This is a genomic window from Streptomyces sp. NPDC001508, assembly GCF_040298665.1.
Lineage (GTDB): Bacteria > Actinomycetota > Actinomycetes > Streptomycetales > Streptomycetaceae > Streptomyces.
The window spans coordinates 1-56,745 of sequence record NZ_JBEPAP010000008.1 but is presented as its reverse complement, the minus strand read 5'-3'; the positions used below and the strand labels follow the sequence as shown (position 1 = coordinate 56,745).

Sequence of the window (56,745 nt, the reverse complement as noted above, 5' to 3'; positions counted from 1 at the left end):
CCCCAGCGCCGTCCGCGCCACGAACACCCGCCGCACCCGCCGGATCCACGCCCCCACTGCCCCACGCACCCACCACACCTGCGGCACCCGGCGCACCCCCCGGACCCACACCCCCAACGCCTCCAGCGCCCCACGCACCCACCGCACCCGCAGGACCCACACCCCCAGCGCCGTCCGCGCCCCGAACACCCACCGCACCCACACTCCCAGCGCCCCCAGCGCCCCCGGCGCCCCCAGCGCCCGCGGGACCCGCTCCCCCGGTGGCTTTGGCGCGGGCCGTGCTCGTTGCGTCTGGCGGGGTGTTCTGGGCGGGCGTGCTCTCGGGGTTCTCCGTGTCCAGCAACCGCACCGCGTGGCGGCCGAGTTGGGCCACCAGGGTGGCGGGGAGCCAGGGCTCGCGTGAGCGGCCGTCGGACACCGTGTCCTCCGCGCCGGTGCGTTCCAGGATCCGGTCCAGCGTCGGCCGTGCGGCCGGGTCCTTGCGCAGACAGTCGCGGACGAGGTCGGCGATGCCCTCGGGGACGCCCGCGAGATCGGGTTCCTCCTGGGCGATGCGGAACATCAGGGCGTGCACCCCGCTGCCGGCACCGCCGAAGGGAAGCGCGCCGGACGCCGCGTAGGCGAGCACGGAACCGAGGCAGAAGACGTCGCAGGCGGGCGTGATCCGGTCGCCGCGCACCTGCTCGGGCGCCATGAAGCCGGGCGAGCCGACCAGCGAGCCGGTGCGGGTGAGCCCGTCCCCGGCCAGGGTTTCCAGCGCCCGCGCGATCCCGAAGTCGATGACCCGCGGCCCGTCGATGGTCACCAGCACATTGGACGGTTTGAGGTCGCGGTGGACGATCCCGGCGGCGTGGATGTCCTGGAGCGCGCGCGCGAGCCCGGCGGCGAGGATGCGCACCGTGCGCTCGGGCAGCGCGCCGTGCTCACGCCCCACGACCTGCTCCAGGCTGGGCCCGGCGACGTACCCGGTGGCCACCCACGGCACGGCCGCCTCGGTGTCGGCGTCCAGGACCGGCGCCGTCCAGTGGCCGCCGACCCGCCGGGCGGCCCGCACCTCCCGCCGGAACCGCGCCCGGAACTCCTCCTGCTCGGCCAGTTCCTCGCGCACCAGCTTCACCGCGACGGTGCGGCCCCGGTCCGACCGGGCCAGGTACACGTGCCCCATCCCGCCCGCGCCGAGCCGCGCCAGCAGCCGGTACGCCCCGATCCCGCGCGGATCCCCAGGTCCCAGCTTCTCCACGGAACCGCCCGCCTCCCCCTGTACGTCAGCCTCGGACCGAGAATAGTGCGGCCCTGGAAGGAGTCGCCCGGGGCGGTCCGCGCGGTTCCGGCAGGCCCCCGTCCGGGCGACGGGCGGCCCGCCGCCGGGCCGGCGGCGTACCCGGTCCCGGGCGCGACGAGGCCGCCGCGTCGACAACCTGTCGCAAAAACCCCCCGGCCACGAAACAGGACGCCGATGTCCGATCCGCGTGCCGGGCCTCTACGCTCGCGGGCATGACCCCTCAGCCCCGCCCCGACGCCGGCGCCGCCGTGAAGGCCGCGGACCGCGCGCATGTGTTCCACTCCTGGTCCGCTCAGGACCTCATCGACCCGCTCGCCGTGGCCGGCGCGGAAGGGTCGTACTTCTGGGACTACGACGGCACGCGGTACCTGGACTTCACCAGCGGGCTCGTCTTCACCAACATCGGCTACCAGCACCCGAAGGTGGTCGCCGCGATACAGGAGCAGGCCGCGTCCCTCGCCACGTTCGCGCCCGCGTTCGCGGTGGAGGCCCGCTCCGAGGCGGCCCGGCTGATCGCCGAGCGGACGCCCGGCGACCTCGACAAGATCTTCTTCACCAACGGCGGCGCCGACGCGATCGAGCACGCCATCCGCATGGCCCGGCTGCACACGGGCCGCCCGAAGGTGCTGTCGGCGTACCGCTCCTACCACGGCGGCACCCAGCAGGCGATCAACGTCACCGGCGACCCGCGCCGCTGGCCCTCCGACAGCGGGACCGCCGGGGTCGTCCACTTCTGGGCGCCGTTCCTCTACCGCTCCCGCTTCTACGCCGAGACCGAGGAGCAGGAGTGCGCCCGGGCGCTGGAGCACCTGGAGACCACGATCACCTTCGAGGGCCCGGGCACCGTCGCCGCGATCGTCCTGGAGACGATCCCGGGCACGGCGGGCATCATGGTGCCGCCGCCGGGCTATCTCGCGGGCGTGCGGGACCTGTGCGACAAGTACGGGATCGTCTTCGTCCTGGACGAGGTCATGGCCGGGTTCGGGCGGACCGGTGAGTGGTTCGCGGCCGATCTGTTCGGCGTCGTACCGGACCTGATGACCTTCGCGAAGGGCGTGAACTCCGGATATGTGCCGCTCGGCGGTGTGGCGATCTCCGGGGAGATCGCCGAGACCTTCGGCAATCGCGCCTATCCGGGCGGTCTGACGTATTCCGGCCATCCGCTGGCCTGCGCCGCCGCCGTCGCCACCCTCGACGTGATGGAGGAGGAGGGCGTCGTCGCCAACGCGAGGCGGCTGGGCGCGTCCGTGGTGGAGCCGGGGCTGCGCGCGCTGGCCGAGCGGCACCCCAGCGTGGGCGAGGTGCGCGGCGTCGGCATGTTCTGGGCGCTCGACCTGGTGAAGAACCGGGAGACCCGGGAGCCGCTGGTGCCGTACAACGCGGCGGGCGAGGCGAACGCCCCGATGGCCGCGTTCGGCGCCGCCGCCAAGCGGCACGGCCTGTGGCCCTTCATCAACATGAACCGCACCCATGTCGTGCCGCCCTGCAATGTCTCCGAGGCCGAGCTGAAGGAGGGTTTCGCGGCCCTGGACGCGGCCCTGAGCGTGGCCGACACCTACACGGAGTGAGCGTCCCCCAGCACCGATTCCCACCGGGCGCAACCCGAACGCGTAAGGTGGCGTGCTCGTAGACATAAGCGAGTACGTCACCCGCACGTGTGAGGAGAGGTCGCCGACCATGCCCGGCAACGGCGCCGTGACGCGCAGCACCCTGCGCCAGCAGATAGCGGACGCGCTGCGTGACGAAGTCCTCGCCGGCCGGCTCCAGCCGGGGCGGGAGTTCACGGTGAAGGAGATCGCCGAACAGTACGGCGTGTCGGCGACCCCGGTCAGGGAGGCGCTGGTCGACCTGTCCGCGCAGGGCATCCTGGAGGCCGACCAGCACCGCGGCTTCCACGTCCCGGAGTACTCACTGACCGACTACCAGGGCATGATCGAGGCCCGCAGTCTGGTCACCGACGGCATTTTCCAGGCCCTCGCCGAGGGCCACGGCGCCTTCCAGGGCTCGGCCGACCAGCGGACCGCGGCGGCCCTGGCCACGGTCCGGCGGCGCGGCGAGGAGGCCAGGCGGGCGGCGGGCGCCGGCGAGCTGAGCGTGCTCATCGGGTACGACCTGCGTTTCTGGCGCGAGCTGAGCGCCCTGTTCGGCAACCCCTACCTCGCCGACTTCCTGCACCGGCTGCGCCTGCTGTCCTGGGTGTGCGCGGTGCAGCACCTGCGCCGTCTGCCGGACCTGCGCGGCCTGCTGTGGTCCGGCCACACCGAACTCGTCGACGCGCTGACGCGTCGGGACGCCGCCGCGGCCCGCGCGGTCGTCACCGCCTACAACACGCACTCCCTCGACCTCATCGAGCGGCTGGCGGCCCGGTGAGCGGTCCTGCCGGGATGGTCGACCTCACCGTGGTCGTCCCCGCCTACAACGAGGAGGCGCGCCTCGGCCCCACCCTCACCGCCATCACCGGCTACCTGGGCGAGACCGAGGGCCGCTGGGGCGAGTGGGAGGTCGTCGTCGCAGACGACGGCTCGACCGACGGCACCCGGGACGTCGTCACCCGGCTCGGGCATCCGCGCATCCGGCTGGTCGGCTCCCCGCGCAACCGCGGCAAGGGTCACGCCCTGCGGCTCGGGGTCGCCGACTCGCGCGGCCGGCGGGTGCTGGTCACCGACGCCGACCTGGCCGCCCCCATCGAGGAGCTGGAGCGGCTGGACAAGGCGCTCAGCGAGGGGAACGCGGTGGCGCTCGGTTCGCGTTCCGTGCCGGGCGCGGACATCGCCCACCGGCAGCACCGGGTCCGCGAATGGCTCGGCCGGGCCGGCAACCTGCTGATACGCGCGACCGCGGTGCCCGGCATACGGGACACCCAGTGCGGTTTCAAACTGTTCGACGGCGACCGGGCGCGCACGGCGTTCGCGGACTCCCGGCTCGACGGCTGGGGCATCGACGTGGAGGTGCTCCAGCGGTTCCGCCGCTCGGGCTGGCCGATGGCCGAGGTCCCGGTGCGCTGGAGCCACCAGCCCGGTTCGAAGATAGGCCCGCTCGACTACGCGCGCGTGCTGGCCGACCTGGCCCGGCTGCGGGCCCGCGCGCTGCGCCCCGCCGATCTGCTGGCGGCCGTCCTGTTCCTGCTGATGGCGGTCCTCCTGTACTCGGGCCGCCTCTTCGACCCGGCGCACCACTACCTGCCGGACTCGCTGCAGGACCAGAACCAGTGGGAGTGGTTCTTCGCGGTGACGGCCGACAACGTCGCCCATCTGCGCAACCCGCTCTTCACCGACCTTCAGGGCTTCCCCGACGGCGTCAACCTGATGGCCAACACGGTCATGCTGGGCCTGTCCGTGCCGTTCGCGCCGCTCACCCTGCTGGCCGGACCGGCGGTCTCGCTGAGCGTGTGCATGGCGCTGGGGCTGGCCGCGACCGCGGCCGCCTGGTACTGGCTGATCGTGAAACGGGTGGTGCGGCAGCGGGCCGCCGCGTTCCTCGGCGCGCTGCTGGCGGCCTTCGCCCCGCCGATGGTCAGCCACGCCAACGCGCACCCCAACTTCGTCGTCCTGTTCATGATCCCGTTGATCGTCGACCGGGCCCTGCGGCTGTGCGCGGGCACCCGGGTGGTGCGGGACGGGATCGTGCTGGGCCTGATGGCGACGTACCAGGTCTTCCTCGGCGAGGAGCCGCTGCTGCTCGCCTCGGTCGGCATGCTGCTGTTCGCCGCCGGCTACGCGGTCGTCCGCCGGGATGTGGCGCGGCGGGCCTGGCGGCCGCTGGCCAAGGGCCTGCTGATCGGCGCGGCGGTCTGTCTGCCGCTGGTCGCCTTCCCGCTGTACTGGCAGTTCGCCGGCCCGCAGAGCTACCACAGCGTCCTGCACGGCGAGAACGCGGGCAACAGCCCCCTCGCGCTGCTCGCCTTCGCCGAGCGTTCCCTGGTCGCCGGCGACGCGCAGGTCGCGGGGTCCCTCTCGCTCAACCCCACGGAGCAGAACGCCTTCTACGGCTGGCCGCTGGTCGCCCTCGCCTTCGCGATCGTCGTACGGCTGTGGGAGCGGGCCCTGGTCAAGGCGCTGGCGTTCACGGCGGTGGCGGCCGCGCTGCTGTCGCTCGGCCCGAAGATCCGCATGCCGCTCACCGACACCGTCTTCACCGGCCCGTGGGCGGCGCTCGCCCATCTGCCGCTGTTCGAGTCGGTCATCGAGGGCCGCGTCGCGATGATCTGCGCGCCCGCGCTGGGCATCCTGCTGGCGATCGCCGTGGACCGGCTGGCCGCGATGCGCGCCACGGCGACCCAGTACGTCGGGCTGCTCGGCGTCGCCCTGGCGCTGCTGCCGCTGGTCCCGGCGCCGCTGAAGTCCGTGCCGCGGGCGCCGGTGCCGGCGTTCATAGCGGACGGGATGTGGAGGCCGTACATCCACCCGGGTGAGTCGCTCGTCCCGGTGCCGCTGCCCGATCCCGGCGCGGCGGAGGCGCTGCACTGGCAGACCGCGGCCGGTCTCGGCTTCAAGCTGCCCGGCGGCTACTTCAACGGCCCCTACGGCGAGGACCGCATCGGCATCTACGGCGCCTCCCCGCGCTACACCTCCAACATGCTGCGCGAGGTGCGCTACAGCGGTGTCGTACCGGAGATCGGCGAGAACTGGCGGGCGCAGGCCCGGCGGGACTTCGCGTACTGGAATGCGGGCGCCCTGGTGCTCGCCCCGCAGACCAACGACGGTCCGCTGCGCGAGGCCGTGACGAAGCTGACCGGCAGACCGGGGAAGTGGACCGGCGGCGTGTGGGTATGGGACCTGCACGAGGGGAGTTGACCCCGCGCCGCACCGACTACCCTGCCCTGACCACCTGCTGTGCGCGCCAGCGCGCCGCGTGCCGATGCGAGGAGCCCTCTTTGGCCTGTGACCTGTGGCTGGTGCCGCTCGTCGACGTCTTGTGCCACACCCCCGACAACCCGTTCGCCGAGGAACTCGCGCAGTACAACAAGGTGCTCGCCGAGTCCGGACTGCCGCCGGTGCCGGTGTACCAGTACATGCCGGGCCTGTCCGGGGACGTCGCCCCGGTGGCCGGCTTCGACTACGACGCGCTGCACTTCCTGCGCCGGGCCCATCTCCTCCAGGTGTGCGGGCTGCCGGTGACCCCGGTGGACGAACTGGGCGGGGACTACGAACAGTTGCTGGAGATGTTCGAGTCGACGGCCCAGCAGTCGCACCTGGTCTGGCACTACGACCACGCCGGCGCCTATGTCCCGGTCGACTTCCCGCAGCCGCTGTCCAACGACGAACTGCTCGCGGGCGGCGGCCCGTTGGGCTCCTCGCAGGCGCTGCTGCGGGAGCTGGAGCAGGTGGCACCGGCGATCGGCATCGACCCGGCCAACCCGCCGGCCGCTCCCCAGCCGCCGAGCGCGCCCACGGAACTGGAGGAGCCGGCCGGGCCCGCGCCGTACGACCCGAGCCCGTTCGCCCGCGAACGGCACGTCTGGCTCGGCCTGCACGCCGCGGCCACCCGAAGCCTGGCCCAGGGCTCGATGATCGTCTTCAGCTGACGGACCGTTGTCCCCGAGGAGCGGTCGCGCCCTCTGCCATCATCGGCAAGGTGATCACAACGTCCCGACGCTCCGTCCTGACCGTCCTCGCCGCCGCCGGACTCGGCACCGCGCTGCCCACCGCGCTCGGTGCCGTACCCGCGTCCGCCGCGAGCGACCTGTACGCCTCCAACACGGACCTCTACCGGACGCTCGCCGGGCGCGAGGGCATCGACTTCGCCCGCCGCTGCCGGCGCCACGCGTACACCGACGACGACCAGGCGGGGGCGCCGGGCACGTACGGCCGGACCGCGATCCTCGCCCTGCACGGCGGCGGCATCGAGGGCGGCACCTCCGAACTGTGCCTGGGCATCGCGGGGTACGACCCGAAGGACCTCACCCCCCGCTACGGGGCGGGAGCGCCGCTGCACGACTACTGGATGTTCGAGGGCATCAGATCCAGCGGCAACTCCGAACTGCACGTCACGTCCACGCACTGCGACGACCGCGTGGCCCTCGCGCTCGCGGCCGGTGCCCTCAACGTGGTGAGCGTGCACGGCTGTACGGCCGCCCAGGCGGGCGCCCCCGCGTCCCGTCCCGAGGCGGTGGTGATCGGTGGCCGCAACGCCGCCTTGCGCCGATACCTCGGCGAGGCGCTGGATGCGGCGGGCGTCCAGACGATCGACGCGTCCACCGACGACGACATCGCCGGGGTCTCGCCGGACAACATCTGCAACCGGACGCTGCTCGGCATGGGCGCCCAGCTGGAACTGACGACCGAGCTGCGGGCGGCCATGTTCGGCACCAACACCATCAAGGGCAGGGCGGGTTCGGTCACCGCGGCGTTCTGGACGTTCGCGGACGCGGTACGAGCGGCGGTGGCCCGCATGGAGGCGGACCCGTCCCAGATCATCCTCTGACGAAACACACGGAGCACAGGGAGGGAGCACACGGAGCGGTGGGGCACCCGGAGGCATTCCGGGCGCCCCGTCGGCGCTCGTGGCCGTCTCCCCGTTTCGCCGGGGAGTGAACGGCCCTGCTACAGGAACGAGTTGATCTGGATCGTCTCGTCGCGGCCCGGGCCCACGCCGATCGCGGAGATCGGGGCGCCGGACATCTCCTCCAGCGCCTTGACGTAGTTCTGCGCGTTCTTCGGCAGGTCGGAGAACGACTTGGCCTTGGTGATGTCCTCGGACCAGCCGGGCAGCGTCTCGTAGACGGGCTTGGCGTGGTGGAAGTCCGTCTGGGAGTACGGGAGTTCATCGACCCGGCGGCCGTCGATCTCATAGCCGACACAGACCGGGATCCGCTCCCAGCCGGTGAGCACGTCCAGCTTGGTGAGGAAGAAGTCGGTCAGTCCGTTGACCCGGGTCGCGTACCGCGCGATCACCGCGTCGAACCAGCCGCAGCGCCGGTCCCGGCCGGTGGTGACGCCCCGCTCGCCGCCGATCCGGCGCAGCGCCTCGCCGTCCTCGTCGAACAGCTCGGTCGGGAAGGGCCCGGCCCCCACGCGGGTGGTGTACGCCTTGAGGATGCCGATGACCCGGCTGATCTTCGTCGGGCCGACGCCGGCGCCGGTGCAGGCCCCGCCCGCGGTGGGGTTGCTGGAGGTGACGAACGGATACGTACCGTGGTCGATGTCCAGCAGCGTGCCCTGCCCGCCCTCGAAGAGGACGACCTTGTCCTGCTCCAGCGCCTGGTTGAGGACCAGCACCGTGTCCGCGACATACGGCTTGAGCTGCTCCGCGTAACCCAGCAGTTCCTCGACCACCTGGTCGGCGGTGATGGCACGCCGGTTGTAGAGCTTGGTCAGCATCTGGTTCTTGACGTCGAGCGCCGCCTCGACCTTCTGCTGCAGGATCGACTCGTCGTACAGGTCCTGGACCCGGATGCCGACGCGGTTGATCTTGTCGGCATACGTCGGACCGATGCCGCGCCCCGTCGTGCCGATCTTCCGCTTCCCGAGGAAGCGTTCCGTCACCTTGTCGACGGTGACGTTGTACGGCGTGATGATGTGAGCGTTGCCGCTGATCAGCAGCTTGGAGGTGTCCACTCCCCGCTCGTTCAGACCGCTCAGCTCGGAGAGCAGGACCGACGGGTCGACGACGACGCCGTTGCCGATGACCGGCGTACAACCGGGCGAGAGGATTCCGGAAGGGAGCAGGTGGAGTGCATACTTCTGGTCGCCGACGACCACGGTGTGGCCGGCGTTGTTGCCGCCCTGGTACCGGACGACATAATCCACCGAGCCACCGAGCAGGTCGGTGGCCTTCCCCTTGCCCTCGTCACCCCACTGAGCACCGAGCAGCACAAGTGCGGGCACGCGCGTACACCCCTTCCGGGCGGGGCATGTCCAAGGTCAGGGGCGCACGCGTAGGGTTCACCGCCACGTACCACCGCGACCGTCGTTGGCCGCACAACCGTCGGACCGGATGCCCCGGAATAGACGAAGCCCCTGGCGCAATAGCGCAAGGGGCTCTTGCACAAAGATGCTACCCGAGGAAGCGAGGCAGGACCGAGGTGGCGACTTTCGCGACGCCCGATCAGCTGCTGGTGATCATCGATCCGGTTGCCCGGCAGACCGACGGAGAGTCCGTCCGCATCGCGAAAGACGTGCTCAGCGCGGGTGCGACCACGAAGGTGTGCCTGCCGGACGATCCGGAGGAGTTCGCCCGGGCGTTGGCGCGCCGCGGGTCGCGGCGGCCGGTGGTGATCGGCGACGACCGCGCGCTGGTGCGGGCGGTGTCCCTGCTGCACCGGCAGCGGGAGCTGGCCGGATGCGTGCTGTCCATGGTGCCGGTGGGGGGTGCGCTGGCGCTGGCGGAGACGCTAGGGGTGCCGACCGGTGCGGTGGCCGCCGCCCGGGCGGTGCTCGACGGGACGCAGCGCCGCCTGGACCTGCTGGTGGACGACAGCGACGGGGTGGTGCTGGGCGCCCTGCGGATTCCGCCGCTCGCGCCGCGCGAGGACCGGCCGGCGGAGCCGGTGGGCGCCACCGCCGTCTCGGGGCGTCCATGGCTGCGCTCGACGTACCGGTCGCTGGTACGGACCCTGGCGCCCCGGCCGTCCCGGCTCGCCCCGGCCCCGCCCGGCCCCGCCCGGCTGCGGGTGGAGGTCGACGGGGCGACGCTCGTCGACCTGGACCAGCCGGTGGAGGCGGTGTCGGTGACGCCGGGCACCGCCGGGCAGGCCGAGGTCGAGGTGCGGCCGGTGTCGGTCGGCGCGGAGGCGTCCGCGCTGCGGGTGTCGGGGCGCACGGTGACCGTGACCGGGACGGACTTCCGCTACCGGACGGACGCGGGCGTCACGGGCCCGGTCCGCCGCCGCACCTGGACCCTCAGGGAACGAGCCTGGACCCTGACCCTGCCGCCCCCGCTGCCGTAGCCCCCGCCCCCGCACCCGCACCCGCACCCGCACCGGCACCGGCACCGGCACCGGCACCGGCACCGGCACCGGCACCGGCACCGGCGAACCGTCCACTTGCCTACTAGGAAAGTCAAGAGTAACTTTCCCAGTAGGAAAGTTGAGCTGGGAAATGCCGAGCGGGAACGGGAGGGCGCGGGCCGTGAGCACACCGGTGGACGCCGAACAGGCGTGGAGAGACCTCCAACGCATCCGAGTGCCGCAGGAGCGGGTGTACGACGAGTTCGAGCGGTCCACGGCGGACGGATCGGGCACCACCTGGGCCACGGCCGCGCTCATGTGGCTCTTCCTGGCCGGTCTGGGCCTGGACCTGCCCGGGTGGGGCGTGGGGCTGGTCGTCGCCGCCTACGTCGCGCTGCTGAGCGTGCTCGCCGTGCTGCACAACCGCCGCAGCCGGTTGCGCCTGCACCACACCCGGTGCACCCGGCGGATGTCCGGCACCTTCGTCGCGGGGGCGGTGGTGACCGGCGGGACGACCCTGCTGTCCGGCCGCCTGGTCGATTCGCTGGAGCCGATGTCCGCCAGTCTGATCCAGGCCACGGTCTCGGCGACGGTGTTCGCACTGTTCGTGGGCCCGACGAGCCGCTGGGCGGCCCGGTCGGCGCGGGACCGCGGCACACCGGCGGCACGTGCGGGAGCGGCAGGCACGGGAGCGGCGAACGCAGGGACGGACCGATGAGCATCCCCGCCGGCTTCGACGAACTGATCCACCCCGCCACCCGGCTGTCGGTGGTCGCGCTGCTCGCCGCCACCCAATGGGCGGACTTCGCGTTCGTCCGGGACAGCCTCTCGCTCAGCGACTCCGCGCTCTCCAAACAGCTGCACACCCTGGAAGAGGCCGGATATCTGGAGCTCCACAAGGAGGGCGGCGGCCGCAAGCGGCGCACCAGGGTACGGCTGACGGACCGCGGCCGCACCGCCTTCGAGGGGCACGTCGCGGCGCTCCGGGCGATCGTCGAGGGTGCCGGTCCCCCGGCGGCGGCCGGCACCCCGCCACGACCGCGAGACCACTCGGGGGCAGGCAGATGACACCGGAGCACACACCCGCCCAGCCCGTCGTCCGGGCCCGCGGCGTGACGATGACGTACGGCGACTTCGACGTCCTGCACGGCGTCGACCTGGACATCCACCGCGGCGAGGTCTTCGCGCTGCTCGGACCCAACGGCGCCGGGAAGACCACCACCGTGGAAATCCTGGAGGGCTTCCGGCAGCGTTCCGCCGGTGAGGTGAGCGTCCTCGGTACGGACCCGGAACGGGGCGACGACGCGTGGCGCGGCCGGATCGGACTGGTCCTGCAGTCCTGGCGCGACCACCGCCGCTGGCGGGTCGCCGAGTTGCTGACGCACTTCGCCACGTACTACCCCGACCCGCGCGACCCGGCCGACCTGCTGGCCCTGGTCGGCCTCACCGACCAGGCCGGTCGGCAGGTGGACCGGCTGTCCGGCGGCCAGCGGCGGCGGCTGGACGTCGCGCTCGGCATCGTCGGCCGCCCCCAGCTCCTCTTCCTGGACGAGCCGACCACCGGCTTCGACCCGCAGGCGCGGCACCGGTTCCACGTCCTGGTCGAACGGCTGGCCCGCGACGAGGGCGTCACCGTCCTGCTCACCACCCACGACCTGGCGGAGGCCGAGCGGCTCGCCGACCGGCTCGCCATCCTGGTCGGCGGCCGCATCCGGGCCTGCGGCACGCCCGCGGAACTGGCCCGGCGGGCCGCCGCACAGGCCGAGGTCCGCTGGACGGCCGACGACGGGACGGCCCGCCGTGAACGCACCGAGGACCCCTCCCGGCTGGTCTGGGAACTCCACCGGCAGGCGGACGGCCCGATCGCCGGCCTGGAGGTCCGCCGCCCGACGCTGGAGGACACCTACCTGCACATGCTGCACCGGCAGACCGACGGCACGGACGGGGACACGGACAGGGACAGGGACAGGGACAGGGACAGGGACGAGGAGACCCGGGCCGCATGAGGAGGACACCCATGACGAACGGTTGGCGCGCCGGGCTCCAGCGCGGCGGCATCGAGCTGCGGCACCTCCTGCGCAACGGCAAGGAGATGTCCGGCCATCTGACCAACGTGGTCGTCGCGCTGCTCGTCGCCGCCTACGTCAGCGACGACGTGCCGGGCACCCGGACCCCGATGGCCCATCTGGTGCTGGCGGGCTTCACCGCCTACCTGCTGTTCCAGATCGGACTGATCAGCCTTCCGCAGATCCTCGTGACCGAGCGGGAGGAAGGTGCCCTGCTGCGGCTGCGCGCCACGCCCGGCGGGATACCGGCCTACCTCGTCGCCAAGTGCCTGCTGGTGGTCGTCGTGGCGGTCGGCACCATGGCCCTGCTCCTGGCAGCCGCGGCGCTGCTGGTGGACGGGCCGCTGCCGCACGGGCCGGCCGACTGGCTGACGCTGCTGTGGGTCACCACGCTCGGGCTGCTCGCCGTCGTACCGCTGGGCGCGGCCATAGGCGCGGTGCTGCCCAACCCCCGCGAGGCGCTGGCGCTGATCATGCTGCCGACGATGGGGCTCCTGTTCACCTCCGGGACGGTGATCCCGATCACCTCGCTGCCCGTGCCGGTCCAGCAGGTGGCCTCGGTCTTCCCGCTCAAGTGGATGGCGCAGGGCCTGCGTTCGGCGCTGCTCCCCGACACGGCACGGACCGCCGAGGCGGCCGGCTCCTGGGAACTGCCCATGGTCGCCCTGGTGCTGACCGCCTGGGCGGTCCTCGGGTTCGTGCTCGCGGTGCCCCTGCTGCGCCGCACCGCCCGCCGCGAGTCCGGCTCCCGCCTGTCCACCCGCCACCGCAAGGCGGCACAGAACGGCACGCTCCCCGCGTAGCGGGCCTCGTGGCCGCCGGGCGAGGCCGCGGCCTGGCCGGCCGGACGGGCGCAACCTAGTCGGCGGGGCGGGCCGGGATGCTGCTGTCGGGGGTGTTTCTCGGGTACAGCCGGTCGCGGTGCAGGCGCCAGCGTTCCATCATGTTCGCCACGTCCTGCTCGATGAACTCGAAGAAGGCGAGGGTCTCCGCCAGCCGTCGGCCCGCCGGGGTCGTGGCGCCCAGGCTCGCCACGCCCTCCCGCAGGGCGTCCTCCCAGCGCTTGATGATCGCCTCACGGCTGGTGAGCGCCTGGTACCACTGGTCGTTGTGCACCCGGTACCGCTCCCGCCGCGAGCCGGGCTGCCGCTCGCGGGAGACCAGGTGCACCTGGGCCAGATAGCGCACGGCGCCGGAGACGGCGGCGGGGCTGATCCTGAGCCGCTCCCCCAGCTCGGCGGAGGTCAGCGTGCCGGTGTCGGAGGCGAGCAGCGCGGCGAACACCCGGGACGGCATCCGCGGCACGCCCGCCTCGACGAGTTGCGCCGCGAAGGACTCCACGAACCGCGAGACCGCCTCCGGATCCCGCCCCACCGCCGCTGACTCCGCCATACCGTCACCCTACCCGCGGTTTATACGCTTCCTTAACTTCACAAACTTCTGAAAGAAGCGTACGTTCCGGACCATGACGAAGGCAATCACGGTCTCGGGGCTCCACAAGTCCTTCGGCCGCACCCACGCGCTGGACGGCCTCGATCTGGAGGTCGAGACCGGCGAGGTGCACGGTTTCCTCGGCCCCAACGGCGCCGGCAAGTCCACCACCATCAGGGTCCTGCTCGGCCTGCTGCGGGCCGACTCGGGCGCCGCACAGGTACTCGGCCGCGACCCGTGGGCGGACGCCGTCGAGGTGCACCGGCGCATCGCCTATGTGCCCGGAGACGTCACCCTGTGGCGCAATCTCTCCGGCGGCGAGGTCATCGACCTCTACGGCCGCCTGCGCGGAGGGCTCGACCCGCGGCGCCGCACGGAACTGGTCGAGCGCTTCGAACTGGACCCCACCAAGAAGGGCCGCACCTACTCCAAGGGCAACCGGCAGAAGGTCGCCCTGGTCGCCGCCTTCGCCTCGGACGTCGACCTGCTGATCCTGGACGAACCGACGTCCGGCCTCGACCCGCTGATGGAGGCGGTCTTCCAGCGCTGCGTCGAGGAGGAACGCGACCGGGGCCGCACGATCCTGCTGTCCTCGCACATCCTCAGCGAGGTGGAGGAGCTGTGCGACCGGGTGAGCATCATCCGCAAGGGCCGCACGGTGGAGACCGGCTCCCTGGCCGATCTGCGCCATCTGACCCGGACCAGCGTCAGTGCCGAACTCGCGGGACCGCCGAACGGGCTCGCGCACCTGCCCGGCGTCCATGACCTCGACGTCCAGGGCCGCCGCGTCCGCCTTCAGGTCGACACGGACAAGCTGAACGAGGTCCTGCGCTCGCTGAGCGAGTCCGGCGTGCGCTCGCTGACCTCGACGCCGCCGACGCTTGAGGAGCTGTTCCTGCGGCACTACGAGACCGAACCCGCCGAGCCCGCCGGGACCGACGAGACGGCCGAGACGGCCGAGACGGCCGAGACGGCCGAAACCGACGAGACCGACGAGACCGGCAAGACCGGCAAGACCGACGAGACCGACGAGACCGGCAAGACCGCCGGGACCGACGAGACCGGCGAGGTGGCACGGTGACCGCCGCCGCCCTCTCCCCGCACGCCCGCAACGCCCGGACCGGCGGCTCCCGCCACCTGGCCGGCACCGGCGTCCTGCTGCGCTTCGCGCTGCGCCGCGACCGCGTGATGATCCCGGTGTGGGTCGCGGTCAACGCGCTGATGGTCCTGTCCATGCCCAAGTCGCTGACGACCCTGTACGGCACCGCCGCCGCGCGCGCCGACCTGCTCCGCCAGATGGACACCAACCCCTCCCTGCGCGCGCTCATCGGCCCGGTCTTCGACGACTCGCTGGGCGCCCTGACGGCCTGGCGCGTCGGCATCTACGCGGGCGCCCTCGCCGCGGTGACGAGCCTGCTCGTGGTGGTCCGGCACACCCGGGACGAGGAGGAGAGCGGGCGGCAGGAACTCGTCTCGTCCGGCATGGTCGGCCGCCGCGCCCCGCTGACCGCCGGCCTGCTGGCCGCGGTCGTCGCCAACGCGGTCCTGGCGCTGCTGCTCGTCGCCGGCCTGGCCGGGCACGGCGGCTCGGGTGCGCTCGCCCTCGGCCTGGGCATCGCCGGCGTCGGCCTGGTCTTCGCGACGGCCGCGGCGATCGTGGTCCAGCTCACGGAGAGCGCACGGCTGGCCCGCGGTCTGACCGCGGCCGTGCTCGGCGCCGCCTTCGTGCTGCGCGCGGCCGGCGACTCGGCGTCCGACGACGGCTCCTCCGTCCTGACCTGGCTGTCCCCGCTCGGCTGGCTGGAGAACCTGCGGGCCTTCGCCGACGAACGCTGGTGGGTCCTGCTGCTGTTCGCCGCGGCCGTGGCCGCGCAGGCGGCCGTCGCCTATGTGCTCGCCGGCCGCCGCGACACCGGCATGAGCTTCCTGCCGACCCTGCCGGGACCGGCCCGAGGGCGGCTCGGCACGGCCGGCGCACTGGCCTGGCGGCTCCAGCGGGGCAGCGTCCTCGGCTGGTCGATCGGCTTCTTCCTGGCCGGAGTGGTCTACGGCGGGATGACCGACGGCGCGGCCGACCTGGTCCGCGACAACAACCAGGCCCGGGACCTGTTCGCGCGCATGGGCGGCCAGTCCGGGATCACCGACGCGTTCCTCGCCTCGATGGTCGGGATCATGGGTCTGGTCGCCGCCCTGTACGTCGTCTCGTCCGTCCTTCGGCTGTACGGCGAGGAGACCGCCGGCCGGGCGGAGCCCGTGCTGGCCGGGGCGGTGGGCCGGCTGCGCTGGGCCGCGGGCCATCTGGCGATCGCCTTCGGCGGGGTGGCGCTGCTCATGCTCCTGACCGGACTGGGCTTCGCCGCCGGATACGGCAGGCAGGTCGGCCCGATCCTCGGGGCGTGCCTGGTGCAGGTGCCCGCCGTCTGGGTCGTGGGCGGCCTGGCGGTCCTCCTGTACGGCGTGCTGCCGCGCGGCGCGATGGCGGCCTGGGGGGTCGCCGGCGCGGTGCTGCTGATCGGCTGGGTCGGTCCCGCGCTGGACGTTCCGCAGGCGGTGCTCGATCTGTCCCCGTTCGGCCATCTGCCCAAGCTGCCGGGCGGCCCGATGCGGTGGGGCCCGGTGCTCGTCCTCCTGCTACTGGCCGTGGCCCTCGTCGGAGCCGGACTTGCGGCCCTGCGCCGACGCGACGTGACGACCTGACGAGGCGTGACGACCTGACGAGGCGTGGGCGCGTGCGAGTGCGCGTGCGCTGTGCTTGGGCGGTCGGCGCTCGCCGTGGAGTTCTCCGCGCCCCCGGCGTCGCTCGGGCGCGGGGTCAGGTCGTGATGCTCAGCCCCTTCAGGCCCCGGATGACGAAGTTCGGCTTCCGCTCGGGCTCTTCCGCCAGGGCGAGCGTCGGGGCCCGCTCCAGCAGTGCGGTCATGGAGGCCGCCAACTCGATCCGGGCCAGCGGGGCGCCGATGCAGTAGTGGATGCCGGCGCTGAAGGAAATGTGCGGGTTGTCGTCGCGGGTGAGGTCCAGGCGGTCGGGGGCCTCGAAGACGGCCGGGTCGTGGTTGGCGGAACCGAAGAGCATGGCGATCTCCGCGCCCCTCGGGATCGTCGTGCCGTCGATCTCGATCTCGTCCAGCACCCAGCGCTCGAAGAGCTGGAGCGGGGTGTCGTAGCGCATCAGCTCCTCCACCGCAAACGGCACCAGGGAGCGGTCGGCGCGGAGCGCGGCCAGCTGGTCCGGGTTGCGGAACAGCGCCCACCAGCCGTTCACCGTGGCGTTGACCGTCGCCTCGTGGCCGGCGTTCAGCAGCAGGACCGCCGTCGAGATCATCTCCTGCTCGGTCAGCCGGTCACCCTCGTCGTGGGCCGCGATCAGCCCCGAGACCAGATCCTCGCCCGGCTCCTTGCGGCGGGCGGCGATCAGCCCCCGCAGATACTCCGAGAACTCGACCGACGCCCGCACCGCCCTCGCCGCCGTCTCCTCGGACGGGTTCAGCTCGTACATGCCGCAGATGTCCGCCGACCAGGGCCGCAGCTGTGCGCGGTCCGACTCCGGGATGCCCAGCATCTCGGCGATCACCGCGACCGGCAGCGGCTCCGCGACATCCGCCAGCAGATCGCCGCCGCCCGCCGCCACCAGCGCCGCGACCAGTTCGTCGGCCAGTGCGTGCACGTACGGCTTCAGCCGCTCCACCGTCCGCGGCGTGAACGCCTTCGACACCAGCCGCCGGATCCGGGTGTGGTCCGGCGGCTCCAGGTCGAGCATCCCGTGGTCGTTCAGCGTGTGGAAGGGCTCGTGCTCCGGCGGCGGAACCGTGCGCCCGAACTCCTCGTGTGTGAACCGGTGTTGGTAGGTCCGGCCGAGCCCCCGGTCACGCAGCAGCGCCGAGACGTCCGCGTGATGCGGGACCAGCCACTGGTTCGTGGGCTCGTAGTAGTGCACGCGGCCCTTTTCCCGCAGCTCGGCGTAGGCGGGGTAAGGGTCGGCGAGAAACCCTTGGTCCCAGGGGTCGAAGGCAGCCATCCCGGGACGCTAACCCGGCATCCGCCCCTCCGACCAGGGGTCCTCCTTCAGATGGCCGATAAGGGCGGCGAAGGAGGCGGCGGGGAAGGAAAGGGTGGCGCGCGCAGGGAACTTGGAGTCGCGGACGGCTATACGGGTGGGCAGGTCGGCGATCTCGACGCAGGTGTCGCCGTCGCCGCCATCGGAGTAGGTGGACTTCCGCCAGTTCATCAGAGTTCCTTCGCCAGACGGTGGATGAAGTCGCGTGACGCCATGGCGTCCAGCGACGCACTCTCCACCCTACGGAACAGCTCCCGTAGTCTGGGCAGTTGGGATTCGGCATCGATGAACGCGACGCCGGTCGGTGAGTCCCGCATTCCGGTGTCCAGTCGGGGCACAGGTCCTCCCGCATACATCATCGAGGCCCCGGAACCGGCAAAGCCGTCCTGGTCGGTAGGGATCACGCGCACGGCGGCTTGCCCCTGCTCAACCAGGTCCAAGATCTGCCGAAGTTGAGCACGTGAGGACTCGCGATCGGAGACGCGGAGCCGCAGTGCGACCTCATGGATGATCGCCTCGTACGGGGTGGGATTGTCGCCCTCGATGACGGCACGGCGCCGCATCCGGTGTTCCACCCTGGGAGCGACCTCCTTCTCCGGCAGCTCCGGGTTCATGTAGGCGTAGACCGCGCGTGCGTAGTCCGGGGTCTGAAGGAGCCCGGGGATGCGGGTGATCACGATCTCGCGAAGGTACGACGCATGGTGCTCGACTTCGGCAGTGTCCATGAACACCGGCGGCAGCACTCCCCGATACTCCTCCCACCAGCCACGCGTCCGGTCGGTGGCCATCGCCACCAGGGCATCGATCAACGCCTCGTCCGTGCATGCGTAGTGAGCCGCGAGACGTCGCACCCGTTCTTCGCTGGCACCGGCGAAGCCCAGTTCCACCTGGCTTATCTGGGCCGAGGTCGAATTCAGCATCCCGGCTACCTCGCGCGCCTTCAGTCCGGCCGCCTCCCGCAGTCGACGCAGCTCAGTGCCCAACCGCACTTGCCGCGCGGTGGCGTACCCCCTCGGCGCCATGCACCCTCCTCAACAGCCCTGCGGTGATGCCTCGTTCGAGCGCAAGGCTACGCCAATCGGTTGCGCAAGGAATAATTATTCCTCTACCGTCAGTGACGCGACGCACACGCTGCGAAACCCTGGGTCACCGGAAGCGAACCGCTCCGCCCTGCCACGACGGCTGCGGCACTGCCACCGCCCGCGACCCGCAGACCTCCGAAATTCCACCATCGAACCGGAGTTGACGCATGCCTCAAAACGCACCCGAACCCTGGGAATACTCCCTCCACATCCCCAACGACCCCCGCGCCGTCACGGTCTGCCGCCGCACCCTCCGTCTGATCCTCACCCTGCACGGCCTGATCACCCTGGTCGACACGGCCGAACTCCTCGCCACGGAGCTGGTCTCCAACGCCGTACTGCACACCAAGGGCCCGGCAGCCCTACGGGTGCGCTGGTCACCGCCGAGGACGCTGCGGCTCGGCGCGTGGGACGCGGACCCCGAGCCGCCAGAGCCGCCGAGACCGTTCGACCACCTCGCCGATGCCGAGAACGGCCGCGGCCTCGCCTTGGTCCGCGCCTGCGCCGACGTGTGGGGCTGGCAGCCGCAGTCCAGGAACGGCAACCGCGGCAAGTACATCTGGTGCGAGTGCGCCCTGGAGGGCCTCAGCTGATAGGGGAACCGCAGGCCGGGGCCACTGGTCGCACGGTGGCTGCGGGTGGGACGCGTCAGCCCGGTGTCACCAGCCGGGCTTCGTAGGCGAACACCGCCGCCTGGGTGCGGTCGCGTAGGCCGAGTTTCACCAGGACGCGGCTCACATGGGTCTTGATCGTCGACTCGGCCACCACCAGACGTTCGGCTATCTCCACGTTGGACAGGCCCTGGGCTATGAGGACCAGCACCTCCGTCTCCCGTTCGGTCAGATCACCGTAGGCCGCCTGCGCGGTCGGGGTCAGACGCGGACCGTCGGACAGCTTGGAGAACTCCGTGATCAGCCGCTTGGTGACGGAGGGGGCGAGCAGCGCCTCGCCGGCCGCCACCACCCGTACCCCGTCCGCCAGTTGCCGGGCGGAGGCGTCCTTGAGCAGAAAGCCCGACGCTCCCGCGCGCAGCGCCTCGTAGACATACTCGTCCAGGTCGAACGTGGTCAGCACCAGCACCTTCGCCGTGCCGTCCGCGGCGACGATCTCACGCGTCGCCTCGATGCCGTTCAGCTCGGGCATCCGGATGTCCATCAGCACCACGTCGGGGGCCAGTTCGCGGACCCGCTCGACCGCCTCGCGGCCATTGACGGCCTCGCCGACGACCTCGATGTCCGGCATCGCGTTGAGCAGGACCGAGAAGCCCTCACGCACCATCATCTGGTCGTCCGCGATCAGTACGCGGATCGTCATGCCTCACCTTCGCTCACCGTCGCGACGGGCAGGAACACCGTCACCTCGTAACCCCCGTCGACCGGGCCCGCCGTCATCTCACCGTCCAGCATCGAGACACGCTCCCGCATGCCGGTGATGCCGTGCCCGGCGCCGGGCGAGGGCTTGACCAGAGCCGTCGCGGGTGGCGGGCCGTTGACTATGCGCAGGCCCAGACCGCCGAGGACATAGCCGATCTCGACCCGCGCGCTCGCCCCCGGCGCGTGCCGCAGGGTGTTGCTCAGCGCCTCCTGGACGATCCGGTACGCCGACAGCTCCACGCCCTGCGGGAGTTCACGCACCGCGCCGGTCACCGCCTTCTCGACGTCCAGCCCCGCCTCCCGCACGTTCGCCAGCAGCGCGTCCAGGTCGGCGAGCGTGGGCTGGGGGGTGTCGGGCGCCTCGTAGTCCTCCGCGCGGACCACTCCGAGGACCCGGCGCAGCTCGGTCAGTGCCGCCACCGCGTTCTCCCGGATCGTGGCGAACGCCTTCTCCAGCTCGGGCGGCGGGTTCTCCACCCGGTAGGGGGCGGCCTCCGCCTGGATGGCGACCACCGACATGTGGTGGGCGACCACGTCGTGCAGTTCGCGGGCGATGGTGGTGCGCTCCTCCAGCAGGGTGCGGCGGGAACGCTCGTGCGCGGTCACCGTCTGCTGGGCGGTCACCTCCTGCTTGGCGTCGCGGCGTATGTGCCAGACGGTGACGGCGAGCAGCAGCAGCGCGGACAGGAGCATCATGGGGCCGACGTTCGGGCTGTAGCCGCCGCTGAGGACGGTACCGGCCACGAAGCCGTAGCCCGCCGTCGTCAGCCACATCCAGGCGGCGGTGCGGGGGCGGGTGCGGATCGCCACCACTGTGAGCACCGTCAGATGGGCGAGGAAGCTGCCCGGCAGCCATGGCCAGTCGCCCCAGTTCGGGCTGAGGGTGGCCACCGCGGTGGACGCCGGGAACGACAGCCAGAACGCCCCGACGGGCCGGACCAGCGTCAGCAGGACCGGGCCCAGGGTGAACACAGCGCACAGCAGGCCCGACACGCCGGGGCCGCAGTATCCGAAAGACATGAGCATCGCCAGCCCGCCCACCGCGGCCACCACCGCGTGCGGGGTCCAGGACGCGTACTCCCGCTTACGGCCGGAGAGCCGTCGGGTGATCGGGCCGTCGACGCTCCTTGGGGCCAGCGGGCGGTAGGCGAAGGCGTCGTGGAACAGGTCCTGCCGCAGCCCGCGCAGGGCGTCCATGGCCGCCCGGACCTCCGGGCTGCGCGGCTTGTACGCGTCGTACCGGCCGTCCGCCGGTGTGGTCTGCGTGTGCGTCGTCTCGGTCACGTGCAAAACCGTAGGCCGGGCCGGGGGCCGGGGGCGTCACCTGTGAGAGGGGTCATTCGGGATCCGTCTCAGGTACTACGGGCGCCCCGCGGCCGACGGGCGGGGCGGACACCGAGGAGGCGTCCCCGTATCCCGCAGCCTGAGCCGGGAATCTGCTCCCTTCCGGGAGGGGAGGATGCCGAGCGACCCACCCTAGGCACCGCGCGCCGCCTCGGATTCGGGGCGACGGGGACGGTGGCGGCGGATCACCCGGGAGGGACGCGGCGGGGATCGGCGGCTCCCCTGCTCGTGGGACCGGAAGGCCGTCCAGCACACGGCCAGGGCCAGGGCGAAAACAGGGAGCCAGCCGAGGCGGGCCGCGGCCCAGGCCAGACCATCGGGGGCGGTGTGCAGACCGGGCAGGCGGCCCGCCGGCAGCAGTACGGCCGTCGTCACCATGAGCGCCGTCTGGTGCCAGAGGAAGATCGTCATCGCGGAGAGGTTGACCACGGTCACGGCCGCCCAGGCGACGGGGCGGCGCAGCGCACGGCGCAACGGCTCGCGCAGCAGCAGGGCGAGACCGCACTGGGCGAGGCCGAAGGTGACCGCCGCCAGGGTCGGCGGGTTCAGGTTGGAGACCGGCTCGCCGGGGACGCCCACCATCGACACCGGGTATCCGGCCCATACGAGAAGTGCCGCCGTGGCCGCCGCGCCGCCGGCGAACAGCAGCAGCCCGGCGCGGCGGCCGTCCAGCTCGCCGCGCGTCCAGGCCGCGCCCAGGGTGTAGGGCACCAGCCAGCCGGCCGCCAGGTTCACCCAGCCGAGCCAGGACGGGGCGCCGTCCAGGCCGAAGCGGAACAGATCCACATGGAGGACGACGGCCAGCGGCCACAGCGGACTGAGCCGGGCCACGAGCGGCGTCGCCGCCGTCAAGGCGGCGAAGACCAGCAGGAACCACAGCGGGGACAGGGCAAGCTTCACCAGCGTGCGGACGGTGTCGAGCGGCGCGTCCAGCAGGAGCAGGGCCGTCGCCGCGACCGCCCAGAGGACTACGACGGCGATCACCGGCCGGAACAGCCGGGACAGCCGGCCGCGCAGCCACCCGCCGTACGTCGTGCCACGGACCCGGGACAGCGCGTGGCTCCGGGTCGCCACATGACCGCCCACCAGGAAGAAGACGGCGAGGCTCTGGAAGACCCAGGAAACGGGGGCGAGCCAGGGCATGTGCCGCAACGGGCTCGCCGCGTGCAGCGCGCCGTCGTCCGCCACCAGGGCCGTGACCAGCCAGTGGCCCAGGACGACACCGAGGATCGCGAAGGCCCGCAGGGCGTCGACCGCGCGGTCCCGGGTGGCGGGCGTGGCCGCGTCCACGCGCAGGGCGCCTTCGCGCAGGCCCTTCGGCACGGTCGGCAGGAGGCCGTCACGCATGGGTCACCTCCGGCGTCTCGCCGAGGGCGATCCGGGCCAGGTTGACCAGCGCGGTCGAGCCCGGTGCGAAGTAGCCGCTGTGGTCGGCGTCGGCGGCGTCGAAGACACGGGCGCCGAAGCCCGGCGAGACCGGATCGGTGCCGAAGCCGACGGTGGTGCCGAACAGCTCCGCCCTGACATGCGGCACATCGGCCACCCAGTCGCCGGAGCCGCGCGCCGCCCAGACCCGGGCGGGTGTGTGCAGCGCCGCGGCCGAGTCGGCGCCGGTGCCGGGGCTGCCGACGAGCGCGAGCGCGTCGACGTCCAGGCCCGCGGCGGCCCGGCCGCAGACCACCGAGCCGTACGAGTGGCACACCAGGGTGAGGTGTGCCCGCCCGCCGGTGACGCGCCGCACGTCCCCGACCAGCGCGCGCAGCCGGGGCGCGGCCTGTTCGGCGCGGTCGGCGGTCAGCACGGTGGTGCTGACGGTGCTCGGAGTGTCGTAGCCCAGCCAGGCGAGGACGGCCGGGTGGCTGCCCGGAGGCGCCTCGCGGGCCAGCGCGCCGTACAGGGCCGCGGCGGCACGGTGGAAGCGGTCGTAGGTGTCTATCGAGGTGTCGGAGCCGGGGACCAGGACCGCCACGCGGTCGGCGTGGGCGAGATCCCCGAAGATCTCCGTGGCCCGGCCGGAGCCGCGGCCGTCGAAGACGAGGAACCGGCGGGAGGCAGCGGCTATCGCACGGTCCGCGGCGGCACGGCGGCGGTCGCCGTGGGCGGCGGCCGTGCGGGCGGCCTGCGCGGCGTTGGCCCGGTTCGCCGCGTACGCCTCGGACAGCGTCCGTGCCGTCGGCGGGGCGAGCGAGGCCGGGGCCGGCGCGGGGACCTCCGGTCGGGCGGCGGCGGAGAGCGGGACCACCATGGCGGTCGTGATCAGCGCGGCGAGCAGGGCCCGTACCCACCCGGCCCCGCGATGTCGCCCCGCTCTCCGCCAGCCGGCTCCGCCGGGCGCGGCAACGCCGGACGGTACGGCGGCATCCGGTACGACGACACCCGACACAGCGGCGCCCGGTGCGGCGACGTCCGGTGCGGCGACGTCCGACACAGCGGCGCCCGGTGCGGCGACGTCCGGTGCGGCGGCGCCCGGTGCGGCGGCGCCCGGTGCGGCGGCGCCCGGTGCGGCGACGTCCGGGGCGGTCCGCTTCCGTCGGTCAACGGCCGGTCCCGGCCCATGCCCCGTCATCGTCTTCCTCCCCGTCCGCCCGGCCATCGGGCGTTCTGACAAGGAAGTTAGAAATCGGGCCTGGTCGTCGGCGTCCCGCCAGAGAGCTCATCTCCGCCTAGCTCTCAGGTATTACGGGTTTGACCGGGACCCCACCTAATGGACCGGAACCCCACCTGAAGGACCGAGACACCACCTGAAGGACCGAGACCCCCGGAAGGACGGGGGCCCGGCTCACCACGCCAGCTGAGCGATCTCCTCCGCCACCACCGCGCACGCGTCCGCCGAGGGGTCGATCAGCGGGAAGTGCCCCACGTCCTCCAGGAGCGTCAGGCCCACCACCTCGCCCGCCTTGGCCGCCGCCTCCGCGTACGCCTCGGCGACCGCCTGCGGCACGACCACGTCCGCACGGCCCTGGACGAGCGTCGTCGCGATGCCCGTGGGCAGCAGCAGCGCCGGGTCGGCGTACGGCCTGCGCGCGGTGAACTCGTCCTTCCCGCCCAGCAGTTGCCGCACCGCGTTGTCGCAGACGGCCAGCTTCTCCGCCACCTCGAAGTCCGCGATCGGGGCGAGGGCGACCACTCCGCGCAGCGCGGCGGGCCGGTCCGTGCGCCAGGGGGAGTCCGCGGGCAGCACATGGCGGGCCGCCGCCCACAGGGCCAGGTGGCCGCCCGCCGAGTGGCCGGTGAGCACCGTGCGGCGCAGATCGCCCTGCGGAAGCGCCGCGCGGGCCAGCGCGGGCAGGGCGTCCAGCGCGGCGGCGACATCGTCGAAGGTGTCCGGCCAGCGACCCGCGACCGGGCCCGCGCCGCCCCCGGCCGGTGCGGGGCCGCCACGCCGGTACTCCACGTTGGCGACGGCGAAGCCGCGGCGGGCCAGAAAGTCCGCGAACGGCGTGACGTGCCGCCGGTCGTACGGCGCGCGCCAGGCCCCTCCGTGCAGGACGACGACCAGCGGGGCGCCGGAGCCCGGCGACGATGGCTCCGTGCCGCGCGGGACATAGAAGTCGATCACCTGGTCGGGGTGATCGCCGTACGCGGCTGTGGCGTCCGGATCGACGGGCGGGTGCGAGAAGGCCGACTCCTCTTCGGCAGCGGCCCGGGCTGCGGCGGCGTCGTCCGGCATGCTCCAACCTCTCAGCGACGTAACGGATTTGGCGGACCAGGGGAGGGCAGCCGTTGGCGGGGACGGTATCAGGCCAGTGACGTGCGCGGACATGCGGATGTCACGCTCGGTGAGGGGCAAAGCGGTGCCGTACGACGTGAGCCGGGCAACCGGTGCGAACCGGTCACCCGGAGGCCGAAACCGGTTGCCCGGAAGCCGAGACCGGTCACCCGGAGGCCGAAACCAGTTGCCCGGAAGCCGAGACCGGTCACCCGGAGGCCGAAACCAGTTGCCCGGAAGCCGAGACCGGTTGCCCGGAGCCGAGACCGGTTACCCGGAGCCGAGACCGGTTACCCGGAAGCCGAGACCGGTTACCCGGAGCCGAGACCGGTTGCCCGGAGCCGAGACCGGTTACCCGGAAGCCGAGACCGTGTTCGCACCGACCCCGCCGCCCAGTTGAGTCACCGTGGTGCGCGGGACCCCGGTTGACGGGCTCACGCCTCCCGCACGCTCCCCGGACGCTACCCGGCCGCCGCCTCCCCCCGTACCGCCCTCCGTACTTCCCCCCGTGCCTCCCCCACTACGTCCCCCAGCACCCGGGCCGCCCGCTCCGCGTCCGCGAACCCCACGTACAACGGTGTGAAGCCGAAACGCAGGACGTCGGGGTGCCGGAAGTCCCCCACCACCCCGCGGGCGATCAGCCGTTTCATCACGTCACCGGCGGCCGGGCAGCGCAGGGCCACCTGGCTGCCCCGCTCCTCATGGGCCGCCGGCGTCAGGGACTCGACAAGGCCCTGGGGCACATACGCCGTCACGCACTCCAGGAAGAAGTCGGTCAGGGCCAGGGACTTGGCCCGCACCGCCGCCACCGACACCCCCTCCCACACATCCAGCGCGGCCTCCAGGGCCAGCATGGACAGGATGTCCGGGGTGCCCACCCGCCCGCGCGGCACGCCCGGCGCGGCTTCGTAGTCCGGGCGCATGCCGAACGGCTCGGCGTGCGAGTTCCAGCCCGGCAGCGGGGAGTCGAAACGGTCCTGGAGACAGCGGCGCACATACAGGTACGCCGGGGCGCCCGGGCCGCCGTTCAGATACTTGTACGTGCAGCCGACCGCCAGGTCGACGCCGTGCTCGTCCAGGCCCACCGGCAGCGCGCCCGCGCTGTGGCACAGGTCCCACACCGCCACCGCGCCCGCCGCGTGCACCGCCGCCGTGAGCGCGGGCAGGTCGTGCAGCCGGCCGGTGCGGTAGTCGACGTGGTTGAGCAGCACCGCGGCCGTACGGTCGCTCAGGGCCGCCGGCACCTCCGCCGGGGTCACCGGACGCAGGGTGCGGCCGGTCAGCCGGGCCGCCGATCCGGCGATATAGCCGTCCGTGGGGAACGTCGTCGCGTCGACCAGGATCTCGTCCCGCTCCTCCCCCACGAGCCGGACAGCGCCCACAAGTGCCTTGAAGACGTTGACACTTGTCGAGTCGCCCACGACGATCTGCCCGGGCGCCGCGCCGACCAGCGGAGCGATCCGGTCGCCGATCCGCTCGGGCGCCGTCCACCAGCCGCTCTCCTCCCAGGAGCGGATGCGCAGCTCGCCCCACTGCCCGCGCACCACGTCGGCGACCCGGTCGGGGACGTTCGCGGGCAGCGCGCCCAGTGAGTTGCCGTCCAGGTACACGGCGTCGTCGAGGACGAAACGGGAGCGCAGCGGGGCCAGTTCGTCCGCCGCGTCCAACCGCTTCGCGGTGACGGCCGGTTCGGGGGTGTCAGACATGGGACCTCGCCGTCCACAGCTCGGGGAACACGTTCTTCTGTGCGCGCTTCTCCAGCCAGGCGACCCCGGCGGAGCCGCCCGTGCCGGGCTTGGCGCCCATCGCACGGCGGGTGGCGACCAGGTGGTCGTTGCGCCAGCGCCAGACCAGTTCGGCCACGTCCGTCAACGCCTCGCCCAGGCGGGCGAGTTCGGCGTTCGGGTCGCCGGAGTAGACCGCCGTCCAGGCCGCCTCGACGGCGTCCGACGGGTCGTGGCGCAGGGACACGTCCCGTTGCAGCACCTCACGCGGGATGGCGTGGCCGCGGCGCGCGAGGAGCCGTACCACCTCGTCGTACAGGCTCGGCTCGTGCAGGGCCTTCTCCAGCTCGGCGTGGACGCGGGGCGCGCCCCGGTGCGGGACGAGCATCGACGCGGACTTCTCGCCGAGCAGGAACTCCAGGCGCCGGTACATCGCCGACTGGAAGCCGGAGCCCTCGCCCAGGGCGGAGCGGTACGCGTTGAACTGGGCCGGGGTCAGCGCGGCGAGCGGCTTCCAGGAGGCGTTCAGCGCCGCCAGCTCGCGTACGGACCGCTTCAGCGCGTCGATCGCGACGGGCACGCGGTCCTCGCGCAGCGCCCGGGCGGCCGTCTCCCACTCGTGGACGATGACCGTGAACCACAGCTCCATCACCTGGGTGGTGACGAGGAAGACCATCTCTCCCGGGTCGTCGGACAGGGTGTGCTGGAGATGGGTGAGCACATCCGCCTTGACGTAGTCCTCGTACGGCGTCGTGCCCGCGAAGTCGAGATGCGGGGTCTCGGGCTCAGCGGCCTCGGGAAGGGGGTGAGCCGGTTGGGACATCGCTGTCTCCTGTTGTGCTCCGGGTAGCGGTCCGCCCCTGCCGATGCCGGCACGGGGGCCCCGGTCCCCACCGGCATCCTCCGCAATCCCCCACACCCCGGCAAGCCCGGCCGACCCGGGGGGGGGCGACCTGCGGACGTGATGCGGGCGACCGGCGGGACCGTGTACGCGGGGGCCCACGAGACCGACTGCGCGGGTCCGTACGGGGCGGTCCGTACAGAGCGGGTCTGCACGGCGCCGTCTGTACGAAGCTGCCTACGGAACCGTCTGCGACGCCGACCGCTACGCGGGGCATCTAGGGGGCCATCCGTACGCAGCCGGCTGTACGGAGTCGGCTGTACGGGAGCTGTCTGCGGGACCGTCTGCCCGGGCCGATCGCGAGACCGTCACCGAAAGGACCGTCGTCCCGGACCCACCAGCGCCGCGGCCCGCGCGACGACAACGCGGAACCGCCCACGAGGCCGTCGTCACGGGGCCGTCCGTGAGGCCGCTGGGAAGGCCGCTACCCGAGGCCGGCTGGGCGCGACCGTCTGGGGAGGCCGCTACCCGAGGCCGGCTGGGCGCGACCGTCTGGGGAGGCCGCTACCCGAGGCCGGCTGGGCGGGACCGTCTGGGGAGGCCGCTACCCGAGGCCGGCTGGGCGGGACCGTCTGGGGAGGGCGCTGCGCAAGGCCGGCTGGGCGGGACCGTCTGCGAGGTTGCCTGCGCTGCGTAGTCCGCGAGATCACACGGGCAGGACGGTCCCCGGCACCTCCCTTGCGACGCTCCCTGGGCGGGACCGTCTGCGAGGTCGACTGCGCTGACCGTTCTCGGGCGGTCGGTCCGCGGAGCGGGCCAATGGGTTGGGCTCGGCGGACGGGGGCTGGGCCGCCGGTGGCACACTGCATCCATGACGACCCACACGAACCTGCTCGGCGGCCCCGACCCGACCTACCTCCCCGAGAACGAGGCGGCCTTCCGGCTGCTGGACGCGGAGTCCGTGCCGGCGGCCGAGGTCGCCGCGCAGCACCCGACGTACTCGCCGGCGTGGGCCGGGCTCGCCGAGGAGGCGTTCTCGGCGGGCCGGGTGATCGAGTCGTACGCCTACGCCCGTACCGGTTACCACCGCGGACTCGACGCCCTGCGCCGCAACGGCTGGAAGGGCCACGGCCCGATCCCCTGGAGCCACCGCGCCAACCAGGGCTTCCTGCGCTGCCTGGCCGTGCTCGCGCGGGCGGCCGAGGCGATCGACGAGAAGGACGAGGCCGAACGCTGCCGCCAGTTCCTGCGCGACAGCGACCCCGAGGCGTACGCGGAACTCCTCGGCTGACCGCACCACCCACCGGGCCCGCCCCCGCCGGACCGGGCCCGCCGCCTCCACACCTCCGGGTACGGTACGCACGCCCGACCGGATCCCATGCACAGCCAACCGGCAGCAGTTCGCGACCCCTACCTGGGGCGTACGTGAACCGCCCCCGGCTCACGACAACCCACAACACCCCCAGCCCACCGGCAACCCCCAACACCACCTCACCGCCACCCCCACCTCACCCCGGCCCCCTTCCCCCGTCCCCGGGAGTCGTGTGTCCGCGCGTCCGTCCCGTTTCCAGAGGTGGGGACGTGACGTTGCCGTGGGTGCGGCATTGCGGGCGGCTGCAGTCCGGGGGTGGGCGGCGGACCGCGGCGAAGGCGAGGGCCGCGCCGGCCACCAGGACCGCCGCGCACAGCGGCATCGCCCGCCGGAACGAGGCGTCGAAGGCGTCCGCCGAGCGGTACGCCTCGGGACCCATCCCGGCCAGCAGCGGCAGCGCGGCCACCGCGATCAGCCCGGCCGCGCGGGCCGCCGCGTTGTTGATGCCGCTGGCCAGCCCCGCCCGCGTCGTGTCGACGGAGGCGAGCACCGTCGCGGTGAGCGGGGCCACCAGGGTGACCATGCCCGCGCCCATGACCAGCAGCGCGGGCAGCACATCCGTGAGGTAGTCGGCGCCCTTGCCCACCCGCAGCATCAGCAGCATCGCGACCGCGCAGAGCAGCGGTCCGACGGTGAGCGGGATGCGCGGCCCGATGCGGTCGGCCAGGGCGCCCGAGCGGGCCGAGAACAGCAGCATCAGGGCGGTGGTCGGCAGCAGCGCCGTACCGGCCCCCAGCGGCGAATAGCCGGCCACCACCTGGAGTTGCAGCGCGGTCAGGAAGAAGAAGCCGCCGAAGGCCGCGTAGACACACAGCGTGACCAGGTTGACCACCGTGAACTGCCGGGACGCGAAGATGTCGAGCGGCATCATCGGGTCGGGGTGGCGTTTTTCGACGTACACGAAGGCGACGCCGGCCGCGATCCCCGCCACCGCCGTGAGGGCGACGACGAGCGAGCCCTGGCGGGCCTCGATCAGGGCGTAGGTCACCAGGGCCAGGGCGAGCGCGCCGAGGGCCGCGCCCAGCACGTCGAAACGGCCGGGACCACCCCCGAAGCCACCTGCCGGACCACCCCCCGGACCACCCCCGGAGCCACCCCCCGGACCACCCCCGAAACCACCCTGAGCACCCCCGGAGCCACCCGCCGGACCACCCTCGAAACCGCCTTCCTGAGCGCCCCCGGAGTCACCGTTCTCGACGCCCAAGGAGCCCTCGACACCCACGGCATCCCCTGCCGCACCGCGGCCCCCGGGCCCCGCCCCACCGGCACCCGCACCCGCACCCGCACCCGCACCGCCGTCAACCACCTCCGCCCCACCGGCCGCCGCCCCCATCCCCGCCCCGCCCGGCCGGAACTCGATCCCCCCGGACTCGGGGACATGGCGCACCGCGATGGGGGCGCACAGCAGTGCCAGCGGAACGTTGAGCAGGAACACCCAGCGCCAGCCGGGACCGTCCACCAGCCAGCCGCCCAGGAAGGGCCCGACGGCCGCGCCGATGCCGCCGAACCCGGACCACAGGCCGACCGCCTTGGCCCGGTCGTCCGGATGGAAGGACGCCTGGATGAGCGCGAGGGAGCCCGGGGTCAGCAGGGCACCGCCGATGCCCTGGAGGGCGCGGGCACCGACGAGGACGCCGGCGCTCGGGGCGAGCCCGCACAGCAGGGAGGCCGACGCGAACCAGACGACCCCGATCACGAAGATCTTGCGCCGGCCGTAGCGGTCGCCCAGCGACCCGCCGAGCAGGATCAGCCCGGCCAGCGTCACCATGTACGCGTTGACCGTCCACTGCAGGGCCGCCAGGTTCACGTTCAGATCGCGGCCGATGCGCGGCAGCGCCACGTTGACGACGGTCGAGTCCAGCAAGGCCATGCCGGATCCGAGCACCGTGGTGAGCAGGATCCACTTGCCCTGGGACGAGGACAGCCGGACGTCGGCCATGTTCCAGGTATACAGCGAGCCCGGCCCCCACGGCGGGCCGGGCTCGCTGGACGGACGTGCCGGAGGCCGTCTCGCCGACGGCCGCCGTGCGGGCAGCCCGAGTTACTTGATCTTCGTGCCGGCCGACCGCAGGTGCTGCGTGGCCTCGACGACGCGCCGGGCCATCGACGCCTCGGCCAGCTTGCCCCAGGTACGCGGGTCGTAGGTCTTCTTGGAGCCGACCTCGCCGTCGACCTTCAGGACGCCGTCGTAGTTCTTGAACATGTGGTCGGCGACCGGACGCGTGAAGGCGTACTGGGTGTCCGTGTCGATGTTCATCTTGACGACGCCGTTCTCCAGCGCCGTCAGGATCTCCTGCTCGCTGGAGCCGGAGCCGCCGTGGAAGACGAAGTCGAACGGGCCGGGAGAGGCGGGCTTGCCGTACTTCGCGGCGACGCCGTCGTTCAGCTCCTTCAGCAGCTCGGGGCGGAGCACCACGTTGCCCGGCTTGTACACGCCGTGCACGTTGCCGAAGGACGCGGCCAGCAGGTAGCGGCCCTTCTCGCCGAGACCGAGCGCCTCCGCGGTGCGGATCGCGTCCTCGACCGTCGTGTACAGGGAGTCGTTGATCTCGTGCGAGACACCGTCCTCCTCGCCGCCGGTCGGGGTGATCTCCACCTCAAGGATGATCTTGGCGGCGCGGGCGCGCTCAAGGAGTTCCTGCGCGATGGAGAGGTTGTCGGCCAGGGTCTCCGCGGAGCCGTCCCACATGTGGGACTGGAACAGCGGGTTCTGCCCGGCCTGCACGCGCTCGGCGGAGATCGCGAGCAGCGGACGCACATACCCGTCGAGCTTGTCCTTCGGGCAGTGGTCCGTGTGCAGGGCGACCGTCACCGGGTACTTCTCGGCGATGATGTGCGCGTACTCGGCGAGGGCCACCGCGCCGGTCACCATGTCCTTGCTGTACTGGCCGCCCAGGAACTCGGCGCCACCCGTGGAGATCTGGATGATGCCGTCGCTCTCCGCCTCGGCGAAGCCGCGCAGAGCCGCGTTCAGGGTCTGGCTGGAGGTGACGTTGATGGCCGGGTAGGCGAACTTGCCTGCCTTCGCCCGGTCGAGCATCTCGTTGTAGACCTCGGGGGTTGCGATGGGCATCTGTCCGCTCCTTGGGTGTGCGGGTCGGCGATCTGCGTACTACGGCCCTGACCTAGACCTTGGGGGTGACGTCATCGTCGTCCCCATCTTTCCAGACATGAGCCCCTGCTCGGCGCCCCGGCCGCGCGGTCACCGGGTCGTGGTCGACGGCGTACGTCAGTCCAGCCCCAACTCGTCCTTCGAATAGGCGAACAGGTAGGGCACGCCCGCGCCCTCCCTGATCTTCTCGGCGGCGCCCGTCGCCCGGTCCACGATGGTCGCTACGGCGACGACCTCGGCGCCCGCCTCGCGCACCGCCTCCACGGCGGTGAGCGGCGAGCCGCCCGTGGTGGAGGTGTCCTCGACGACCAGCACCCGACGGCCCCTGATCTCGGGGCCCTCGACGCGCCGCTGCAGGCCGTGCGCCTTGGCCGCCTTGCGTACGACGAACGCGTCCAGCCGGCGGCCCCGCGCGGCGGCGGCGTGCAGCAGCGCGGCGGCGACCGGGTCGGCGCCCATGGTCAGACCGCCCACGGCGTCGAAGTCGAGGTCCGCGGTGAGGTCGAGCAGCACCTGCCCGACCAGCGGCGCGGCCTCCCCGTCGAGGGTGACGCGGCGCAGGTCGACGTAGTAGTCGGCCTCCAGACCCGACGACAGCGTCACCTTGCCGTACACCACGGCCTTGTCCTTGATCTGCTGCAGCAGCGCGCCGCGTACGTCCGTCATGCCGACCAGCTTAGAGGCGGCGCCAGCGCCAGGTGGTCGTGGCCTCCAGCGGCTCCAGCGGCGTGACCAGGCGCGGCAGGGTGTTGAGGCCGTTGGGCGGGCCGGTCTGCGGTTCGACGCAGACGGCGGCCTCCTGCTCGTCGTAGACGACGACCCACCGCTCCGGGCTGGCCACCGTCAGCTCCAGCCGTCCGGGCCAGGTGAGCGTGACGTCGACGCCGTCGGGCATGCCGAAGCAGTCGTCCCAGGGGCCGGGGCGGGGGGCGACGCGGTTGCCGGTGGGCAGGTGGTCGGCGCCGCGTTCCTCCTGCCAGGCGGGGCTGAAGTCGAGCCGCGCGTCCGCGCCGTCCAGGTTCCGGTTGAACCAGGGGTGCCAGCCGATCTGCGCCGGGAAGGACGAGTCGTACGTCTCGACGGACATGGTGAGCGTCAGGGCGTCCTCGGCCAGGGCGACGATCTGGGTGACACGGCCGGAGTAGGGCCAGGGCTCGACCAGGTCGTACGTCATGACCGCCTCGTCGGTGCGGACGCGGGCGGTGTGCCAGGCGCCGTCGCGGGCGGTGCCGTGGATGGCGTGCGGCGGGGAGTTGAGCGGCATCTGATGTGCGGTGGCGCCGTTCAGGAAGCGGCCGTCCCTGATCCGGCCGCACCAGGGGACCATCGGGAAGCAGCCGAACCGGTCGCCCTGCCGGAGGAGTTCGGTACCGGCGATCCGGAGCCCTGCGACCCGGCCGCCGTTGCCCGGCTGCAGTGTCACTTCCGCGTCACCCGCGGTCAACGTGATGGGTTCGTTACTCACGGAACGACCCTACTGCCGCGATCAAGCCCACGTTCCACCCCGACGGCCACCCACAACAGCCCGAACCCACGTTCCGCTGAGGCAGCCGCCCACGACTGTCCGGGACCGCGCTCGGCGACGGCGGTCCGGGACCGCGGACGGCGGAGCCGGGGCAGACACGTTCCGCCGCGGCCCGGGAAGGGACGAGCACGTACCGCCACGGCGGCCGGGCCCCTGGGTCAGCCCTCCCAGTCAGCCGCGTCTGCGCAGCGCGCGGCCCACCACGATCGCCGACGCCAGCGCGAGAGCCGCCGCCGGCGCCGCCCATCGCAGGGCCGAGTGCCCGGCGACCGTCTCCGGAGCCGGTACGGGTGCGTAACGACCGCGCGGCGGGGCATGGTCCACTTCCTCCGCGCTGCGGCCGATCATCGTCCGGCGCGCGTGCGCCGCCTCGGCGGGCGGGCCGTCGCCGGCGAAGCCCGCGGCGCCTTCCTCGTCGGCCTCGGGGGCGAGCGAGGACGGCGGCACCTCGGTCTCGAACACGGACGCCGCACCCTCCTCCTCGGGCCCGCTCACGCTCTCGCCCTCGGCTCCGCCGCCGGCAACGCCGTCGGCTTCGGTCCCCGACTCGGGCCCGGACTCGGGCCCCGACTCGGGCCCGGACTCGGTTCCGCCCGCGCCTTCGGCCTCCGCCGCGGCCCCGGCCGCCTCCCGGGCCCCGGCCCCTTCGCCCGCCCCGGTCCCTTCCCCCGCCCCGATGTCCTTCGCCGACCCGGCGTCCTTCGCCGACGCGGTGTCCCTCGACGGCCCGGTCTTCTCCCCTGGCCCGGTTTTCTCGCCTGGCCCGAACTCCTCCCCCGGCGCGGGTTTCCGCGTGGGGGCGGTCGCGGTTTGGGGGTGGGGCGGTGGTGGCGGCGCAAGGGACGCCACGAAGCGGTTCAGCAGTCGGGTCACCGCGGAACTCACCGTGTCCTGGGGCAGTTCGGCGATACGTCCGTCCGCGGTGGCCGTGCCGTCGACGGTGACCGCGGTGCCGCCGTCGGTGTCCCGGAGACGGAAGGTGAGGGCGAGCTTGACCGCGCCGGTGCCGCGGGCCTCGGTCGCCTCGCCCTCGACGGCGTACGACCCGTCCTCACGCGGCGAGACGCGCAGCGACCCTCGGTAGGTGATGGAGTGGCCGCCGACACGCACCTTCAGCCGCCCGGCGACCGGGTCGGCACCGGCGTCCTGCTGGAGCCCGGGAACCGCCCGGGCGATGCGCGCGGGCTCGGCGAGCGCCCGCCTCAACCGCTCGACCGGAACCGGAACCAAGACCTCATGCTCCATGTCGGCTGAGCCTACCCACGAGCGGCCGGTACGTACCCTCCTGTGCGCGGTCCGATCGTCAATAGCGCGGATGTACGAGCGTCGACGGCGGCACCCCGCTGATCCGCGTACCGGCCGCCGCCCGGGCGTCTGCCGCGAGCCCCTGCTCGGTCAGCGTGCGCAGCCGCGGCCCGGACGGGTCCACACGCAGCGGCGGCGGTGCGGCGCCCTGCGCGGCCAGCACGAAACCCCAGTCGTGCGGGGTGCGGGAGGCACCCGCCAAGCGGTCGGGCCCCGCCGTGAAACCGGTGTCGCGGCCGAGCACGCGGTACGGCGAGGTGCCGAGGCCGGCCGCCCGCATCGTCGTCTCCACCGTCCAGAAGACCCGTGGCCGGGCCGCCACCGGTCCGGCGTGCACCGCCAGCCGGCCGTCCTTGGCCAGCACCCGCCGGGTCAGCCCGTAGAACTCCTGCGAGTACAGCTTCGTACTGGCCGTGATGCCGGGGTCGGGCAGATCCGCGATCACGACGTCGTACGCCCCCGTGGGCGCCCCGCGCAGCCAGCGGAACACATCCTCTGTCATGACGTGAACGCGACGGTCGCGGTAGGCGTGGCCGTTCAGCGCGGACAGCGCCGGGTCCTGGCGCGCGAGCCGGACGACGCCCGCGTCGAGTTCGACGACGTCGACCCGCCGCACGCCCGGGTGGCGCAGCGCTTGCCGCGCGGCCAGCCCGTCCCCGCCGCCGAGGATGAGTACGCGCGCGTGCGGGCCTGCCATGGCCGGATGGACCAGTGCCTCGTGGTAGCGGCCCTCGTCCCGGCCGTCCACCCGCAGCCGGCCGTCCAGGTACAGATCGAGCGGGTGGCCGTGGGTGCCGCCGGTGAGCACCACTTCCTGGACGTCGGTCTGGACGGCGACGCGTACGTCCGCGCCGTACACCGCCTGCCGGGCGAGGCGTTCGAAGTCGTCGACGAGGACGGCGGCGAAGGCGAGGACGCCGAGGACGGTGAGGTTGGCGAGCAGCAGCAGCCAGCGGGCGCGGCGGGTCAGGTCGTGGCGGAACAGGCCGAGGATCAGGGCGCCGCCCGCAAGGGCGTTGACCGCTCCGGTGAGCAGCGCACCGGTCAACTGGCCGAGGAACGGCAGCAGGAGGAACGGGAAGGCGAGGCCGCCGACGAGCGCGCCGACGTAGTCCGCCGCGAACAGGTCGGCCACCGCGCCGCCCGCGTCCTGCCGCCGGATGCGCTGGATCAACTCCATCAGCAGCGGCACCTCGGCGCCGATCAGCAGGCCGATGGCGAGCGAGAAGGCAACCAGCAGACAGCGGGGGCCGTTGACCCACAGGCCGCCCCAGTCGCCGGTCCAGGCGAACACCGCGTACAGCGCCATCGCGCTGCAGCCGCCGACCAGGGCGAGGCCCGCCTCGACGGCGCCGAAGGCGGCGGCCGCGTGCCGGCACAGTCCCTTCGCGGCGAGCGAGCCGAGGCCCATCGCGAAGACCATGACGGACAGCACGACGGAGGCCTGGGTGACCGAGTCGCCCATCAAGTACGAGGCGAGGGCGACCAGTTCGAGTTCGTACACGAGTCCGCAGGCCGCGCAGACGAAGACGCCCGCGAGGACCAGGAACCGGCCGGTCGCCGGCCTGACGGACAGCCGCGCGGGTCCGCCCCGGAACGGCGGGGCACTCGGAGGGGCGGGGGCGTGCGGTTCGATCACTCTGCGACGTTACGTCACTTGACGCGCACGCTTCGTCACCCACACGTGTGGAACTTCCCGCGGATCACGCCTGGCGGGTTTATCCCGCCGGGATCGGTGCGGGGCCCTGACCGGTTTCCGCCGGGATCGGTACAGGGCCCTGACCGGGCTTCGCCGCGGGCACCGGCACCCGCACACCCACCCGGGTGCGTGTGGCCACCAGTTGACCGTCCTGCGGATACGCGTGCCAGGTGCGCCAGTGCACCTGGCCCTCATGGCGCTGGGCGAGCATCGCCGTGAAGGCGTACGGGCTGCCGGGGAAGACGCCGGCGAGCCCCTGTGGGTGGTCGGAGACCAGGGCGAGCAGTTCCTGGGCGCGGCCCGCGAAGGAGCCGGGCGGCAGGAACTCCACGCGGGCCGCGAACTCGTATTCCCAGTCGCCGACGCGCTTGGCGACGCCCAGCGGCAGCGGCGTGCTGGATCCGGGAATGCACGCCACCGTCTCCGAGCATTCGCCCCGCTTCTCCTCCAGGAGTACCTGGTGGGACGCGCCGAGCAGTCTCATCTGGAGCTTCGCCCCGGTCAGTTCGAGATCGAGCGTGGCGAGTGCGGGAAGCGGCTCGCGCCCCAGTGTCCAGGCGAGGTCGGCCGCGCGCGTGTCGGTGTAGGAGGTGGTGAGGGTCGTGAGCATGGATCGGCTCCGCTAACACACAAAGAAGAAAGAGGGAGTGTGGTCCGGCACGCCTCGCTCGGCACCGGGTGATCGGCCACATCAGCCCGGTCGGCCCAGCCGGGGAGCGGGGTGTCTGCCGGACGTCCAAGGGGCTGCGTCGGTGTTTTAGAGGGAATCACGAACTGTGCTGGCGCCACAGCGTGTTTACCCAACTTCGTGCGGTTTCCATCCCTCAGAGGGCTGCACAGTTCAAGTGTTCAACCCCGGCGTACGCCAGGCGCGTTCTTCATATGGCTGAGCGCCCGTCGGCTGTCTTCGCCCGACGGGCGCCCGGTGTGCGGCCCGGACCGCGGTCGCTGGTGCGCGGTGAAGCTCAGCTGCCCCGTGTCAGCTGCCTCCGCCGCATCCGCCCCCGCCGCCGCACGACGATCCGCCGCCACAGGAGTGACCGCCGCCGCACGAGTGCCCGCCGTGTCCGCCGTGCCCGCCGTGCCCGCCCGAGGACGAGCCGCCCGAGTCTCCGGCCCACCAACTCGACCCGCCGGCGTCGGCCGAGGACGACGACGAGGACGATGACGAACGGCGACGCTTCCCTTCCTGCGTACCCTTCCTCGCCTGCGCCCCCTTCTGCGCTGGCGCGCTCTTCTGCGCTGGCGCGCTCTTCTTCGCCGGCGCGCCCTTCTTCGCCGGCGCCCCCTTCTCCGTCTGCGCCCCCTTCTCCGTCCGCGTGCCCTTGCCGGCCGCGTCCTCCTTGGCCATGGAGACCCTCTCGGCCGTCGCGTTCGCGGCCTGACCGGCCGTGCCGCCGGTGCCGTACTTCTGGCGTCGGCGCGATCCGCCCGCCACAGACCCGATGACCAGGATCACGATCACCGCCAGGATGATGCCGAAGACCATGGCGCCACCCTCCTTCCGTTCCCCCGAAGCGACCCCCCGTGGGCGCCTCGCCTGATGCGTGACTGCTGTGTGCACGGGGGATGCCCGGCCGTCCGCAATCCGAAAGCAGAGTTGAGGAAGTCCAGAGCTTCGGCGCAGGATGGCCGGCATGACCTCCAGCGCACGCCCACTGCTCAACCGCCGGCTCGCCGAGTTCGGGACGACGATCTTCGCCGAGATGTCCGCCCTTGCGGTGCGGACCGGCTCCATCAACCTGGGCCAGGGCTTTCCCGACACGGACGGCCCCGACGAGGTACGGGAGGCGGCCGTGCGCGCACTGCGCGAGGGCCGCGGCAACCAGTACCCGCCGGGACCGGGCGTCCCCGAACTGCGGACGGCGATCGCCGCGCACCAGGAGCGCCGCTACGGCCTGGCCCACGACCCCGACACCGACGTGCTGGTGACGGCGGGCGCGACGGAGGCGATCGCGGCGGCGCTGCTCGCGCTGCTGGAACCCGGCGACGAGGTCATCGCGTTCGAGCCGTACTACGACTCCTACGCGGCGAGCATCGCGATGGCGGGCGGCACCCGGGTGCCGGTGACGCTCCGCCCGCACGAGGGCGGCTTCCGCCTCGACCTCGACGAGCTGCGCGCCGCGGTGACGGACCGCACCCGGCTGCTGCTGGTCAACACCCCGCACAACCCGACGGGCACGGTGCTCTCCCGGGAGGAGCTGTCCGCGATCGCCGCGCTCGCGGTCGAGCGGGACCTGCTGGTGGTGACGGACGAGGTGTACGAGCACCTGGTGTTCGACGACGCGGAGCATCTGCCGCTGGCCACGTTCCCCGGCATGCGCGAGCGCACACTCACCATCGGCTCCGCCGGAAAAACCTTCTCGTTCACCGGCTGGAAGGTCGGCTGGGTGACCGGCACGTCCGAGCTGGTCGGGGCCGTGCGGGCGGTGAAGCAGTTCCTGACGTACGTGGCGTCGGGGCCCTTCCAGTACGCGGTGGCCGAGGCACTGGCCCTCCCGGACTCCTACTTCGCGGCCCTGCGCGCCGACCTGCTGGCCAAGCGGGACCTGCTGGCGGCGGGCCTGACGGACGCCGGCTTCCAGGTCTTCCGGCCCGCCGGCACGTACTTCATCACCACCGACATCCGCCCGCTGGGCGAGAAGGACGGCTTCGCCTTCTGCCGCGCCCTGCCGGAACGCGCGGGCGTCGTCGCCATCCCCAACGCCGTCTTCTACGACGACCGCGAGGCCGGCGCCCCCTTCGTCCGCTTCGCCTTCTGCAAACGGCAGGAGACCCTCCAGGAAGCCGCGAACCGCCTGCGCCGACTGTGACCCCGGACCCGCCGGCGAAGGAGCAGCTGAGACGGGGGGCGACTCCCGGCCACGACCGCTGCCTCAGGGCGGTGCGCGGGCAGTCACCCTCGCCGACCACGGCGAGTCGTACCGGACCCGGAATGATCGCGTCCGGCGAGGTCGGTGCCAAGGGCACGGCCACACCGGGAGTCCTTGGTCAGCGGGCGTTCGCCGCAGGCTCCGGACGCGGCAGCTCGTCGAGGTCGAGGGTGAAGGTGCGGCCGTCGGCCAGGGGGACGGGGAGCTTGCCCGTGTCGTACTTGTGGGTGTGCGTCGCGATGTGACCGGTGCCGGTCGGCTGGGTGTGGAGGACGACTTCCTGGGCGTACGGGTCCACGACCAGGTAGATCGGGATGCCGTAGCGGCCGTACTTCGCGGTGCAGTCGTCGTAGTCCTTACTTCGCGGTGCAGTCGTCGTAGTCCTTACTTCGCGGTGCAGTCGTCGTAGTCCTTGCGCGCGGAGGAGGTCGAGACGACCTCGGAATCAGCAGGACGTCCTCGAAGCTGTAGCGCTTGCCCTCGCGCCGGGCGTCCTTGCGCAGGATCGCCAGGTCGGGGGCGGAGTGCTCGTCGGCGGGGAAGTCGATGTAGACGTCTGAGGCGGTTTTCGCATGCCGTCCGAGGGACACGATCGTGTCGTACTGCATCGACTTGATCGTGCTGGAGTGCTCTTCGCTCCGCGGGGTCATGATCACCTTCCCGTCGGCCCCGAACAGGACCGTGTACCCCTTGGGGAACTCGGTGTGCACGATCGCGTCGACGCTCATGGACGGCACCTTCCCTTGTGCGGTCAGGATACGGCGGACAGCGCCCTGTCACCGAGTTCGGCGGTACGGCTTGGCTGGTCGGGGCCGTGCGGGCGGTGAAGCAGCTCCCTGACGTACGTGGCGTCGGGGCCCTTCCCGTACGCGGTGGCCGAGGCGCTGGCCCTCTTCGCCGGGCATCACCGGCCCCGGTCGGGGGCTGTCGCGGCGCCACGCCGGTGGGTGGGGTGGCGTACCCGCTCGGGCGCACACTGCTCGCGTCCCCGGGCTCCCCGCTGCAAGCTGCGGAAATGTGAGCCACGCCAGTTCCACCTTCGTCCCTGCCGCCGCCGCGGCGTCCCAGGAACCCGGTCCCCGGGAGCGCGCCCGGACCCGGCTGTCCCTCCTGACGGCGAGCGGTATCGCGCTCGGCCTGTTCGCCCTCGCCCGGCTCGCCGGGATCGCCGTGCTCGCCATAGCCGCCTGGGCCAGGGACCAGCAGCCGCTGGCGCTGCTCGGCCGTTCCTGGGACTCCGTGTGGTACCTGGGCATCGCCGCGCACGGCTACGGCCGCACCCAGGTCTTCGAGCCGACGGTCGTCCACAGCGACCTGGCGTTCTTCCCGCTCTACCCGGCCCTGGTGCGGGTCGTGACCGCCCTGACGCCGTTCGGCGGTGGCACCGCGGGACTGCTGGTGTCCTGGGCCGCGGCCGGGATCGCCGCCTGCGGCATCCACGCGGTGGGGACCCGTCTGTACGGGCCGGGCGTGGGCACGGCGCTGGTGGTGCTGTGGGGGCTGCTGCCGCACTCCGTCGTGCTGTCGATGGCGTACACGGAGCCCGTGCTCACCGCGTTCGCGGCCTGGTCCCTGTACGCCGTGCTGGCCGGGAACTGGCTGTGGGCGGGCGGCCTGGCCACGCTCGCCGGGCTGTCCCGGCCCAACGGCATCGCGGTCGCCGCGGCCGTACTCACCGCGGCGGTCTGCGAGGCGTACCGGATCCACGGGCGCCGCGGCCGGTTTTCCCACAGGCTGTGGACGGGCGCGGCGCTCGCACCCCTCGGCTGGGTGGCGTATGTGCTGTGGGTGGGCCGGCGCAAGGGCGACCCGTTCGGCGGCTACTTCGAGGTGCAGCGGCTGTGGGGATCGAGGTTCGACCTCGGGCGCGGCTCGCTGCACCTCGTCCGTGGGCTGCTGGTGCAGGACACCCGGCTGGTCTTCCCCATGGCGCTGGCGATCCTGGCGGTGGCGGTCCTGCTGTACGCGCTGCTCGTCGTGGACCGCGCCCCGCTCCCGCTCCTCGTCCACAGCGGTGTCCTGCTGCTGATCGCGCTCGGCGGCTCCGGCTTCTTCGAGTCCAAGCCGCGCTTCCTGCTGCCCGCGTTCCCGCTGCTGGTGCCGCCGGCCCGGGCGCTGGTGCGGACGGCGAGAGCCCGGCCCTGGCACGCCACCGTGGTGGTCTGCGGCCTGGCCGGGCTCTCCTTCGGGTACGGCACCTACCTCGTCGTGTTCGCTCGCACGCCGCTGTAGGCCGCCGTGCCGCCGTGTGTCACCGTGCGGGGCGGGATGTCACTCCTCGCCCTCGGGCTTGTCCGCCTCGTTGACCTCCTCTTCGAGGCCGAGCTGCTCCACCAGCCACCTGTCGAACTCGATGGCGGCCCGTACCCAGCTGACCGTCGAGGAGACGAAGTGGTTGAGGTCGACGCCGGTGCCGATCAGCATCTGCGCCTCGCCGATGAGACGGACGGTGCCGTCGTCGTGGGTGTGCGTGTACACCTTGGGCCACAGTGTCCTGCGGTTCCAGTCGTCCACGGACTCCAGGAGCTGCGGCTTCTCGTCGATCTTGTGGGGACGGTCGTAGAAGGTCCGCACGGAGAAGACCGCCTGTTCGGCCTCCCCACGGAACATGAAGTACGTACGGAACTGCTCCCACGGCGCCGCGAGGTCACCCTCGTCGTCGACGACGTACTTGAGCTCCATCTGGTCGAGGAGCTGCTTCACGAGGTCCTGATCCGGGACGACGGGGCCCGCCGGTCCTTGGGGCTGCGGCTCGGGCTGGCCCCCGAAGTTCGGAATCGAGGACGGGTCGATGCTCACCGTGATTTTCCCTTCGTGCGGATTCCGCCATCCTCCCCCATGCGGGGAGGGGGGTGGCAAGCCCAGACATGGCCTGTCGGCACTCGGCTGACGGGATCTGGACGCGATCTGGACGCTCGATGACGCCGCGGTGAGCGGACGGGGGACGACGGCGGGCGTACGGACCACGGCAGCGGCCGAGCGGACCGCCCGGGCCCGCATGCCCGGGCCTGTACGCCGATCAGGTCCGCGCCCGGCCGCACGCCGTACCGATGCGGGACGCGGCCCCCGTGACGGGCCGCACCTCCCCGCACGGCACCCTGATGCCGCACGGCGAACCGGTGCCGAGCGGCCTCGATCCCGTCCAGGTGACGGCGGGCCCCCGCCCGACGAACGGACGGCCCGCCCCCCAAAGCGCCGAAAGCGGGGGGCGGGCCGTCGTGGCCGTAGGCGGTCAGAGGGCCTTGGCGGTGGCCGGGCCGACCAGCAGGCCGTCGCCGAAGGCGTCCACCCGGACCGTGTCGCCGTCCTTGACCTCCCCGGCGAGAATCTCCTTGGCGAGGCGGTCGCCGATGGCGGTCTGGACGAGGCGGCGCAGCGGCCGGGCGCCGTAGGCCGGGTCGTTGCCCTCGTCCGCGAGCCAGGCCAGCGCTTCGGGGGTGACCTCCAGGGTGAGCCGGCGTTCGGCCAGGCGCTGCGCCAGCCGGTCGATCTGGAGCCGGGCGATCCGGGCCAGTTCCTCCTTGTTCAGGGCCGAGAAGACGACCACGTCGTCCAGCCGGTTGAGGAACTCCGGCTTGAAGGAGGCGCGGACCACCTCCAGCACCTGCTCCTTCTTCTCCAGCTCGCTGGTGGTCGGCTCGACCAGGAACTGGCTGCCCAGGTTCGAGGTCAGCACCAGGATCGTGTTGCGGAAGTCGACCGTACGGCCCTGCCCGTCGGTCAGCCGGCCGTCGTCCAGCACCTGCAGAAGGATGTCGAAGACCTCGGGGTGTGCCTTCTCCACCTCGTCCAGCAGCACCACGCTGTACGGGCGGCGGCGCACCGCCTCGGTCAGCTGCCCGCCCTCCTCGTAGCCGACGTACCCGGGGGGCGCCCCGACCAGCCGGGCCACGCTGTGCTTCTCGCCGTACTCCGACATGTCGATACGGACCATGGCCCGCTCGTCGTCGAAGAGGAAGTCGGCGAGCGCCTTGGCCAGTTCGGTCTTGCCGACGCCGGTCGGACCGAGGAACAGGAAGGAGCCGGTGGGCCGGTCGGGGTCGGCGATGCCGGCCCGGCTGCGGCGCACCGCGTCGGAGACCGCGCGCACGGCCTCGGCCTGGCCGATCAGCCGGTGGCCCAGCTCGTCCTCCATACGCAGCAGCTTCTGTGTCTCGCCCTCCAGCAGCCGCCCGGCGGGGATGCCGGTCCAGGCGGCGACGACATCGGCGATGTCGTCGGGGCCGACCTCGTCCTTCACCATGGTGTCCCTGGCGGCCTCCTCCTCGGCCTCGGAGGCGGCCTCCAACTCCTTCTCCAACTGGGGGATCTCCCCGTACAGCAGCTTGGAGGCGGTGTCGAAGTCGCCGTCGCGCTGGGCGCGTTCGGCCTGGCCGCGCAGGTCGTCCAGCCGTTCCTTCAGTTCGCCGACCCGGTTGAGGGACTGCTTCTCCCTCTCCCAGCGGGCGGTCAGGCCGCGCAGTTCCTCCTCCTTGTCGGCGAGGTCGCGGCGCAGCTTCTCCAGGCGTTCGCGGGAGGCCGGGTCGGTCTCCTTGCTCAGCGCCAGCTCCTCCATCTTCAACCGGTCGACGGCACGCTGGAGTTCGTCGATCTCGACGGGGGAGGAGTCGATCTCCATACGCAGCCGGGAGGCGGCCTCGTCCACCAGGTCGATGGCCTTGTCGGGCAGGAAGCGGGAGGTGATGTAGCGGTCGGACAGCGTGGCGGCGGCCACCAGCGCGCTGTCCGCGATCTGCACCTTGTGGTGGGCCTCGTAACGGCCCTTGAGACCGCGCAGGATGGCGATGCTGTCCTCGACGGTCGGCTCGGCCACCAGCACCTGCTGGAAGCGCCGCTCCAGCGCCGCGTCCTTCTCGATCCGCTCACGGTACTCGTCGAGGGTGGTGGCGCCGACCATGCGCAGCTCGCCGCGGGCGAGCATCGGCTTGAGCATGTTGCCGGCGTCCATGGCGGAGTCGCCGCCCGCCCCGGCGCCGACGACGGTGTGCAGTTCGTCGATGAACGTGATGATCTGCCCGTCGGAGTCCTTGATCTCGGCGAGGACGGTCTTCAGCCGCTCCTCGAACTCGCCCCGGTACTTCGCGCCCGCGACCATCGCGCCGAGGTCGAGCGCCACCAGCCGCTTGTCCTTCAGCGACTCGGGCACATCGCCCTTCACGATCCGCTGGGCCAGGCCCTCGACGACCGCGGTCTTGCCGACGCCGGGCTCGCCGATGAGCACGGGGTTGTTCTTGGTGCGGCGGGACAGCACCTGGACGACCCGCCTGATCTCGTGGTCCCGCCCGATGACCGGGTCGAGCTTGCCGTCGCGGGCCGCCGCGGTGAAGTCGGTGCCGAACTTCTCCAGGGCCTTGTACTGGCCCTCCGGGTCGGCGGTGGTCACGCGTCGCCCTCCCCTCGCCTTCTGGAAGGCCGCCTGGAGCTTCTTGGCGTCGGCGCCCTGCCGCGTCAGCACCTCGCCGGCCGCGCCGCCCTTCGCGGCGATGCCGATGAGCAGGTGCTCGGTGGAGAGGTAGTCGTCGCCGAGTTCCTTCGCGCGCTCACCGGCGTCGGCGAGGACGGCGAGCAGTTCCCGGTTGGGCTGCGGGGGCGCGACGGTGGACCCGGCCACGCTGGGCAGTCCGGCGAGCACCCGCTCGACCCCGGAGCGCACGGCGGCCTGGTCGGCGTCGACGGCGGCCAGCAGATCGGTGATGTTCTCGTTCTCCTGCCCCTGGAGCAGAGCCAGCAGCAGATGAGCAGGCGTGAGGTCCGGGTGCCCCTCGGTCACGGCCTTGTTGCCGGCCGCGTTGATCGCGTCCCGGCTCCTGTTGGTCAGCTCGGCATCCACGTTCGCGTTCTCCTCCTCGGCGTTGGCTTGTCGGCCACGTCTCCCAGTGCTGACTTAACCAACGTACACAAAGTTGAGTCTATTCCACTCAAGGCGATACGCGGGAGTCCCCGGCGGCTACCTTGCGCACATGAGCCGACCCGCCGTGGAGTACGCCGTGGATCTCGACGCACCGCAGGCGTCGTATCTCGCCTTCTGGCGAGAGCGCCACCTGTGCACGCTGACCACCCTGCGGCCCGACGGCAGCCCGCACGTGGTGCCCGTCTCCGTGACCTTCGACCCGGCGGCCCGGCTGGCCCGGGTGATCACGAACGGCGCGAGCACGAAGGCAGCGCACGTCCTCGCGGCCGGTCCGGCCGGTGCCCGGGTCGCCGTCTGCCAGGTGGACGGCCGCCGCTGGGCCACCCTGGAGGGCCGGGCCTTCGTCCACACCGACCGGGAGCGGATCGCGGAGGCGGAGCAGCGCCACACCGAACGGTACGACCGGACACCCTCACCCAATCCGTCCCGCGTGGTGATCGAGATCAAGGTGGAACGCGCCCTGGGCCGCGGCTGACACCGCCCGCCCGCGACAAGGAGAAGGGCCTGACGCCGAAGCGCTCCGGGCGCCCCCTGCGGCCGGCCGGCGCTCCCGCTTCGGGGTTGCGCTCGGTGAAGTCGGCGCCGGGTGCCTGGTCCCGGGGTGGCCGCCGTGCACGGGGAGATGTTCGGCCCTGAGCCACAGTGCACGCGGGTGGCGACGATGTGTGTCGGGTGGGGGCCGTCTTCACATAGGTGGCCTTCGGGCCCCTTCGACGCGCGGCGGGCATCGTCTTCCGTGTCGCCGCGGGCCGGCCGTGCCGAGGTCAAGCCTCATTCCCGGCCGAGTCCGCATCCGGCCACAAGCAGTTTTCGGCCAGCATGAGAACGCGCTGATGTCGCGATATTTCCCCTGAAACTACAGCGGCGTCACCGTGTTCAGGTCACGGTGACGCCGCTGCGGGGGGAAGCGCCTGAGCGATCTTTTACGACGGGGGAATCGCGTCAGGCACTGCGGGGGGTGGCCGAGATGGTCCTCAGATCCGCGACCTCCGGCTCCGCGAGCCGGTGGTCCCGCTGGTCCAGGTTCACAAAGATCATTCCGTACCGGATGGCGCATCGCACAGGCTGCGGCGCCCCTCGGGGCTTCCTCAGACACCGGTACGCCCGCACGTCCTCGTCCTCGTCCCGCGTCACGACGACCGGCTCGCCGAACACGGTCACCATCAGCGAGTCGCCGCTGTGGGGGATGGCGGTGACCAGGTCGATGAAGTGCCAGCCGGAGCGATAGGCGGTCGCCATCTCACGGCGGAAGGATCGGTCGTCGGGTGGAGTGGTCACGTCAGCCTCCGGCTCCATCTGCCGGCGGGAGCGGCCACGAGGTGTTGTCCTCGCCCTGCACGATGACCGGCCAGCTGGTGTTTGCCCGAACATCGCTCTGCTCGCCGGAGAAGCCGCCGAACACGCCGACGGCCACGAGGGCGGAGAAGGCAGCGACAAGCACCGAGCCAAGCATTTTCTTACGCATAGTCGGCTTCGTCCTCACTCGAAGGTCCCCTTTTCCCCCGTCGGGTATGACGATGGCTCATTCGGGCACGTCATGGCCACACAATCGGTGCATCATGTTCCTGCATGTTCAGGACCCTGGGGGGTGGAGATTTGGCAACGAATCACATAAAAGCGACACATCCCCATGCCGTGACGGAACTGTGCGAGGACGGTGGCCGCATCTACGCCACAGCTCTACGCACCGGACGCGTCGCGCGCACAGATGTGGAAACCGCCCCCTGCCTCCTGGAGTTCGGCCTGCTCCACCCGGACCCGGACGATCCGGACCAGTTGCGCCCGATATCCCCCGCGGTCGCCCTGGCCCAGCGTCTGAGCCCCATCGAACGCGAGATAACCGAGCGCCGGCGGCTGACCATCGAGCTGGCCGGCGCCTTCGAGCCGTTCATGACACTCAGCACACAGGCCACCACCAGCAGCGACTCGATCACCCTGCTGGAGGGCAGCGAACGGATCAACGCCGCGCTCAACCTGGCCACCGAGCAGTGCCGCACCGAGGTGCTCACGGTCCAGCCCAGCGACCGCATCTCCGAACGCAGCGTGCTCAAGGGCCTGGAGCGCGACCGGCCGCTGATCGAACGCGGTGTCCGGATCCGCACCCTGTACCAGCACACCGCCCGCCACAACCCGGAGAAGCTGGCCTACGCCGCGCACCTCGCCGACGGCAAGGCGGAGTACCGCACCATCGACGAACTGGTGGAGCGCCTGATCATCTGCGACGACACCGTCGCCTTCATCCCCATCCGCGACGACCAGCAGGTCGCCCTGGAACTGCGCCAGCCGGGACTGGTCCGCTACCTCGTCAAGGTCTTCGAGTTCATGTGGAGCCGCGCCGTCCCGCTGGGCACGGACGGGCCCTACGAGCCGGCCCCCGACGGCATCACGGACATCCAGCACTCCATCGCCAAGCTCCTCGTCGAGGGCCATGTCGACGAGGCCATCGCCCGCCGCCTCGGCATGAACGTACGCACCTGCCGCGCCCATATCGCCAAGCTGGCCCAGGCCCTGGGCAGCGGCAGCCGGGCCCAGCTCGGCTATCTCATCGCACGCTCGGGGATCCTTGATCAGGAAGGCTGAGCGCGCTCCCGCTCGCGGTGCGCGGCGGACCGTCCAGGCCCACCTGGGCGATGCGCACGCCCAACTGGGTACGGCTGGCCGCGCCGAGGGTCTCCGACAGCCGGGCGATATGGGCCCGGCAGGTACGGACGCTGATGCCGAGGCGCTCCGCGATGACCGCGTCCTGGTGGCCTTCCGCGAGCAGCGCGGCGATGGACTGCTCACGGTGCGAGATGCCCTCGATGCGGGTGTCGGGGAGCGGAGCGGTCAGCGGGATCGCCAGCCGCCACAGCCGCTCGAACACCGTCACCAGGTATTCGACCAGCGCGGGGTGACGCAGTTCCAGCGCCATCGTGCGGTCGGTGTTGGCCGGGATGAAGGCGACCGTGCGGTCGAACAGGATCAGCCGGTCGATGACCTCGTCCAGTGTGCGGGTCTCGACCGTGTCGCCCATCAGCTCCAGGTAGTTGAGCAGTCCCTGGCCGTGCCGCGCCACATGTGTGTACAGGTCGCGCATGCGCACGCCCCGGCCGCGCAGCGTCAGCGCCCGGTGCAGGCCCTCGGTCAGCTCGGCCTCCCGCCGGATGCCGCCCGGCTGCACCGTCAGCACCTCGGTGGTGCAGGCCTCGGTCGCCTCGTCCATCGCCGCCTGGATCCGGGACAGCCCGTCCAGCACCCGGATCGCGGTGCCCTCGGCCGGGGCGTACGAGGCGGCCTGGAGCCGGCGGCCGAGACCGGCGTACCGCTCGAAGGCGGCCACCGCCGAGCCCACCCGCCGCTGGCTCTCCCTGGCCTCCTCGTACACCCCGCGCAGCAGCCGGGTCATGACCTCCTGCGGCGAGGTCGGCACCAGCCAGTCCATGTCGTCCGGGTCCGGGTGCAGCAGGGCGAGTTCCAGCAGGCAGGGCACCGGCCCGGCCTCCGCGCGCGGCACACGGCCGCGCCGTACGGCCCGGGAATACACGCGATCCCCGGCTTCGCACAGGCGGTCGGCACCATGTGGATGCTCCTCCGTTCCGCGCCCGGCCATCGCCCATTCCACCCCCGGTTGCTGCCACTTCCGCAGCGCAACTATGCGTGGCGCCGACCGGCTCCGCAACACGGCTCTTTCTGCCGCACGCGGGGAAAGACACCGGTATCTCCCGCTTCCTCCCAGGGCCCCCGGACCCCCTCCCCACCCCTCTGAACCGCACCCCCAACACCCCGACCACCTGCGAAAACTCCCTGAGCGATCACCCCTCACGCCCCGTACTCACCCGGTCACTCCCACATTGACCGATCCCCCATGCCATTCACCCCCAATGGACGGACCACCCCGCAGCCCACCGCCCGACAACCGGCTACGGGCCACACAGCGGGAGTTGCCCGAGCAAAGCACCCCGGACACCGTGGACTCGCCCGGTCCCAGGGAGGCTGAATCTCGCCCCCGGCCGGGCGGCGCCACGACGGCTGCCGGGGACGTGCCAGGGCGAGCGCCGCGCTCCCCCGGGGCGACGGCGACGGCCGTCCGCGCGGACCGCGAGGGCATCCCACGCGCCCGCTCCCGCAAGGCAACTCCCCATGCCCCCGGGCGGCCCACAACACGCCCGCGGTGCCCCGCAGGAACGCCTCAACTGTCCCCAGGGCCCTTGAACTTGACCTGCCCCGAGGCCGACGCCGCCGTTGGTGCTACTTCAGGCCGAGGGTGTCGCAGGCCGTCTTGAACGTGGGGGTGCAGATGTCGGAGATCCCTTAGATGCCGTCCGCGACGACCGTGTCGGCGATGTCGTTCTCGGTCATCGCGCTCACCTGGACCAGCTGGGCCGGGATGCCCTTGGTGGGGCTGTCCACCGTGTCGCGGGTGAGCGCGTCGAACTGGATGTCCTCGCCCTGGACCTTCGCGACCGCCATCTCGGCGGCCGATCGGGCCTCGTCCGGGTAGGGCTTGCAGACGCTCATGTACTGCTCGCCGACGACGATCCGCCGCACCGCCGAGAGTTCCGCGTCCTGCCCGGTGACCGGCGGCAGCTCGACCACCCCTGCGGTCCGGAGCGCCTCGATGACGCCGCCCGCCATGCCGTCGTTGGCGGAGTGGACGGCCGCGATGTTGTCCTTGCCGATGCCGTCGATCGCGCGAACCATGGTGGCCTCGGCGTTCTCCGGCTTCCAGTCCTTCGTGTCGAAGGACGCCGCGGCCGTCACCCTGCCGTTCAGCTCGGCCGGCGCGCCCTGCTCGAACTGCTTCGCGTCGGGGTCGGTCGGCGAGCCGTTCATCATGACGACCTTGTCGGAGGAGTCGATGGCGGTGCCCAGCGCCTCCGGCAGCGACCGCCCCTGCGCCTCACCGACGAGTCCGTTGCCGAAGGAGATGTACGCGTCGATCGGCCCCTCGGTCAGCCGGTCGTACGCGATGACCGGGATGCCCGCCCCCTTGGCCTTCTTCACCTGGCCCACGATGGCATGCGAGTCGACCGCGTCCAGCAGGATGACATCGACCCTGTCGTCGATCATCTTCTGCGTCTGCCCGGCCTGCTTCGCCGCGTCCGCCCCGGCGTCGGCGTACTCGACCCTGCTCTGCCGCTTGGTCAGCGAGGCGAGCTTCTCCTTGCTGATGGGGCGATCGAACTTCTCGTACCGCGTGTTCGCCGTCTCCGGCAGCAGCAGACCCACGGTGATGTCGTTGCCCTTGGCCGGGCTCGCGTCGCCGGAGTCCCCCGTCGCGTGCAGAACGCCACAGCCGGCGAGTTGAGGTGAAGGCCGTCAGTCGTTCTGCTGTCGCTTCGGCCGCCACACCACGAGCGCACTGGTCTGCTGGACCTCCTGATACGGCACCAGATCCCGGCGGTAGGAGGCGTGCACGGCGGCCTCACGCTGCCGCATGGCCGCCGCCGCGCCGTCCAGGGCCCCCTCCAGTTCCGCGACACGGGACTGGAGCGCGGCGACCTGGTTCTCCAACTCGATGATGCGCTTGATACCGGCCAGGTTGATGCCCTCGTCCTGCGACAACTGCTGCACCTGACGGAGCAGTTCGATGTCACGGGCCGAGTAACGGCGGCCCCGTCCCGCGGTGCGGTCCGGGGAGACCAGGCCGAGCCGGTCGTACTGGCGCAGCGTCTGCGGGTGGAGTCCGGAGAGCTGGGCCGCCACCGAGATGACGTAGACCGGGGTCTCCTCGGTCAGTTCATACGGGTTACGTCGACGGCCGTCCATCACCCTCAAGCTCCCTTCGCGGCCTCGAACAGCTCCGCCCGCGGATCCTCGCCCACGGTCGCCTCGCGATACGCCTCCAGCGCGTCACGAGCCTTCCCCGCCAGGTCCTTGGGAACACTCACCTCGACGGTGACCAGCAGGTCCCCGCGGGTGCCGTCCTTACGGACCGCGCCCTTGCCGCGGGCCCGCATGGTGCGGCCGTTGGGCGTGCCCGGCGGCAGCTTCAGCGTGACGGCGGGACCACCCAGGGTCGGCACCCGGACCTCGCCGCCGAGGGCCGCCTCGGCGAACGTGACCGGGACGGTCACCGTGAGGTTGTCGCCCTTGCGGCCGAACACCGGATGCTCGCCGACATGCACGACCACGTACAGGTCGCCCGCCGGGCCGCCCCGCTCACCGGGTGCGCCCTTGCCGCGCAGCCGGATCCGCTGCCCGTCCGTCACCCCCGCGGGGATGCGGACCTGCATGGTCCGGGACGACTTGGCCCGGCCGCTGCCCTTGCACTCGAGGCAGGGGTGCTCGGCGATCAGACCGCGGCCCTTGCAGTCGGGGCAGGGGTCGGTCAGCGAGAAGCCGCCGCCCGAACCACGCGCCACCTGCCCGGTGCCGACACAGGTCGGGCACACGCGCGGTGTGCCGTTCTTGTCGCCGGTGCCGGAGCATGCCTTGCACGGGGACTGCGAGGACATCCTCAGCGGCACCGTGGCGCCCTCGATGGCCTCCGTGAAGCTCAGCGTGACCTCGGACTCGATGTCCTGGCCGCGCCGCGGCTGGGTACGTGTGGTGCCCGTGCCGCCCCGGTTGAACAGGCCCCCGAAGACGTCGCCGATGCCGCCGCCGAAGCCGCCCCCGCCCTGGGCGTTGCCCCCGAAGAGGTCACCGAGGTCGAAGTTGAAGTTGCCGCCGCCCGCGCCCGGCCCCGGGCGGTAGCCGCCGTTGCCGAAGAGGGTGCGCGCCTCGTCGTACTCCTTGCGCTTCTTGGGGTCACCGAGGATGTCGTTCGCCTCGGAGATCTCCTTGAAGCGCTCCTCCGCCTTGGCGTTGCCCTTGTTGGCGTCCGGGTGGTACTCGCGGGCGAGCTTGCGGTACGCCTTCTTGATCTCCGCCTCGGTGGCGTCCTTGGGGACGCCGAGGACCTTGTAGTAGTCCTTCTCGATGAAGTCCTTGGTGCTCATCCCCGACGTCCCTCCTTCCGCTCGATGCTTACGTCAGCCCTCCTCCGGGCCACCGTTCTCCTTGTCGTCAGCGGAGCCGGCCGAGCCGCCGGAGCCGCCGGAGCCGCCCGCCGCACTCTCGTCGCCGCCCTCCGCCTTGGCCGGCTGCGCCCCTGGCTGGGGTTCGGCCACGGCCACCCGCGCGGGGCGGATGGTGCGCTCGCCGATCCGATACCCGGGCTGCAGAATCGCCACGCACGTCGTCTCGCTGACATCCGGCGCGTACGAGTGCATCAGGGCCTCGTGGATCGTCGGGTCGAAGGGCTCGCCCTCCTTGCCGAACTGCTGCAGTCCCAGCTTCGCCGCGACGGTCTCCAGCGACTCGGCCACGGACTTGAAACCGCCGACGAGTTCGCCGTGTTCCCGGGCGCGGCCGATGTCGTCGAGCACGGGCAGGAGTTCGGTCAGGAGGTTCGCGATGGCGATCTCCCGGACCGCGACCCGGTCGCGCTCGACGCGGCGGCGGTAGTTCTGGTACTCGGCCTGGAGGCGCTGGAGGTCCGTCGTGCGTTCGCCCAGCGCCATACGGACCTGGTCCAGCTGGGCCACCAGGCCGGCCTTCTGATTCTCGTCCCCTGCCGGGGCCGCCGCCTCCTCCGGAGAGGGAGAGGCGGCCTGCGGCTCGGCGTCTTCGGGGGTGGCGCCTGAGGGGACGTCGGGCTTCTCGTCGAAGCCCGGGGTCTCCTCCGTCACGCGGCACCGTCCTTGCGCTCGTCGTCCACGATCTCGGCGTCGACGACATCGTCGTCGGCCTTGGCCCCGGCCGCACCCGGGTCGCCGGCGGCGGCCTGCCCGCTCTGGGCGTCGGCGTACATGGCCTGGCCCAGCTTCTGGGAGACGGCCGCGACCTTCTCCGTGGCGCTGCGGATCTCGGCCGTGTTGTCGGCGTCGGCGGCATCGCCCTTGAGCTTCTCCTTCAGCTCGGCGACGGCGGCCTCGACCTCGGTCTTGATCTCGCCCGGGACCTTGTCCTCGTTGTCCTTGAGGAACTTCTCCGTCTGGTAGACCAGCTGCTCGCCCTGGTTGCGGGTCTCGGCGGCCTCGCGGCGCTTGTGGTCCTCCTCCGCGTAGCGCTCGGCCTCCTCGCGCATGCGGTCGACCTCGTCCTTCGGCAGCGAGGAGCCGCCGGTGACGGTCATCTTCTGCTCCTTGCCGGTGCCGAGGTCCTTCGCCGTGACATGCATGATGCCGTTGGCGTCGATGTCGAAGGAGACCTCGATCTGCGGGACGCCGCGCGGCGCCGGCGGCAGACCGGTCAGCTCGAACATGCCGAGCTTCTTGTTGTAGGCCGCGATCTCGCGCTCGCCCTGGTAGACCTGGATCTGCACCGACGGCTGGTTGTCCTCGGCCGTGGTGAAGATCTCCGAACGCTTCGTCGGGATCGTCGTGTTGCGCTCGATCAGCTTGGTCATGATGCCGCCCTTGGTCTCGATGCCGAGGGACAGCGGGGTCACGTCGAGGAGCAGGACGTCCTTGACCTCACCCTTGAGGACACCGGCCTGGAGCGAGGCGCCGATGGCGACGACCTCGTCCGGGTTGACGCCCTTGTTGGCCTCCTTGCCGCCGGTCAGCTCCTTGACCAGTTCGGCGACGGCGGGCATACGGGTGGAGCCGCCGACGAGGACGACGTGGTCGATCTCGCCGAGCTGGATGCCGGCGTCCTTGATGACGTTGTGGAACGGGGTCTTGCAGCGCTCCAGCAGGTCCGCGGTCAGCTGCTGGAACTGGGCGCGGGTCAGCTTCTCGTCCAGGTGCAGCGGGCCCTCGGCGGACGCGGTGATGTAAGGCAGGTTGATCGAGGTCTCGGTGGACGAGGACAGCTCGATCTTGGCCTTCTCCGCGGCCTCACGCAGACGCTGGAGGGCCATCTTGTCCTTGGACAGGTCCACGCCGTGGCCGGACTGGAACTGCTTGACCAGGTAGTCGACGACACGCTGGTCCCAGTCGTCACCGCCGAGGTGGTTGTCGCCGTTGGTGGCCTTCACCTCGACCACGCCGTCGCCGATCTCCAGGAGGGACACGTCGAAGGTGCCGCCACCGAGGTCGAAGACGAGGATCGTCTGGTCGTCCTTGTCGAGGCCGTAGGCGAGCGCGGCCGCGGTGGGCTCGTTGACGATGCGCAGGACGTTGAGGCCCGCGATCTCACCGGCCTCCTTGGTGGCCTGGCGCTCGGAGTCGTTGAAGTACGCGGGGACGGTGATGACCGCGTCGGTCACCTTCTCGCCCAGGTAGGCCTCGGCGTCCCGCTTCAGCTTCTGCAGGATGAACGCGGAGATCTGCTGCGGGTTGAAGTCCTTCCCGTCCAGCTGGATCTTCCAGTCGGTGCCCATGTGGCGCTTCACGGAGCGGATGGTCCGGTCCACGTTGGTGACCGCCTGGCGCTTGGCCACCTCGCCGACGAGCACCTCGCCGTTCTTGGCGAAGGCGACGACGGACGGCGTGGTCCTGGCGCCCTCTGCGTTGGTGATGACGGTGGGCTCGCCGCCCTCCAGAACGCTGACGACGGAGTTAGTCGTGCCCAGGTCGATGCCGACCGCACGTGCCATGGTGATTTCCTCCAGCTGACTTGAGTGGAACGGACTCAAGTGTGCATGAGGCGGCCCGCTGGGTCAACAGACCTGAGTCAGCTGGGCTCAACTCTTATCCGCTCCTTACACGCAACTGGGTGCTGACCTGCGAGGACGTCATACGGCGGGGCCCGTACGCCGGAACACGCAAGAGCAGGAGGACGACGACCAGCGCCCCGCCCGCCACCCACAGCACGCTCTCCTCGCCCGCCCACCCGGTGTGCGCGAGCACCCCGACGAGCACCCCGGAGAACGCCGCGAGCGCCGCCAGCACGGTGGCACCCTGCGGGGTGAGCCCCAGCCGCCGCAGCCGGTGCGCCACATGGTCGGGGCCCTCGCGCAGCAGCGGCCTGCGGGCCATCCGCCGCGACACCGCCACGAGCAGTACGTCGACGCCGGCGAGGGCGGTCAGCGAGAACAGCACCCCCGCGCTGGACCCGATCCCGTACCCGGCCCGGGTGAACACGCCCGCCGCGGCCAGCAGGAACCCCGTGAACAGCGAGCCGCAGGCGCCGAGCCCGATCCGCGCGGGATGCCAGTTGTGCATGAGGAACCCGGTGAGCGCGGCGGCGAGCACGCTGAGCAGCACGGCCAGCCCGTCCATCACCTCCGCGGCGGCGCAGGCACCCACACCGAAGGCGGTCACCACCCCCACGGTCCCCGCGAGCCCGTCGGCGTGGTCCAGGGCCCGGAAGGCGAGCGCCACGAACACGATCCACGCCACGGCCGGCAGCCCGGCCGCCACCCCGGTCTCCTCGTACGGTACGACCGCGGCGGCCGCCACCGCCGTACCGGCCACCAGCACCCGGGCCCGCAGCCGCCACACGTCGGCGACCAGCCCGAGCAGGGCGACCCCGGCGCCCGCGAGGAGCAGCCGGCCGACGCCGTCGCCGAGCGGCGCGACCCGCGTCCACTGGCCCGCGCCGGCGACGAGACAGGTGACGAGCACGACGGCCGCGCCACCGAACAGCGGCACGGGCCGCCGGCACCGCCGGTCGAGGACACCGGCGCGCAGCGCGGGCGCACGGAGCAGCGCCGCGAGCACGGCGGTGAGCAGGAGGGCGGTGGTGGCGGCGAGAATCCCGTAGAGCACGGCTCCAAAGTAGGCGTGAACGGGGCAATTACCTATGAATAACACGATCGAATAACCCAATCCGACCGCCGGGATGCACCCGACGGGCGCGGCCCGGCACCGCACCCGACCGCCCGAGCAACAGCCGTACCGGCGGCAGGCGGAGTTGCCCGCCTCCGCCGCCGCTGTGGCTGCTCAGCGACTCAGATCACCCCGCGTACGGCTACAGTGCGAAGGAAGATGAGGGTAGTCTCAGACGAACTGCATAAGTTACCGCTTAGTAATTTCGAGGCCGCCTCAGGAGCCCCAATGCAACTCGCCGCGATCATCGTGTCGCTGGTCCTGATCGTGGTCGGTGTGGCTCTGTTCGGCCGCGCCCTCCTTCAGCTGTATGCCTTCATGCGTCTTGGTCAGCCGGTGCCGGCGGGGTCCCGGACCGGTGATCCGGTGCAGCGCACCGTCACGGTGGTCAGGGAGTTCCTCGGTCATACCCGGATGAACCGGTGGGGTGTGGTCGGGGTGGCGCACTGGTTCGTGGCGGTGGGTTTCTTCAC

At 72.1% G+C, this 56,745-nt stretch carries 50 protein-coding genes and 3 pseudogenes (1 of these 53 only partly in view); 19 read left to right on the top strand and 34 right to left on the bottom strand.

Features of this window, described 5'->3' with window-relative positions:
- Window positions 1-1,240: pseudogene (locus ABT245_RS10465) on the bottom strand (serine/threonine-protein kinase); its annotated part reaches 146 nt to the left of the window's first position; the annotation flags it as partial.
- A gap of 254 nt (window positions 1,241-1,494) precedes the next feature.
- Here ABT245_RS10465 and ABT245_RS10460 point away from each other — a divergent pair.
- The 5 genes from ABT245_RS10460 to ABT245_RS10440 all read left to right on the top strand — a co-directional run bounded on the left by ABT245_RS10460 (window position 1,495) and on the right by ABT245_RS10440 (window position 7,705).
- Window positions 1,495-2,850 carry an aspartate aminotransferase family protein gene (locus ABT245_RS10460; RefSeq protein WP_351731389.1) on the top strand — a complete coding sequence of 452 codons (1,356 nt, stop codon included), beginning with the start codon at window positions 1,495-1,497 and terminating at the stop codon, window positions 2,848-2,850.
- Between the two features lie 109 nt (window positions 2,851-2,959).
- Window positions 2,960-3,652 (top strand): GntR family transcriptional regulator, encoded by a 693-nt coding sequence (locus ABT245_RS10455; protein WP_351731662.1) that lies wholly within the window; start codon window positions 2,960-2,962, stop codon window positions 3,650-3,652.
- Between the two features lie 14 nt (window positions 3,653-3,666).
- A complete protein-coding gene (locus ABT245_RS10450; RefSeq protein WP_351731660.1) occupies window positions 3,667-6,075 on the top strand; it encodes a dolichyl-phosphate beta-glucosyltransferase in 2,409 nt (802 codons plus the stop codon).
- A gap of 80 nt (window positions 6,076-6,155) precedes the next feature.
- Window positions 6,156-6,806 carry a putative DNA-mimic protein gene (locus ABT245_RS10445; RefSeq protein ID WP_351731387.1) on the top strand — a complete coding sequence of 217 codons (651 nt, stop codon included), beginning with the start codon at window positions 6,156-6,158 and terminating at the stop codon, window positions 6,804-6,806.
- A 50-nt stretch (window positions 6,807-6,856) separates the two neighbouring features.
- Complete coding sequence (locus ABT245_RS10440; RefSeq protein WP_351731385.1) at window positions 6,857-7,705, top strand: poly-gamma-glutamate hydrolase family protein; 849 nt, start codon at window positions 6,857-6,859, stop codon at window positions 7,703-7,705.
- A gap of 119 nt (window positions 7,706-7,824) precedes the next feature.
- Here the strand turns inward: ABT245_RS10440 and ABT245_RS10435 are convergent, their stop codons facing one another.
- Window positions 7,825-9,108 carry an adenylosuccinate synthase gene (locus ABT245_RS10435; RefSeq protein WP_351731383.1) on the bottom strand — a complete coding sequence of 428 codons (1,284 nt, stop codon included), beginning with the start codon at window positions 9,106-9,108 and terminating at the stop codon, window positions 7,825-7,827.
- Between the two features lie 197 nt (window positions 9,109-9,305).
- Between ABT245_RS10435 and ABT245_RS10430 the strand changes: the two genes are divergently transcribed.
- The 5 genes from ABT245_RS10430 to ABT245_RS10410 all read left to right on the top strand — a co-directional run bounded on the left by ABT245_RS10430 (window position 9,306) and on the right by ABT245_RS10410 (window position 13,038).
- Entirely contained in the window at window positions 9,306-10,169 is an 864-nt protein-coding gene (locus ABT245_RS10430) for a diacylglycerol kinase family protein (RefSeq protein WP_351731381.1), read from the top strand.
- 193 nt (window positions 10,170-10,362) lie between these two features.
- Complete coding sequence (locus ABT245_RS10425; RefSeq protein ID WP_502982105.1) at window positions 10,363-10,887, top strand: hypothetical protein; 525 nt, start codon at window positions 10,363-10,365, stop codon at window positions 10,885-10,887.
- A complete protein-coding gene (locus ABT245_RS10420) occupies window positions 10,884-11,237 on the top strand; it encodes a transcriptional regulator (protein WP_351731376.1) in 354 nt (117 codons plus the stop codon). The genes ABT245_RS10425 and ABT245_RS10420 overlap by 4 nt, the downstream gene beginning before the upstream one ends.
- Window positions 11,234-12,175: an ABC transporter ATP-binding protein gene (locus ABT245_RS10415; RefSeq protein ID WP_351731373.1), complete on the top strand. Its 942-nt coding sequence runs from the start codon at window positions 11,234-11,236 to the stop codon at window positions 12,173-12,175. The genes ABT245_RS10420 and ABT245_RS10415 overlap by 4 nt, the downstream gene beginning before the upstream one ends.
- A gap of 11 nt (window positions 12,176-12,186) precedes the next feature.
- Window positions 12,187-13,038: an ABC transporter permease gene (locus tag ABT245_RS10410; protein ID WP_351731371.1), complete on the top strand. Its 852-nt coding sequence runs from the start codon at window positions 12,187-12,189 to the stop codon at window positions 13,036-13,038.
- A gap of 55 nt (window positions 13,039-13,093) precedes the next feature.
- Here ABT245_RS10410 and ABT245_RS10405 read toward each other — a convergent pair whose 3' ends face one another.
- A complete protein-coding gene (locus ABT245_RS10405; protein ID WP_351731368.1) occupies window positions 13,094-13,627 on the bottom strand; it encodes a GbsR/MarR family transcriptional regulator in 534 nt (177 codons plus the stop codon).
- A gap of 73 nt (window positions 13,628-13,700) precedes the next feature.
- On the opposite strand from ABT245_RS10405, the gene ABT245_RS10400 reads away from it, so the two are divergent.
- Window positions 13,701-14,747 (top strand): ABC transporter ATP-binding protein, encoded by a 1,047-nt coding sequence (locus ABT245_RS10400; RefSeq protein WP_351731366.1) that lies wholly within the window; start codon window positions 13,701-13,703, stop codon window positions 14,745-14,747.
- Between the two features lie 107 nt (window positions 14,748-14,854).
- Window positions 14,855-16,363 carry an ABC transporter permease gene (locus tag ABT245_RS10395; protein ID WP_351731657.1) on the top strand — a complete coding sequence of 503 codons (1,509 nt, stop codon included), beginning with the start codon at window positions 14,855-14,857 and terminating at the stop codon, window positions 16,361-16,363.
- 115 nt (window positions 16,364-16,478) lie between these two features.
- Here ABT245_RS10395 and ABT245_RS10390 read toward each other — a convergent pair whose 3' ends face one another.
- The 3 genes from ABT245_RS10390 to ABT245_RS10380 are packed head-to-tail and all read right to left on the bottom strand — an operon-like array spanning window position 16,479 to window position 18,742.
- Window positions 16,479-17,681: a cytochrome P450 gene (locus tag ABT245_RS10390; protein WP_351731364.1), complete on the bottom strand. Its 1,203-nt coding sequence runs from the start codon at window positions 17,679-17,681 to the stop codon at window positions 16,479-16,481.
- A gap of 9 nt (window positions 17,682-17,690) precedes the next feature.
- Window positions 17,691-17,891, bottom strand: coding sequence for a DUF397 domain-containing protein (locus tag ABT245_RS10385; protein ID WP_351731362.1), 201 nt, complete (start codon window positions 17,889-17,891; stop codon window positions 17,691-17,693).
- Complete coding sequence (locus ABT245_RS10380; protein WP_351731359.1) at window positions 17,891-18,742, bottom strand: helix-turn-helix domain-containing protein; 852 nt, start codon at window positions 18,740-18,742, stop codon at window positions 17,891-17,893. The genes ABT245_RS10385 and ABT245_RS10380 overlap by 1 nt, the downstream gene beginning before the upstream one ends.
- 227 nt (window positions 18,743-18,969) lie before the next feature.
- Here ABT245_RS10380 and ABT245_RS10375 point away from each other — a divergent pair, with 227 nt between their 5' ends.
- Entirely contained in the window at window positions 18,970-19,395 is a 426-nt protein-coding gene (locus ABT245_RS10375) for an ATP-binding protein (protein WP_351731356.1), read from the top strand.
- A 55-nt stretch (window positions 19,396-19,450) separates the two neighbouring features.
- Here ABT245_RS10375 and ABT245_RS10370 read toward each other — a convergent pair whose 3' ends face one another.
- From ABT245_RS10370 to ABT245_RS10340, 7 genes are all read right to left on the bottom strand, one after another.
- Window positions 19,451-20,116: a response regulator gene (locus ABT245_RS10370; RefSeq protein ID WP_351731353.1), complete on the bottom strand. Its 666-nt coding sequence runs from the start codon at window positions 20,114-20,116 to the stop codon at window positions 19,451-19,453.
- Window positions 20,113-21,459, bottom strand: a complete 1,347-nt coding sequence (locus ABT245_RS10365; RefSeq protein WP_351731351.1) for a sensor histidine kinase — start codon at window positions 21,457-21,459, stop codon at window positions 20,113-20,115. The genes ABT245_RS10370 and ABT245_RS10365 overlap by 4 nt, the downstream gene beginning before the upstream one ends.
- Before the next feature lie 192 nt (window positions 21,460-21,651).
- Window positions 21,652-22,866: an acyltransferase family protein gene (locus tag ABT245_RS10360; RefSeq protein WP_351731348.1), complete on the bottom strand. Its 1,215-nt coding sequence runs from the start codon at window positions 22,864-22,866 to the stop codon at window positions 21,652-21,654.
- Window positions 22,859-24,085, bottom strand: coding sequence for an alpha/beta hydrolase (locus ABT245_RS10355; protein WP_351731346.1), 1,227 nt, complete (start codon window positions 24,083-24,085; stop codon window positions 22,859-22,861). The genes ABT245_RS10360 and ABT245_RS10355 overlap by 8 nt, the downstream gene beginning before the upstream one ends.
- Window positions 24,086-24,298: 213 nt before the next feature.
- A complete protein-coding gene (locus ABT245_RS10350; RefSeq protein ID WP_351731343.1) occupies window positions 24,299-25,189 on the bottom strand; it encodes an alpha/beta hydrolase in 891 nt (296 codons plus the stop codon).
- A 500-nt stretch (window positions 25,190-25,689) separates the two neighbouring features.
- Entirely contained in the window at window positions 25,690-26,934 is a 1,245-nt protein-coding gene (kynU, locus tag ABT245_RS10345; protein ID WP_351731341.1) for a kynureninase, read from the bottom strand.
- A complete protein-coding gene (locus ABT245_RS10340; protein ID WP_351731338.1) occupies window positions 26,927-27,775 on the bottom strand; it encodes a tryptophan 2,3-dioxygenase family protein in 849 nt (282 codons plus the stop codon). Before ABT245_RS10340 ends, kynU begins: the two co-directional genes overlap by 8 nt.
- Before the next feature lie 889 nt (window positions 27,776-28,664).
- Here ABT245_RS10340 and ABT245_RS10335 point away from each other — a divergent pair.
- Entirely contained in the window at window positions 28,665-29,084 is a 420-nt protein-coding gene (locus tag ABT245_RS10335; protein WP_351731335.1) for a DUF3151 domain-containing protein, read from the top strand.
- A gap of 217 nt (window positions 29,085-29,301) precedes the next feature.
- Here the strand turns inward: ABT245_RS10335 and ABT245_RS10330 are convergent, their stop codons facing one another.
- The 8 genes from ABT245_RS10330 to ABT245_RS10295 all read right to left on the bottom strand — a co-directional run bounded on the left by ABT245_RS10330 (window position 29,302) and on the right by ABT245_RS10295 (window position 38,295).
- Window positions 29,302-31,104, bottom strand: a complete 1,803-nt coding sequence (locus ABT245_RS10330) for an MFS transporter (RefSeq protein ID WP_351731333.1) — start codon at window positions 31,102-31,104, stop codon at window positions 29,302-29,304.
- 102 nt (window positions 31,105-31,206) lie between these two features.
- Window positions 31,207-32,238, bottom strand: coding sequence for a class II fructose-bisphosphate aldolase (gene fbaA / locus ABT245_RS10325; protein WP_351731330.1), 1,032 nt, complete (start codon window positions 32,236-32,238; stop codon window positions 31,207-31,209).
- 156 nt (window positions 32,239-32,394) lie between these two features.
- The gene (gene pyrE, locus ABT245_RS10320) at window positions 32,395-32,943 is read right to left on the bottom strand and encodes an orotate phosphoribosyltransferase (RefSeq protein WP_351731328.1); all 549 of its coding nucleotides are present in this window, start codon (window positions 32,941-32,943) and stop codon (window positions 32,395-32,397) included.
- Window positions 32,944-32,953: 10 nt separating this feature from the next.
- Window positions 32,954-33,742 (bottom strand): aldose epimerase family protein, encoded by a 789-nt coding sequence (locus ABT245_RS10315; RefSeq protein ID WP_351731326.1) that lies wholly within the window; start codon window positions 33,740-33,742, stop codon window positions 32,954-32,956.
- Window positions 33,743-33,973: 231 nt separating this feature from the next.
- Complete coding sequence (locus ABT245_RS10310; RefSeq protein ID WP_351731323.1) at window positions 33,974-35,047, bottom strand: SRPBCC domain-containing protein; 1,074 nt, start codon at window positions 35,045-35,047, stop codon at window positions 33,974-33,976.
- A 58-nt stretch (window positions 35,048-35,105) separates the two neighbouring features.
- Window positions 35,106-36,746, bottom strand: a complete 1,641-nt coding sequence (locus ABT245_RS10305; RefSeq protein WP_351731321.1) for a polyamine aminopropyltransferase — start codon at window positions 36,744-36,746, stop codon at window positions 35,106-35,108.
- Between the two features lie 79 nt (window positions 36,747-36,825).
- Window positions 36,826-37,416, bottom strand: coding sequence for a DUF2617 family protein (locus ABT245_RS10300; protein WP_351731318.1), 591 nt, complete (start codon window positions 37,414-37,416; stop codon window positions 36,826-36,828).
- Window positions 37,417-37,785: 369 nt separating this feature from the next.
- Window positions 37,786-38,295, bottom strand: coding sequence for a hypothetical protein (locus tag ABT245_RS10295; RefSeq protein WP_351731316.1), 510 nt, complete (start codon window positions 38,293-38,295; stop codon window positions 37,786-37,788).
- A gap of 139 nt (window positions 38,296-38,434) precedes the next feature.
- Here ABT245_RS10295 and ABT245_RS10290 point away from each other — a divergent pair, with 139 nt between their 5' ends.
- Window positions 38,435-39,619 (top strand): pyridoxal phosphate-dependent aminotransferase, encoded by a 1,185-nt coding sequence (locus ABT245_RS10290; RefSeq protein WP_351731313.1) that lies wholly within the window; start codon window positions 38,435-38,437, stop codon window positions 39,617-39,619.
- 178 nt (window positions 39,620-39,797) lie between these two features.
- Here the strand turns inward: ABT245_RS10290 and ABT245_RS10285 are convergent, their stop codons facing one another.
- Window positions 39,798-39,977 carry a hypothetical protein gene (locus ABT245_RS10285; protein WP_351731311.1) on the bottom strand — a complete coding sequence of 60 codons (180 nt, stop codon included), beginning with the start codon at window positions 39,975-39,977 and terminating at the stop codon, window positions 39,798-39,800.
- 58 nt (window positions 39,978-40,035) lie between these two features.
- A complete protein-coding gene (locus ABT245_RS10280) occupies window positions 40,036-40,407 on the bottom strand; it encodes a hypothetical protein (RefSeq protein WP_351731309.1) in 372 nt (123 codons plus the stop codon).
- A gap of 289 nt (window positions 40,408-40,696) precedes the next feature.
- Here ABT245_RS10280 and ABT245_RS10275 point away from each other — a divergent pair, with 289 nt between their 5' ends.
- Window positions 40,697-41,911, top strand: coding sequence for a putative hexosyltransferase (locus tag ABT245_RS10275; RefSeq protein WP_502982103.1), 1,215 nt, complete (start codon window positions 40,697-40,699; stop codon window positions 41,909-41,911).
- 39 nt (window positions 41,912-41,950) lie between these two features.
- On the opposite strand, the gene ABT245_RS10270 is transcribed toward ABT245_RS10275, so the two are convergent.
- Together ABT245_RS10270 and clpB are read right to left on the bottom strand one after the other, a co-directional pair.
- Window positions 41,951-42,478, bottom strand: coding sequence for a type III secretion system chaperone family protein (locus ABT245_RS10270; RefSeq protein WP_351731306.1), 528 nt, complete (start codon window positions 42,476-42,478; stop codon window positions 41,951-41,953).
- 433 nt (window positions 42,479-42,911) lie between these two features.
- Entirely contained in the window at window positions 42,912-45,509 is a 2,598-nt protein-coding gene (clpB, locus tag ABT245_RS10265; RefSeq protein WP_351731303.1) for an ATP-dependent chaperone ClpB, read from the bottom strand.
- A gap of 130 nt (window positions 45,510-45,639) precedes the next feature.
- Between clpB and ABT245_RS10260 the strand changes: the two genes are divergently transcribed.
- A complete protein-coding gene (locus ABT245_RS10260; protein ID WP_351731301.1) occupies window positions 45,640-46,065 on the top strand; it encodes a pyridoxamine 5'-phosphate oxidase family protein in 426 nt (141 codons plus the stop codon).
- Between the two features lie 467 nt (window positions 46,066-46,532).
- Here ABT245_RS10260 and ABT245_RS10255 read toward each other — a convergent pair whose 3' ends face one another.
- Both ABT245_RS10255 and ABT245_RS10250 read right to left on the bottom strand, forming a co-directional pair.
- Window positions 46,533-46,829: a (2Fe-2S)-binding protein gene (locus ABT245_RS10255; protein ID WP_351731652.1), complete on the bottom strand. Its 297-nt coding sequence runs from the start codon at window positions 46,827-46,829 to the stop codon at window positions 46,533-46,535.
- A 40-nt stretch (window positions 46,830-46,869) separates the two neighbouring features.
- A complete protein-coding gene (locus ABT245_RS10250; protein WP_351731299.1) occupies window positions 46,870-47,031 on the bottom strand; it encodes a hypothetical protein in 162 nt (53 codons plus the stop codon).
- Window positions 47,032-47,159: 128 nt separating this feature from the next.
- Here ABT245_RS10250 and ABT245_RS10245 point away from each other — a divergent pair, with 128 nt between their 5' ends.
- Window positions 47,160-48,170 carry a helix-turn-helix transcriptional regulator gene (locus tag ABT245_RS10245; RefSeq protein WP_351731296.1) on the top strand — a complete coding sequence of 337 codons (1,011 nt, stop codon included), beginning with the start codon at window positions 47,160-47,162 and terminating at the stop codon, window positions 48,168-48,170.
- Here the strand turns inward: ABT245_RS10245 and ABT245_RS10240 are convergent.
- The 7 genes and pseudogenes from ABT245_RS10240 to ABT245_RS10210 form a co-directional block, all read right to left on the bottom strand.
- Window positions 48,133-49,179 carry a helix-turn-helix transcriptional regulator gene (locus ABT245_RS10240; RefSeq protein ID WP_351731294.1) on the bottom strand — a complete coding sequence of 349 codons (1,047 nt, stop codon included), beginning with the start codon at window positions 49,177-49,179 and terminating at the stop codon, window positions 48,133-48,135. The genes ABT245_RS10245 and ABT245_RS10240 overlap by 38 nt on opposite strands.
- 638 nt (window positions 49,180-49,817) lie before the next feature.
- A pseudogene (locus tag ABT245_RS10235) lies at window positions 49,818-50,855 on the bottom strand (substrate-binding domain-containing protein).
- A 33-nt stretch (window positions 50,856-50,888) separates the two neighbouring features.
- Window positions 50,889-51,338, bottom strand: a complete 450-nt coding sequence (locus ABT245_RS10230; RefSeq protein WP_351731292.1) for a heat shock protein transcriptional repressor HspR — start codon at window positions 51,336-51,338, stop codon at window positions 50,889-50,891.
- 5 nt (window positions 51,339-51,343) lie between these two features.
- Window positions 51,344-52,513: a molecular chaperone DnaJ gene (gene dnaJ / locus ABT245_RS10225; protein WP_351731289.1), complete on the bottom strand. Its 1,170-nt coding sequence runs from the start codon at window positions 52,511-52,513 to the stop codon at window positions 51,344-51,346.
- Between the two features lie 33 nt (window positions 52,514-52,546).
- On the bottom strand, window positions 52,547-53,245 hold the full coding sequence (grpE, locus tag ABT245_RS10220; RefSeq protein ID WP_351731286.1) for a nucleotide exchange factor GrpE: 699 nt from the start codon (window positions 53,243-53,245) through the stop codon (window positions 52,547-52,549).
- Window positions 53,242-55,098: a molecular chaperone DnaK gene (gene dnaK, locus ABT245_RS10215; RefSeq protein WP_351731283.1), complete on the bottom strand. Its 1,857-nt coding sequence runs from the start codon at window positions 55,096-55,098 to the stop codon at window positions 53,242-53,244. The genes grpE and dnaK overlap by 4 nt, the downstream gene beginning before the upstream one ends.
- Before the next feature lie 94 nt (window positions 55,099-55,192).
- Window positions 55,193-56,212: an MraY family glycosyltransferase gene (locus ABT245_RS10210; protein ID WP_351731281.1), complete on the bottom strand. Its 1,020-nt coding sequence runs from the start codon at window positions 56,210-56,212 to the stop codon at window positions 55,193-55,195.
- 288 nt (window positions 56,213-56,500) lie between these two features.
- Between ABT245_RS10210 and ABT245_RS10205 the strand changes: the two are divergent.
- Window positions 56,501-56,745, top strand: a pseudogene (locus ABT245_RS10205) (Fe-S oxidoreductase); the annotation flags it as partial.

Excerpts from the sequence above, each read along its gene's own strand:
- dnaJ (WP_351731289.1), bottom strand. The coding sequence starts at position 52,513 with ATGAGCACCAAGGACTTCATCGAGAAGGACTACTACAAGGTCCTCGGC.
- ABT245_RS10255 (WP_351731652.1), bottom strand. The coding sequence starts at position 46,829 with ATGGCGACCGCCTATCGCTCCGGCTGGCACTTCATCGACCTGGTCACC.
- ABT245_RS10350 (WP_351731343.1), bottom strand. The coding sequence starts at position 25,189 with ATGCCGGACGACGCCGCCGCAGCCCGGGCCGCTGCCGAAGAGGAGTCG.
- ABT245_RS10395 (WP_351731657.1), top strand. The coding sequence starts at position 14,855 with ATGATCCCGGTGTGGGTCGCGGTCAACGCGCTGATGGTCCTGTCCATG.
- ABT245_RS10380 (WP_351731359.1), bottom strand. The coding sequence starts at position 18,742 with ATGGCGCCGAGGGGGTACGCCACCGCGCGGCAAGTGCGGTTGGGCACT.
- dnaK (WP_351731283.1), bottom strand. The coding sequence starts at position 55,098 with ATGGCACGTGCGGTCGGCATCGACCTGGGCACGACTAACTCCGTCGTC.
- kynU (WP_351731341.1), bottom strand. The coding sequence starts at position 26,934 with ATGTCTGACACCCCCGAACCGGCCGTCACCGCGAAGCGGTTGGACGCG.
- ABT245_RS10375 (WP_351731356.1), top strand. The coding sequence starts at position 18,970 with ATGCCTCAAAACGCACCCGAACCCTGGGAATACTCCCTCCACATCCCC.
- ABT245_RS10300 (WP_351731318.1), bottom strand. The coding sequence starts at position 37,416 with ATGCTCACGACCCTCACCACCTCCTACACCGACACGCGCGCGGCCGAC.
- ABT245_RS10455 (WP_351731662.1), top strand. The coding sequence starts at position 2,960 with ATGCCCGGCAACGGCGCCGTGACGCGCAGCACCCTGCGCCAGCAGATA.
- ABT245_RS10280 (WP_351731309.1), bottom strand. The coding sequence starts at position 40,407 with ATGAGCGTCGACGCGATCGTGCACACCGAGTTCCCCAAGGGGTACACG.
- ABT245_RS10310 (WP_351731323.1), bottom strand. The coding sequence starts at position 35,047 with ATGGAGCATGAGGTCTTGGTTCCGGTTCCGGTCGAGCGGTTGAGGCGG.
- ABT245_RS10355 (WP_351731346.1), bottom strand. The coding sequence starts at position 24,085 with ATGACGGGGCATGGGCCGGGACCGGCCGTTGACCGACGGAAGCGGACC.
- ABT245_RS10245 (WP_351731296.1), top strand. The coding sequence starts at position 47,160 with ATGTTCAGGACCCTGGGGGGTGGAGATTTGGCAACGAATCACATAAAA.
- ABT245_RS10400 (WP_351731366.1), top strand. The coding sequence starts at position 13,701 with ATGACGAAGGCAATCACGGTCTCGGGGCTCCACAAGTCCTTCGGCCGC.
- ABT245_RS10340 (WP_351731338.1), bottom strand. The coding sequence starts at position 27,775 with ATGTCCCAACCGGCTCACCCCCTTCCCGAGGCCGCTGAGCCCGAGACC.
- pyrE (WP_351731328.1), bottom strand. The coding sequence starts at position 32,943 with ATGACGGACGTACGCGGCGCGCTGCTGCAGCAGATCAAGGACAAGGCC.
- ABT245_RS10330 (WP_351731333.1), bottom strand. The coding sequence starts at position 31,104 with ATGGCCGACGTCCGGCTGTCCTCGTCCCAGGGCAAGTGGATCCTGCTC.
- ABT245_RS10360 (WP_351731348.1), bottom strand. The coding sequence starts at position 22,866 with ATGCGTGACGGCCTCCTGCCGACCGTGCCGAAGGGCCTGCGCGAAGGC.
- ABT245_RS10405 (WP_351731368.1), bottom strand. The coding sequence starts at position 13,627 with ATGGCGGAGTCAGCGGCGGTGGGGCGGGATCCGGAGGCGGTCTCGCGG.
- ABT245_RS10415 (WP_351731373.1), top strand. The coding sequence starts at position 11,234 with ATGACACCGGAGCACACACCCGCCCAGCCCGTCGTCCGGGCCCGCGGC.
- ABT245_RS10290 (WP_351731313.1), top strand. The coding sequence starts at position 38,435 with ATGGCCGGCATGACCTCCAGCGCACGCCCACTGCTCAACCGCCGGCTC.
- ABT245_RS10420 (WP_351731376.1), top strand. The coding sequence starts at position 10,884 with ATGAGCATCCCCGCCGGCTTCGACGAACTGATCCACCCCGCCACCCGG.
- ABT245_RS10295 (WP_351731316.1), bottom strand. The coding sequence starts at position 38,295 with ATGGTCTTCGGCATCATCCTGGCGGTGATCGTGATCCTGGTCATCGGG.
- ABT245_RS10230 (WP_351731292.1), bottom strand. The coding sequence starts at position 51,338 with ATGGACGGCCGTCGACGTAACCCGTATGAACTGACCGAGGAGACCCCG.
- fbaA (WP_351731330.1), bottom strand. The coding sequence starts at position 32,238 with ATGCCCATCGCAACCCCCGAGGTCTACAACGAGATGCTCGACCGGGCG.
- ABT245_RS10260 (WP_351731301.1), top strand. The coding sequence starts at position 45,640 with ATGAGCCGACCCGCCGTGGAGTACGCCGTGGATCTCGACGCACCGCAG.
- ABT245_RS10240 (WP_351731294.1), bottom strand. The coding sequence starts at position 49,179 with ATGGCCGGGCGCGGAACGGAGGAGCATCCACATGGTGCCGACCGCCTG.
- ABT245_RS10335 (WP_351731335.1), top strand. The coding sequence starts at position 28,665 with ATGACGACCCACACGAACCTGCTCGGCGGCCCCGACCCGACCTACCTC.
- ABT245_RS10390 (WP_351731364.1), bottom strand. The coding sequence starts at position 17,681 with ATGGCTGCCTTCGACCCCTGGGACCAAGGGTTTCTCGCCGACCCTTAC.
- ABT245_RS10370 (WP_351731353.1), bottom strand. The coding sequence starts at position 20,116 with ATGACGATCCGCGTACTGATCGCGGACGACCAGATGATGGTGCGTGAG.
- ABT245_RS10460 (WP_351731389.1), top strand. The coding sequence starts at position 1,495 with ATGACCCCTCAGCCCCGCCCCGACGCCGGCGCCGCCGTGAAGGCCGCG.
- ABT245_RS10385 (WP_351731362.1), bottom strand. The coding sequence starts at position 17,891 with ATGAACTGGCGGAAGTCCACCTACTCCGATGGCGGCGACGGCGACACC.
- ABT245_RS10410 (WP_351731371.1), top strand. The coding sequence starts at position 12,187 with ATGACGAACGGTTGGCGCGCCGGGCTCCAGCGCGGCGGCATCGAGCTG.
- ABT245_RS10450 (WP_351731660.1), top strand. The coding sequence starts at position 3,667 with ATGGTCGACCTCACCGTGGTCGTCCCCGCCTACAACGAGGAGGCGCGC.